The sequence below is a fragment of the Cognatishimia sp. F0-27 genome (assembly GCF_020667845.1).
Lineage (GTDB): Bacteria > Pseudomonadota > Alphaproteobacteria > Rhodobacterales > Rhodobacteraceae > JAFMPQ01.
Map to the genome: position 1 here is coordinate 1 of NZ_JAFMPQ010000038.1, position 51,611 is coordinate 51,611.

The 51,611-nt window shown below is 64.4% G+C and carries 51 protein-coding genes; 24 read left to right on the top strand and 27 right to left on the bottom strand.

Annotation, left to right across the window (positions count from 1 at the left end):
* Positions 1-235: 235 nt before the first annotated feature.
* The 6 genes from rplP to J1C49_RS17600 all read right to left on the bottom strand — a co-directional run bounded on the left by rplP (position 236) and on the right by J1C49_RS17600 (position 5,963).
* Complete coding sequence (gene rplP / locus J1C49_RS17575; RefSeq protein ID WP_227447147.1) at positions 236-649, bottom strand: 50S ribosomal protein L16; 414 nt, start codon at positions 647-649, stop codon at positions 236-238.
* Positions 650-652: 3 nt separating this feature from the next.
* Positions 653-1,366 (bottom strand): 30S ribosomal protein S3, encoded by a 714-nt coding sequence (gene rpsC, locus J1C49_RS17580; protein ID WP_227447148.1) that lies wholly within the window; start codon positions 1,364-1,366, stop codon positions 653-655.
* Complete coding sequence (rplV, locus tag J1C49_RS17585; protein WP_227447149.1) at positions 1,366-1,746, bottom strand: 50S ribosomal protein L22; 381 nt, start codon at positions 1,744-1,746, stop codon at positions 1,366-1,368. The genes rpsC and rplV overlap by 1 nt, the downstream gene beginning before the upstream one ends.
* A gap of 3 nt (positions 1,747-1,749) precedes the next feature.
* Complete coding sequence (gene rpsS, locus J1C49_RS17590; RefSeq protein ID WP_217777634.1) at positions 1,750-2,028, bottom strand: 30S ribosomal protein S19; 279 nt, start codon at positions 2,026-2,028, stop codon at positions 1,750-1,752.
* A gap of 3 nt (positions 2,029-2,031) precedes the next feature.
* Positions 2,032-2,874 carry a 50S ribosomal protein L2 gene (rplB, locus tag J1C49_RS17595; protein ID WP_227447150.1) on the bottom strand — a complete coding sequence of 281 codons (843 nt, stop codon included), beginning with the start codon at positions 2,872-2,874 and terminating at the stop codon, positions 2,032-2,034.
* A 917-nt stretch (positions 2,875-3,791) separates the two neighbouring features.
* On the bottom strand, positions 3,792-5,963 hold the full coding sequence (locus J1C49_RS17600; protein ID WP_227447151.1) for a calcium-binding protein: 2,172 nt from the start codon (positions 5,961-5,963) through the stop codon (positions 3,792-3,794).
* A gap of 321 nt (positions 5,964-6,284) precedes the next feature.
* On the opposite strand from J1C49_RS17600, the gene ggt reads away from it, so the two are divergent.
* Together ggt and J1C49_RS17610 are read left to right on the top strand one after the other, a co-directional pair.
* Positions 6,285-7,865 (top strand): gamma-glutamyltransferase, encoded by a 1,581-nt coding sequence (gene ggt / locus J1C49_RS17605; protein WP_227447152.1) that lies wholly within the window; start codon positions 6,285-6,287, stop codon positions 7,863-7,865.
* 219 nt (positions 7,866-8,084) lie between these two features.
* Complete coding sequence (locus J1C49_RS17610) at positions 8,085-8,630, top strand: DUF805 domain-containing protein (RefSeq protein WP_227447153.1); 546 nt, start codon at positions 8,085-8,087, stop codon at positions 8,628-8,630.
* A gap of 258 nt (positions 8,631-8,888) precedes the next feature.
* On the opposite strand, the gene J1C49_RS17615 is transcribed toward J1C49_RS17610, so the two are convergent.
* The 3 genes from J1C49_RS17615 to J1C49_RS17625 all read right to left on the bottom strand — a co-directional run bounded on the left by J1C49_RS17615 (position 8,889) and on the right by J1C49_RS17625 (position 11,594).
* The gene (locus J1C49_RS17615; protein WP_227447154.1) at positions 8,889-10,259 is read right to left on the bottom strand and encodes a glutamate--cysteine ligase; all 1,371 of its coding nucleotides are present in this window, start codon (positions 10,257-10,259) and stop codon (positions 8,889-8,891) included.
* Between the two features lie 61 nt (positions 10,260-10,320).
* Positions 10,321-10,875, bottom strand: a complete 555-nt coding sequence (locus J1C49_RS17620) for a hypothetical protein (RefSeq protein ID WP_227447155.1) — start codon at positions 10,873-10,875, stop codon at positions 10,321-10,323.
* Positions 10,872-11,594 (bottom strand): 16S rRNA (uracil(1498)-N(3))-methyltransferase, encoded by a 723-nt coding sequence (locus J1C49_RS17625; protein ID WP_227447156.1) that lies wholly within the window; start codon positions 11,592-11,594, stop codon positions 10,872-10,874. The genes J1C49_RS17620 and J1C49_RS17625 overlap by 4 nt, the downstream gene beginning before the upstream one ends.
* Positions 11,595-11,797: 203 nt before the next feature.
* Here J1C49_RS17625 and ubiA point away from each other — a divergent pair, with 203 nt between their 5' ends.
* From ubiA to J1C49_RS17640, 3 genes are read left to right on the top strand one after another with little or no spacing between them, the layout of a single operon-like run.
* Positions 11,798-12,724 carry a 4-hydroxybenzoate octaprenyltransferase gene (ubiA, locus tag J1C49_RS17630; RefSeq protein ID WP_227447192.1) on the top strand — a complete coding sequence of 309 codons (927 nt, stop codon included), beginning with the start codon at positions 11,798-11,800 and terminating at the stop codon, positions 12,722-12,724.
* A gap of 58 nt (positions 12,725-12,782) precedes the next feature.
* The gene (locus tag J1C49_RS17635) at positions 12,783-14,741 is read left to right on the top strand and encodes an OmpA family protein (protein ID WP_227447157.1); all 1,959 of its coding nucleotides are present in this window, start codon (positions 12,783-12,785) and stop codon (positions 14,739-14,741) included.
* A complete protein-coding gene (locus tag J1C49_RS17640) occupies positions 14,738-15,064 on the top strand; it encodes a hypothetical protein (RefSeq protein WP_227447158.1) in 327 nt (108 codons plus the stop codon). The genes J1C49_RS17635 and J1C49_RS17640 overlap by 4 nt, the downstream gene beginning before the upstream one ends.
* A 155-nt stretch (positions 15,065-15,219) precedes the next feature.
* Here J1C49_RS17640 and J1C49_RS17645 read toward each other — a convergent pair whose 3' ends face one another.
* Together J1C49_RS17645 and J1C49_RS17650 are read right to left on the bottom strand one after the other, a co-directional pair.
* Positions 15,220-16,431, bottom strand: a complete 1,212-nt coding sequence (locus tag J1C49_RS17645; RefSeq protein WP_227447159.1) for a hydantoinase/carbamoylase family amidase — start codon at positions 16,429-16,431, stop codon at positions 15,220-15,222.
* A gap of 75 nt (positions 16,432-16,506) precedes the next feature.
* The gene (locus J1C49_RS17650; protein WP_227447160.1) at positions 16,507-16,836 is read right to left on the bottom strand and encodes a hypothetical protein; all 330 of its coding nucleotides are present in this window, start codon (positions 16,834-16,836) and stop codon (positions 16,507-16,509) included.
* Between the two features lie 78 nt (positions 16,837-16,914).
* Here J1C49_RS17650 and J1C49_RS17655 point away from each other — a divergent pair, with 78 nt between their 5' ends.
* Positions 16,915-17,502, top strand: coding sequence for a TetR/AcrR family transcriptional regulator (locus J1C49_RS17655; RefSeq protein WP_227447161.1), 588 nt, complete (start codon positions 16,915-16,917; stop codon positions 17,500-17,502).
* Between the two features lie 150 nt (positions 17,503-17,652).
* Here J1C49_RS17655 and J1C49_RS17660 read toward each other — a convergent pair whose 3' ends face one another.
* Positions 17,653-18,096, bottom strand: a complete 444-nt coding sequence (locus J1C49_RS17660) for a cytochrome c (protein WP_227447162.1) — start codon at positions 18,094-18,096, stop codon at positions 17,653-17,655.
* A 161-nt stretch (positions 18,097-18,257) separates the two neighbouring features.
* Here J1C49_RS17660 and J1C49_RS17665 point away from each other — a divergent pair, with 161 nt between their 5' ends.
* The gene (locus tag J1C49_RS17665; RefSeq protein ID WP_227447163.1) at positions 18,258-18,692 is read left to right on the top strand and encodes a DMT family transporter; all 435 of its coding nucleotides are present in this window, start codon (positions 18,258-18,260) and stop codon (positions 18,690-18,692) included.
* A gap of 33 nt (positions 18,693-18,725) precedes the next feature.
* Here the strand turns inward: J1C49_RS17665 and J1C49_RS17670 are convergent, their stop codons facing one another.
* From J1C49_RS17670 to J1C49_RS17685, 4 genes are all read right to left on the bottom strand, one after another.
* A complete protein-coding gene (locus J1C49_RS17670; RefSeq protein ID WP_255670777.1) occupies positions 18,726-19,379 on the bottom strand; it encodes a DUF3047 domain-containing protein in 654 nt (217 codons plus the stop codon).
* Positions 19,380-19,751: 372 nt separating this feature from the next.
* Positions 19,752-20,729 (bottom strand): Ldh family oxidoreductase, encoded by a 978-nt coding sequence (locus tag J1C49_RS17675; protein ID WP_227447164.1) that lies wholly within the window; start codon positions 20,727-20,729, stop codon positions 19,752-19,754.
* Between the two features lie 16 nt (positions 20,730-20,745).
* Positions 20,746-21,432, bottom strand: coding sequence for an ABC transporter ATP-binding protein (locus tag J1C49_RS17680; protein WP_227447165.1), 687 nt, complete (start codon positions 21,430-21,432; stop codon positions 20,746-20,748).
* The gene (locus J1C49_RS17685; protein ID WP_227447166.1) at positions 21,425-22,711 is read right to left on the bottom strand and encodes a lipoprotein-releasing ABC transporter permease subunit; all 1,287 of its coding nucleotides are present in this window, start codon (positions 22,709-22,711) and stop codon (positions 21,425-21,427) included. The genes J1C49_RS17680 and J1C49_RS17685 overlap by 8 nt, the downstream gene beginning before the upstream one ends.
* A gap of 148 nt (positions 22,712-22,859) precedes the next feature.
* Between J1C49_RS17685 and J1C49_RS17690 the strand changes: the two genes are divergently transcribed.
* Entirely contained in the window at positions 22,860-23,495 is a 636-nt protein-coding gene (locus tag J1C49_RS17690; protein WP_227447167.1) for an NAD(P)-dependent oxidoreductase, read from the top strand.
* A gap of 52 nt (positions 23,496-23,547) precedes the next feature.
* Here J1C49_RS17690 and J1C49_RS17695 read toward each other — a convergent pair whose 3' ends face one another.
* From J1C49_RS17695 to J1C49_RS17705, 3 genes are all read right to left on the bottom strand, one after another.
* Positions 23,548-23,940 (bottom strand): nuclear transport factor 2 family protein, encoded by a 393-nt coding sequence (locus J1C49_RS17695; RefSeq protein WP_227447168.1) that lies wholly within the window; start codon positions 23,938-23,940, stop codon positions 23,548-23,550.
* The gene (locus J1C49_RS17700) at positions 23,937-24,761 is read right to left on the bottom strand and encodes an alpha/beta fold hydrolase (RefSeq protein ID WP_227447169.1); all 825 of its coding nucleotides are present in this window, start codon (positions 24,759-24,761) and stop codon (positions 23,937-23,939) included. Before J1C49_RS17700 ends, J1C49_RS17695 begins: the two co-directional genes overlap by 4 nt.
* A 235-nt stretch (positions 24,762-24,996) precedes the next feature.
* Positions 24,997-25,680 (bottom strand): haloacid dehalogenase type II, encoded by a 684-nt coding sequence (locus J1C49_RS17705; protein WP_227447170.1) that lies wholly within the window; start codon positions 25,678-25,680, stop codon positions 24,997-24,999.
* A 159-nt stretch (positions 25,681-25,839) separates the two neighbouring features.
* Between J1C49_RS17705 and J1C49_RS17710 the strand changes: the two genes are divergently transcribed.
* From J1C49_RS17710 to ybgC, 13 genes are all read left to right on the top strand, one after another.
* On the top strand, positions 25,840-26,232 hold the full coding sequence (locus J1C49_RS17710) for a VOC family protein (RefSeq protein WP_227447171.1): 393 nt from the start codon (positions 25,840-25,842) through the stop codon (positions 26,230-26,232).
* 708 nt (positions 26,233-26,940) lie between these two features.
* A complete protein-coding gene (locus J1C49_RS17715; protein ID WP_227447172.1) occupies positions 26,941-27,369 on the top strand; it encodes a peptidylprolyl isomerase in 429 nt (142 codons plus the stop codon).
* Positions 27,370-27,568: 199 nt separating this feature from the next.
* On the top strand, positions 27,569-28,357 hold the full coding sequence (gene pcaD, locus J1C49_RS17720) for a 3-oxoadipate enol-lactonase (RefSeq protein ID WP_227447173.1): 789 nt from the start codon (positions 27,569-27,571) through the stop codon (positions 28,355-28,357).
* A 4-nt stretch (positions 28,358-28,361) separates the two neighbouring features.
* On the top strand, positions 28,362-29,069 hold the full coding sequence (locus J1C49_RS17725; RefSeq protein ID WP_227447174.1) for an alpha/beta fold hydrolase: 708 nt from the start codon (positions 28,362-28,364) through the stop codon (positions 29,067-29,069).
* A 171-nt stretch (positions 29,070-29,240) separates the two neighbouring features.
* On the top strand, positions 29,241-30,446 hold the full coding sequence (locus J1C49_RS17730; protein WP_227447175.1) for a TCR/Tet family MFS transporter: 1,206 nt from the start codon (positions 29,241-29,243) through the stop codon (positions 30,444-30,446).
* 81 nt (positions 30,447-30,527) lie between these two features.
* Positions 30,528-31,610 carry an alcohol dehydrogenase catalytic domain-containing protein gene (locus tag J1C49_RS17735; protein WP_227447176.1) on the top strand — a complete coding sequence of 361 codons (1,083 nt, stop codon included), beginning with the start codon at positions 30,528-30,530 and terminating at the stop codon, positions 31,608-31,610.
* A 36-nt stretch (positions 31,611-31,646) separates the two neighbouring features.
* Positions 31,647-32,738 carry a TauD/TfdA family dioxygenase gene (locus J1C49_RS17740; RefSeq protein WP_227447194.1) on the top strand — a complete coding sequence of 364 codons (1,092 nt, stop codon included), beginning with the start codon at positions 31,647-31,649 and terminating at the stop codon, positions 32,736-32,738.
* Between the two features lie 32 nt (positions 32,739-32,770).
* Entirely contained in the window at positions 32,771-33,385 is a 615-nt protein-coding gene (locus J1C49_RS17745) for an HD domain-containing protein (RefSeq protein WP_227447177.1), read from the top strand.
* A 118-nt stretch (positions 33,386-33,503) separates the two neighbouring features.
* Entirely contained in the window at positions 33,504-34,739 is a 1,236-nt protein-coding gene (locus J1C49_RS17750; RefSeq protein WP_227447178.1) for a mandelate racemase/muconate lactonizing enzyme family protein, read from the top strand.
* 168 nt (positions 34,740-34,907) lie between these two features.
* The gene (locus tag J1C49_RS17755) at positions 34,908-35,210 is read left to right on the top strand and encodes a helix-turn-helix transcriptional regulator (RefSeq protein ID WP_227447179.1); all 303 of its coding nucleotides are present in this window, start codon (positions 34,908-34,910) and stop codon (positions 35,208-35,210) included.
* Positions 35,200-36,633: an amidase gene (locus J1C49_RS17760; RefSeq protein WP_227447180.1), complete on the top strand. Its 1,434-nt coding sequence runs from the start codon at positions 35,200-35,202 to the stop codon at positions 36,631-36,633. Before J1C49_RS17755 ends, J1C49_RS17760 begins: the two co-directional genes overlap by 11 nt.
* A gap of 162 nt (positions 36,634-36,795) precedes the next feature.
* The gene (locus tag J1C49_RS17765) at positions 36,796-38,706 is read left to right on the top strand and encodes an acyl-CoA synthetase (RefSeq protein WP_227447195.1); all 1,911 of its coding nucleotides are present in this window, start codon (positions 36,796-36,798) and stop codon (positions 38,704-38,706) included.
* A 743-nt stretch (positions 38,707-39,449) separates the two neighbouring features.
* Positions 39,450-39,836: a tol-pal system-associated acyl-CoA thioesterase gene (gene ybgC / locus J1C49_RS17770; protein WP_227447181.1), complete on the top strand. Its 387-nt coding sequence runs from the start codon at positions 39,450-39,452 to the stop codon at positions 39,834-39,836.
* Between the two features lie 145 nt (positions 39,837-39,981).
* On the opposite strand, the gene J1C49_RS17775 is transcribed toward ybgC, so the two are convergent.
* On the bottom strand, positions 39,982-40,275 hold the full coding sequence (locus tag J1C49_RS17775; RefSeq protein WP_227447182.1) for an HNH endonuclease: 294 nt from the start codon (positions 40,273-40,275) through the stop codon (positions 39,982-39,984).
* A 72-nt stretch (positions 40,276-40,347) separates the two neighbouring features.
* Between J1C49_RS17775 and J1C49_RS17780 the strand changes: the two genes are divergently transcribed.
* Together J1C49_RS17780 and J1C49_RS17785 are read left to right on the top strand one after the other, a co-directional pair.
* Positions 40,348-41,682, top strand: a complete 1,335-nt coding sequence (locus J1C49_RS17780) for a mechanosensitive ion channel family protein (protein ID WP_227447183.1) — start codon at positions 40,348-40,350, stop codon at positions 41,680-41,682.
* A 3-nt stretch (positions 41,683-41,685) separates the two neighbouring features.
* Positions 41,686-42,864, top strand: a complete 1,179-nt coding sequence (locus tag J1C49_RS17785) for a TIGR03862 family flavoprotein (RefSeq protein ID WP_227447184.1) — start codon at positions 41,686-41,688, stop codon at positions 42,862-42,864.
* A 26-nt stretch (positions 42,865-42,890) separates the two neighbouring features.
* Here the strand turns inward: J1C49_RS17785 and J1C49_RS17790 are convergent, their stop codons facing one another.
* The 3 genes from J1C49_RS17790 to dgcN all read right to left on the bottom strand — a co-directional run bounded on the left by J1C49_RS17790 (position 42,891) and on the right by dgcN (position 45,950).
* Positions 42,891-43,754, bottom strand: coding sequence for a D-amino-acid transaminase (locus J1C49_RS17790; RefSeq protein WP_227447185.1), 864 nt, complete (start codon positions 43,752-43,754; stop codon positions 42,891-42,893).
* A gap of 110 nt (positions 43,755-43,864) precedes the next feature.
* Positions 43,865-44,830: an N-acetyl-D-Glu racemase DgcA gene (gene dgcA / locus J1C49_RS17795; RefSeq protein WP_227447186.1), complete on the bottom strand. Its 966-nt coding sequence runs from the start codon at positions 44,828-44,830 to the stop codon at positions 43,865-43,867.
* Between the two features lie 118 nt (positions 44,831-44,948).
* The gene (gene dgcN / locus J1C49_RS17800) at positions 44,949-45,950 is read right to left on the bottom strand and encodes an N-acetyltransferase DgcN (RefSeq protein WP_227447187.1); all 1,002 of its coding nucleotides are present in this window, start codon (positions 45,948-45,950) and stop codon (positions 44,949-44,951) included.
* A gap of 267 nt (positions 45,951-46,217) precedes the next feature.
* Here dgcN and J1C49_RS17805 point away from each other — a divergent pair, with 267 nt between their 5' ends.
* Positions 46,218-47,177, top strand: a complete 960-nt coding sequence (locus J1C49_RS17805) for an L-malyl-CoA/beta-methylmalyl-CoA lyase (protein WP_227447188.1) — start codon at positions 46,218-46,220, stop codon at positions 47,175-47,177.
* Positions 47,178-47,641: 464 nt separating this feature from the next.
* Here the strand turns inward: J1C49_RS17805 and J1C49_RS17810 are convergent, their stop codons facing one another.
* Genes J1C49_RS17810 through J1C49_RS17825 form a run of 4 tightly spaced genes read right to left on the bottom strand, consistent with a single transcriptional unit; the run spans position 47,642 to position 51,604 of the window.
* Complete coding sequence (locus tag J1C49_RS17810; RefSeq protein ID WP_227447189.1) at positions 47,642-48,499, bottom strand: fumarylacetoacetate hydrolase family protein; 858 nt, start codon at positions 48,497-48,499, stop codon at positions 47,642-47,644.
* Complete coding sequence (locus tag J1C49_RS17815) at positions 48,496-49,257, bottom strand: ThuA domain-containing protein (RefSeq protein ID WP_227447190.1); 762 nt, start codon at positions 49,255-49,257, stop codon at positions 48,496-48,498. The genes J1C49_RS17810 and J1C49_RS17815 overlap by 4 nt, the downstream gene beginning before the upstream one ends.
* Entirely contained in the window at positions 49,254-50,111 is an 858-nt protein-coding gene (locus J1C49_RS17820; RefSeq protein WP_227447191.1) for an NAD(P)-dependent oxidoreductase, read from the bottom strand. Before J1C49_RS17820 ends, J1C49_RS17815 begins: the two co-directional genes overlap by 4 nt.
* Positions 50,111-51,604, bottom strand: coding sequence for a sugar ABC transporter ATP-binding protein (locus J1C49_RS17825; protein WP_227447196.1), 1,494 nt, complete (start codon positions 51,602-51,604; stop codon positions 50,111-50,113). Before J1C49_RS17825 ends, J1C49_RS17820 begins: the two co-directional genes overlap by 1 nt.
* Between the last annotated feature and the right edge of the window lie 7 nt (positions 51,605-51,611).

Genomic DNA, 51,611 nt, shown 5'->3' on the forward strand with positions numbered 1-51,611 from the left:
GAGAGCGGAGAGCGGAGAGCGGAGAGCGGAGAGCGGAGAGCGGAGAGCGGAGAGCGGAGAGCGGAGAGCGGAGAGCGGAGAGCGGAGAGCGGAGACAAGCGGATTGGCCAACGGCTGACAAGACCTGAAACACCGCATCCGAGCGGCCCCGTCAGGACACCGGTGAACTCAAAACAAAATAGACCCCCGCCCATTGTTCGGGCGGGGGTCTCCATTCTTTCGGTGAAGGCCGGTTTTACCAGTCTTCGCGCACGACGACGCGGGTCTTGACCGGAAGCTTCATCGCGGCAAGGCGCAAGGCCTCGCGTGCGATCTCTTCATTCACACCGTCGATCTCGAACATCACGCGGCCCGGCTTGACCTTGCAGGCCCAGCGATCCACGGATCCCTTACCTTTACCCATACGCACTTCGATGGGCTTGGCTGTCACGGGCGTATCCGGGAAGATCCGGATCCAGACCCGGCCCTGACGCTTCATGTGACGCGTCATGGCACGACGGGCGGCTTCGATCTGACGCGCGGTCACGCGCTCGGGCTGAAGCGCCTTGAGGCCGTAGGTGCCGAAGTTCAAGTCGGAGCCACCTTTGGCTTCTCCCTTGATCCGGCCTTTGTGCATCTTGCGGAATTTTGTACGCTTTGGCTGAAGCATGGCTTAGTTCCTCCGACCGCCGCCGGCACCACGGGGTGCGGGGCCGTCTTGCAGTTCTTGCGCCTTGCGGTCGCGTGCCGAAGGATCGTGCTCCATGATCTCGCCTTTGAAGATCCAGACCTTGATCCCGATGATGCCATACGGCGTCTCGGCTTCGACCGACGCGTAATCGATATCCGCACGCAGCGTGTGCAGCGGCACACGGCCCTCGCGATACCATTCGGTCCGGGCAATCTCGGCACCGCCAAGACGACCCGCGACGTTCACGCGGATGCCCAGGGCGCCCATGCGCATGGCGTTCTGAACCGCGCGCTTCATTGCGCGACGGAACGACACGCGGCGCTCAAGCTGCTGTGCGATGCTTTCGCCAACGAGGCGGGCATCCAGCTCGGGCTTGCGAACCTCGACGATGTTGAGGTGCAATTCGCTGTCGGTCATCGCCGCCAGCTTCTTGCGCAACACTTCGATATCGGCGCCTTTTTTGCCGATGATCACGCCAGGACGCGCGGTGTGAATGGTCACACGGCACTTCTTGTGCGGACGTTCGATGATGATGCGGGCAATACCGGCCTGCTTGCATTCTTCGTGAATGAAGTCACGGATGCGATGATCTTCGAGAAGAAGATCGCCGTAATCCTTGGTGTCGGCATACCAGCGGCTGTCCCAGGTGCGGTTGACCTGCAGGCGCATACCGATCGGATTGGTCTTGTTACCCATTAGGCCTGCTCCTCAACCTGGCGCACCTTGATGGTGATTTCCGAGAACGGCTTGTTGATGCGGCCAAAACGGCCCCGTGCCCGCGGACGGCCGCGCTTCATCACGAGGTTCTTGCCCACATAGGCCTCTGCGACGATGAGCTCATCGACGTCAAGGCCATGGTTGTTCTCGGCATTGGCGATGGCGGATTGCAGGCACTTCTTCACGTCCTCGGCGATCCGCTTGTTGGAGAAGGTCAGATCGGTCAGAGCGCGATCGACTTTCTTGCCACGGATGAGCTGAGCGACGAGATTGAGCTTCTGCGGCGACGTGCGCAGCATGCGCAGCTTGGCCATCGCTTCGTTTTCCGCCACGCGGCGGGGATTTTTATCCTTGCCCATGGCTTACTTCCTTTTCGCTTTCTTGTCGGCCGCATGCCCGTAATAGGTGCGGGTCGGCGAATATTCACCGAACTTCTGGCCGATCATGTCCTCGGTCACGTTGACCGGGATGTGCTTCTGGCCGTTATAGACACCAAACGTCAGACCCACGAACTGGGGCAGGATCGTCGAACGGCGCGACCAGATCTTGATAACTTCGTTGCGACCGGATTCGCGCGCTTTTTCCGCCTTCTTGAGGACGTAAGCGTCGACGAACGGGCCCTTCCATACTGAGCGAGACATGGATTACCGCCCCTTCTTCTTGGCGTGACGCGAGCGGATGATCAGCTTCTGCGACGCCTTGTTCTTGTTGCGGGTGCGCTTGCCCTTGGTCGGTTTGCCCCATGGCGTCACCGGGTGACGACCACCGGAGGTCCGGCCTTCACCACCGCCGTGCGGGTGGTCGATCGGGTTCATGACGACACCGCGGACGGAGGGACGCTTGCCCATGTGGCGCACGCGACCGGCCTTGCCGAGGTTCTGGTTCGAGTTGTCGGGGTTCGACACGGCACCGACGGTGGCCATGCATTCCTGACGCACGAGACGCAGCTCGCCCGAGCTCAGACGGATCTGGGCGTAGCCGCCATCGCGACCGACAAACTGGGCGTAGGTGCCCGCGGCGCGTGCGATCTGGCCACCCTTGCCGGGCTTCAGCTCGATATTGTGCACGATCGTGCCGATCGGCATACCGGAGAACGGCATTGCGTTGCCCGGCTTGATGTCGGCCTTCTGCGACGCGATCACACGGTCGCCAATGCCGATGCGCTGGGGCGCGAGGATGTAATTCTGTTCGCCGTCATCATACTGGATCAGTGCGATGAAAGCTGTCCGGTTGGGATCGTATTCGATCCGGACGACCGTGCCGTTCACGTCGAACTTGTTGCGTTTGAAATCGACGATCCGGTAGAGGCGTTTCGCCCCGCCACCGCGGCGTCGTGCGGTGATCCGTCCGGTGTTGTTCCGGCCGCCATTCTTCGTCAGACCCTCGGTGAGGCTCTTGACGGGGCGTCCTTTGTACAGCTCCGAACGGTCGATCAGCACCAGCCCGCGCTGGCCCGGCGTCGTCGGCTTGTACGACTTGAGTGCCATGCTTTCTGTCTTCCGTTAGCTTGCGGCCCCTCCACAAGAGAGCGGCCTATGGTTGGCGGGGTTCGGCCCGCCGGGGTTATAGGCCCCCGTAGGTGCCCGGTGGAGATGGTCGCAAGCGACCAAAAGCGAAGCCCCGGACGAATCCGGGGCCTTGCGGATGCCGCGTGATAGGGGGCTGCCGTCGGGACGTCAAGACCGGTCAGAGGCTTGGCACCGTCTGTCGCGGCTGCGCCGCCATGCGGAACGGGCTTTGCGAGCGCCAAACTGTCAAGACAGACCGCCACGACAATTTCCAAGACGCTCGCGCGGGGAGCCGGGGCGTATCGCAGCGCACAAGATTTCACGGCATGGCCGCAGGGGCACCACAATGCCGCCGCATTCCCCCGGCAAAACGGTCCTTGTAGCTGCCTAATGGCTTCCCTCGGTGTCGCGTGTTTCAGCCCCCACCCAACGCGCGGCACCGAGGTTCACTCCCCCCAAAAAAACACTCCGACAGCCCGATGGCCTGCGCCGCCAGCGCCGACGCACCGCGATCGTATTCGCGCAGCGGGCACCGGCCGGCGTCTGGTGCGATCGGACGCAACAGGCCCGTGCAGAGCCGGCAAGCGGGGCACAGGCCAAAACCATCGCCACCCCGGCGCCGGTCTTGGAATTGCCCCGTCGCCATCATGGTTCCGCCGCATTCAGCCTGCAAAACGGGTCTTGTAGCTGCCTTATAGCTTCCCTCGGTGTCGCGTGTATCAGCCCCCACCCAATGCGCGGCACCGAGGTTCACTCCCTGACACTTGGCCACAAGCCCTGACACTTGTCCGCAAGCGCGTGCCCGCGACATGCCGTGCGCCCAGGTTTCACGCGTCACAGGGAAAGGCGGCGCCCATTACTCGCACCGGACAATCGGGCGAAGACGTCCACCCCGCTCAGAAAATGAAATCCGCAGAGGTCAGCGTCACAGATCCGTTTGCGCCGAGCAGCGTGATGCTGTCGAGCACACCAATCTGCACCACCAGATCGCCGCCGCTGGGCGCTATGCTGACATCGGCGATGGAGTTGACGCCGGGAATCGCCGCGACGTGCAACAGGTCCGAGCCGTCCTCGAAATCGTTGATCGTGTCATCGCCGAAGCCGGATTCGAAAATGAACTGATCTGCGCCCGTGCCGCCCACGAGCTCGTCATTGCCAGCCCCCCCGAACAACAGGTCCCCTGCCCCTCCGCCGTCGAGATAATCGTCGCCATCCTCGCCAAAAAGCCGGTTGCCGGCGCTGGACCCGACGATGCGGTCGCCCAGCGCGGAGCCCGAGACCCGCTCAATGGAAATGAGAGTATCGCCCGCCGCGTCGCCGCCGGAGGTGAACCCGGTGCCGAGGTTGATGATGACCCGGGCGCTTGATCCCCCGTAATCCGCCGTGTCCGCGCCGCTTCCGCCGTTGAGCGTGTCGGCCCCCTCGCCGCCACGCAACGTGTCGTTCCCGCCTTCTGCGCGCAGGCTGTCATCGCCGCTGTCACCGCGCAGGACGTTTGGACCCGAACTGCCGACGAGCAGGTCATTGCCAGCCCCGCCGTAAACGCCTTCGAGATCGCTTCCCGCATCGCCCTCTGCGTGGCCGCCGGAAAAGAAATTGACGCCGATATTGACGACGACGCGGTCGGGGCTTGCTCCGTAATTGACAACGTCGACACCGCTGCCGCCTCGGATGGTATCAGCCCCCGCACCCGGCAGGATCGTGTCATCGCCCGAGCCTCCGATCAGACTGTCCGAAGACTCGCCGCTGAGCAGAATATCGTTATCCGCGCCGCCATCCGCGATGTTGCGCGCGCCGGCAAAACCACCCGTTGTCAGAAAGTCGTTGCCCGTGCCCCCCTCAATCGTGTCGTTGCCCGTGCCACCGGCGATGTTGTCGCCATCGGCGCCGCCGTGCAGCCAGTCATCGCCGTCATCGCCCGTAATCGTGTCGACACCGAAACTCCCGAAGATCTTGTCGTCACCAGCGCCCCCGGTCAGTTCGTCATTGCCGGAAAACCCGAACAGCGCATTGTCCCCGACATTGCCTTCGATCCGGTTGCCCGAGGCATTGCCCGCGCCGCGGAAACTCCCCGATCCGCGCAGGCTCAGGTTCTCGATATCCGGATCGGAGATGTGAAAATCGCTCCAGGCGAGCACGAAATCCGTTCCACCGCCAGGCTCCTCGGCGACGAAGATCTCGTCACTGTCCAGAAGATAGAGGTCATCGCCCGCACCGCCACGCAGCGCGCCTTCGGTGATGATCCCGCCGCGGCTGTCGATCGTGTCGCTGCCTCCGCCAAGGTCGACATTGCCGATGATCGTGCCGAGATTGATCAGTTCGTCATCGCCACCTTCGGTTTCAATCGCGCGGGTCTCGCCCTGAATGGTACCGGTATTGCGGATCGACACCTGCCCGTCATCCTCGAACTCGATGGCGGTCGCATCGGCGCTGATGATGCCGGAGTTGAAGAAATCGGTGGTGGACCCGTCGCCCGCCGCGATCAGGAACGCGTCGAGATCGCCGCTCAGAACCTCGCCGGTATTGTTGAAGGTGATGTCGCCCGTCGCGGATTCGGTCCGCACCACAAACACCGAAACATCGTCGGAGGTGATGCTGCCGGAATTGTAGAACTCGACCTCTTCGGTGCCCGTGGCAAGCAGGATCGCGTTGCCCTCATTGGCGGTGATCGCACCGGTGTTGCGCAGGAAAGCCTCGGCGGAACCGTCCGTGGCGCGCATCTCCACGGCATAGTCACGCGAGGAATAGATCGTGCCTTCGTTCACCAGCGAAAAGCGCTGCGAGACGTCGATATCCACGGTGCCGCCAATCGGGTTTTCCGCCGTCAGGTAGCCGTCCCTGCCGACCGTCATCTCGAAGGCGGTGCCGCCCCCGTCGACCGCGGCAATCGTCCCGCCAGTCGCGTTGATATAGCCCAGAACCGTGAGCCAATTCTCTCCGGCCGTGGCCTCGACTCCGTCGCCGCCAAGGACAGAAATCCCGGTATTCGGGGCGATGAAGCCATGCTCGCCCCCGTTGAGAAACTGCGTTGTCGAGACGGCCGCACCAGTGATCGAAAAATCTGCCATGGTTCAAATTCCCCCGAAGTCAGGCATGTCGAAAAGCCTTCTAAAATACAGGCACGGGCACAATAGAGGCCAGAATACCTGTCCCATACTAAGGCCGATTCGGACATTTTGGCAAAATGCGCACGCCGCGCGTCGCCGCCGACGCGCTCTCAAGGCAGCGACGCAGATGGTTTTCACGGCATGCCGGGGCGCTGGTTGTGGTCATGCCAATCCCGCTTGGCTCAACCGCTCCTTGCATCCTGACGCCATCGCCAAAGTGATGGCGAATTGACCCTGACGCCCAACCCGCTAGGTATGGCGCGGGACTTCGAGGGAGAGACAATGCGCGATTTTCATATGCCGGGACGGTCTGCCGTCATGGCCACCAACGGGCTTTGCGCCACATCACACCCGCTCGCTGCACAGGCAGCGGTCGGCATCCTGAAACAAGGCGGGAACGCGGTCGATGCCGCCATTGCGGGCGCCGTGATCCTCGGGCTTGCAGAGCCGCAGATGACCGGGATCGGCGGCGACTGCTTTGCGTTGATCTCACCCTCCGGCAAGGCCAGCGACGTTGTCGCCGTCAACGGGTCCGGCCGCGCCGCCGCCGGCTCCTCTGCCGAGGCGCTGCGCGCGCAGGGGCACGAGACCATCCCGCTGCATTCGGCCCATGCGGTTACCATTCCCGGCGCGATGGATGCGTTTTGCACCATGTCGGAAAAATGGGGCAAGCTGGGCATCGCCGACAGCCTCGCCCCCGCGATCGGCTACATGGAAGCCGGGGTGCCCGTTTCGGCGCGTGTGTCCTGGGACTGGGAGAAAGACGCGCCGACCCTTCAGGGGCACGGCCGCAGCCATTTCCTCAAGAACGGCGCGCTGTACCAATACGGCGATATTTTCGCCCTGCCGGGGCAGGCGGAGGTGCTGCGCCGGGTGGCCGCGCAGGGGCGCGACGGGTTTTACACCGGCGAGGTCATGGAGGACATGCTCAGCGTGCTGTCGGCCATGGGCGGGACACACAGCGCAGAGGATTTCGCTTCGACTCAAACGACGACCGGGGCGCCCGTGAGCGGCCACTACAAGGGCCAGACGCTTCTTGAGCATCCGCCCAACGGTCAGGGCATCATCGCGCATCTGATGCTCAACATCCTGTCGCATTTCGATCTGGCCTCGATGGAGCCATTCGGCGCCGAACGCATCCATATCGAAGCGGAAGCCGCCAAGCTGGCCTATGATGCGCGCGACCGTTTCGTTGCCGATCCCGCCCACATGACCCGGCTCGATCACCTGCTCAGCCCCGAAACGGCCAAGGGGCTGGCTGCGCTGATCGACCCGAACCGTGCGATGCCGTCGGCACGCAGCGCGTCTGAAGCGGTGCACAAGGATACGATCTATATCACCGTGGTCGACAAGGACCGCATGACGGTCTCGTTGATCTACTCGATCTTCCACGGCTTCGGCTCGGGCATTGCCAGCGAGAAATTCGGCATCCTGTTGCAGAACCGCGGCGCGGGCTTCTCGCTCGAGGAGGGCCACCCCAACATGCTGGCCGGGGGCAAGCGCCCGATGCACACGATCATTCCGGCGATGCTCGCCGATGGAGACCGCATCACCATGCCGTTTGGCGTGATGGGCGGACAATACCAGTGCTGCGGCCATGCACGGGTCGTGACCAACATGCTCGATTACGGCATGGACCCGCAGGCAGCGCTCGACGCACCGCGCAGCTTCGCCGAAAAGGGCAAGCTGTCGCTGGAACGCGGGATCGGTGACGATGTGCGGGCGGCGCTGGCCGCCAAGGGGCATGAAATCGAGACCCCCGAAACCGCCATTGGCGGCGCGCAGGCGATCAAGATCCACGAGAACGGTGTCCTTGAGGGAGCGTCGGATCCGCGCAAGGACGGCTGTGCCATCGGCTATTGATCTCGGCTATTGGTCCTAGGCAATCGGTCGCAGCGCCGCGCTCTGACCACCGCGAGCAATACACGCCCTTCCGCCGATCCGCGGGAGGGCGTTTTTCTGTGCGCTCGCCGCTTTCAGCGCCCCTTCGCCCGGCACCGCGCACAGCATTTTCATACGGGTGCCGAACAATTGCCTCACCATGACGAAACACTGCCGGCAGGTGCAAAAGGAGTCGCTACGATGATCGGACCAATGGCTGCGCTGGAATCGTTTCTTTTTAACGCCTTGAAATGGAACGGACGTGCGACCCGCGCGGAATACTGGTGGGCGTGGCTGGCGCGCTTTATCGGATTTTTCGTTGTGATTTTCTGGGATATGTTTGCGGTTTTTGCGGCGGATGCACCACCGGTCAACCCGTTTTCCTATCTGACGATCTGGTTCTTCGTGCTGACGCTGATCCCGTCGATCACGCTTGCGGCGCGCCGCCTGCACGACACCGGGCGCTCATCCATGTGGTGGTTCGTCAACCTTGTGCCGATGGTGGGCGGGCTTTGGTATATCCTGTTGCTCTGCCGCAAGAGCGACGAGGAAGAGAACCGCTGGGGTCCGGCAAATCGCCACAATCGCGGAGGATACGCCCGGTCCGGCAAGCCGAATCCGTATCAAAGCTATGCCGTTCTGATCAATGCCGACCGCCCGGTGAGCGAAGACGAACTCGCCGCCCGACGCGAGGCGATTTCCGATTATTACCAGCGTCAGGTTCTGGGCAAACACGCCCCCGGCTGACCGTCCCTGGTGTCACTGCAAACAGGGCGGGCTTGCCGGTTGGCGCGACGCAAACCGGGGGAAAAACCTCTCGCCCCCACAGACATCTGGCCCGGACAGGGTGTGACCCGTGTTCGACCGCGCCGATATCAGCGCGACGGCACGAGAGCGCGGCCCTTGCAAAGCGACGCGGGCGTGATGCCTCACGAAGCCAAGCTGCTCCCGCGTATGCCAGAGGTCGTGCGACGCTCGATACCCCCTTCCCGGCACACGCCGCGCTCAGTAGCTGTAATCGGCGTAAATCCGGCTCAGATCCCCGTTCCAGTCGCCGTGGTAGCGCCCGAGAAGCTCATCCGCGGGCACCTGGCCCGATTCGACGCTCTCTTTCAGCGCGTTGAGGAAGTGGGTCTCGTCCGGCACCAGACCGCCCGCGCCCGGGCGCGCCCGCGCTTTGAGACCGGCATCGGCAATGGCCACGACCTCGCGCGCCAGATCGTGCATGCAGATGTCGCCGACGCGGGCCTGCAGCCCGTCGACGGATGCCGCCACACGCAACGCTTCGCGCGTCTCCGTGTCCCAGCCCTTGACCAGATCCCAGGCGGCGTCGAGCGCGGCCTGATCGTAGCACAGGCCGACCCAAAAGGCGGGCAAGGCGCATAACCGCCGCCACGGGCCGCCATCCGCACCGCGCATCTCGATGAATTTCTTGATCCGCGCTTCCGGGAAGAGCGTGGTCAGATGGTCCGCCCAATCCGACAGGGTCGGCGTCTCGCCAGGCAAGGCGGGCAGTTCCCCCTTGAGGAAATCACGGAATGACATGCCCAGCGCATCGATATACTGGCCGTCGCGATAGACAAAATACATCGGCGTATCGAGCGCGTATTCGACCCACCGCTCAAAACCGAAGCCGTCGTCAAAGACAAACGGGACCATGCCGGTGCGCGCATCATCGAGATCACGCCAGACGCGGCTGCGCCAACTCTTGTGCCCGTTCAGCTGGCCCTCGAAGAATGGCGAATTGGCAAACAGCGCCGTGGCAACGGGCTGTAGCGCTATCGCCACGCGCAGCTTTTGCACCATGTCGGCTTCGGAGGAGAAATCGAGGTTGACCTGCACGGTGCAGGTCCGGCGCATCATGACGCGACCCATGCTGCCGACCCGCCCCATATAGGCGTCCATCAGCTTGTAGCGGCCCTTGGGCATCAATGGCATCTCGTCATGGCCCCATTCCGGCGCAGCACCAAGGCCGATGAACCCGACGCCGATCTCGTCGGCGATTTCCTTGACCTCCGCGAGATGCTCGTTCACCTCGTCACAGGTCTGGTGGATCGTTTCGAGGGGCGCGCCCGACAACTCCAACGCACCACCGGGTTCCAGCGAGACGTTGGCCCCATCCTTCTCGAGGCCGATCAGGTGGCCGCCTTCTCGGACTTCAGACCAGCCGTGCCGGTCCCGCAACCCGCTCAGAACCGCTTCGATAGAGCGCTCGCCCGCATAGGGCAGCGGCTTGTGGCTGTCCTTGCAGTAGCCGAATTTCTCGTGCTCCGTGCCGATTCGCCACGCGTCCTTCGGCTTGCAGCCATCCGCGAGGTACTGGACCATTTGTTCGTAATGCTCGATCGGCCCGCCGCCGGACTGAGGAATGGACATGGGGGCGCCTCCGCGTCGCTGAATTTTGCTGCGCCAGCCATGTAAGGGATTGTCCCGGGTGTCAATGCAACCGGCGTGGGCGGTTGCCATGTGCGGATGTGGCGGTGCGCGGTGCAGGCCCCGTGCCATCGCGCTGCCAGACAAGCACCGGCGCGGTGCTAGCGCGCGTGGCGTCAACCAGTGCGCCGATGCGCAAACCGGGCAGATGCGCGAAGGCATCAAAGAGCGCTTGCGCCCCTTCGGCATTGGCCGGGATCGCAAGTGAGGGCTGCCCGGGCTGCGCGAGCAGCCAATGCGCCGGCTTGGCGCGCGGGTCGAAGGTGATCGCGCTCAGCGCCTCGAGATCGGCGACGCCTCCGCCCAGCGGCCCGAAATACGTGATCCGGCCCTCCACAACCGAGACGACCCCCGGCCCGCCATGCCCCTGGTCGAAACGCAACCGCTGCACCGCCGTGATGCCAAGCCCGATACCGGCACCGGCCATGGCATAGCCGACCCATTCGAGAAGGCCCGTCCCGCGCCACAACGCCCAGTAGACACCAAGAAGCACAAGGGTCGCGGCGATGAGCACCCCGCGCCAACGCTTGAGCATGGCGGCCGCTTCCGGGCGGATCATCTCCAGTCTCCGTAGTGCATCTGCCAGAGCGCTATCGCCGCCACCGCTGCGGTGTCGGCCCGGAGGATCCGCGGTCCAAGCGCCACCGGGTGCGCAAAGGCAAGCGCGCCGAGCGTGTCGCGTTCGGCTTGCGAAAATCCACCCTCCGGCCCGATCAGTATCGCCCACGGCCCCGCGAGGCCGCCTGTCAGGGCGGATGAGCCACCCGCGCGGGTTTCATCGCAGAACATCAGTTGGCGGGCGGGGTCCCAGCCCCGCAGGAGCGCATCGAGCCTTTGCAGATCGCAGACCTCCGGAACAAACGTCCCGCCGCATTGCTCCGCAGCCTCGACCGCGTGTGCCTGTAGCCGGTCGACGCGGATTCTCTCGGAATTGGTGAACTCCGTTGCAACGGGCAGGATCCGGCGCGCACCCATTTCGGCCGCCTTTTCGACGATGAAGTCGGTGCGGGCCTTCTTGATCGGCGCAAAGCAGAGCCACAGGTCGGGCGGCATGGCAAGCGGTGCCGTCAGCGCCTCACATTCCAGCGTGCCGCCCTTGCGGCCCGCTTCGACGACGCGCGCGCGCCATTCCCCGTCACGCCCGTTGAAAAGCGCCACAACGCCGCCTTGGCCAAGCCGCATGACGCCAAACAGATAATGCGCTTGCTCCCGCGTCAGAGCGACCGCTTGTCCCTGCCCCAAAGGCGCGTCTACATAGAGCCGGATTTTCGCTTTCATGAGGCCAATCTATGACCGCCACCGGCGACAGACCAGAGGCAGAGGCGGAGACGTCGAACAAAAAGGGGCCCCCGTCCGAAACAAGCGCTGACTTGGCCCCGGGGACAGGTCAGGCGCAGACCGCCGGGTTCCCAGACGCAGCCGCCCCGGACGGGAACCCGACGCCTCAGAAGGATGACCGTGCGCAAGCCGAAGATCGCGCGGTGGTGGACGCAAAATCGGGCAACTGGGTCGACACCCGCGCACCGGCATGGGCCCGTCCCTATGCCCGGCTGTCGCGGCTGGACCGGCCGATTGGCACATGGCTTCTGCTCCTCCCGTGCTGGTGGGGTCTTCTGCTGGCCATGGTGCATGACGGTCAGGCGCGCTGGTTCGACCTGTGGATCTTCGTGGGATGCGCCATCGGCGCAATCCTGATGCGTGGCGCGGGCTGCACGTGGAACGACATCACCGACCGCGATATCGACGGCTCCGTCGCGCGCACCGCACTCCGGCCGATCCCGTCCGGACAGGTCACCGTGCGCGGCGCGCTCGCATGGGCAATCGCACAATCGCTGGTGGCGTTCCTGATTCTTCTGACCCTGCCCCCTGCCGCGATTGCACTCGGCGTTCTGTCGCTTGTGCCGGTGGCGGTCTATCCGTTTGCCAAGCGGTTCACCTGGTGGCCACAGGTCTTTCTGGGCATCGCTTTCAACTGGGGAGCATTGCTGGCCTGGACGGCCCATACCGGACAGCTGGAGTCCCCGGCGATCGTGTTGTTTTTCGCCGGGATCGCCTGGACGCTCTTCTATGACACCATCTACGCGCACCAGGACGCCGAGGACGACGCGTTGATTGGCGTGAAATCGACGGCGCGACTGTTTGGCACCGACAGTCCGAAATGGCTGGCGCGGTTCCTCGTGGCCACCGTGGCGCTCATGGGAATCGCAATCGTCGCGGCTGCCCCTGATGGCGAAATCCTTGCGATGGTTCTGATGCTGTGCGGGCCCTGGGCCATGGGCTGGCACATGATGTGGCAGCTGCGGCGCCTCGATATCGACAACACCGACCGGCTTCTGAGCCTGTTCCGCTCGAACCGCGACGCCGGCCTGATCCCTGTGCTGTTTTTCGCCGCTGCACTTTTCGCTTGATTGCGCACCGGTCCCGGCCCGACTATCTCCGCACAGTCCAAAGGAGACTGCCACCATCATGCGTTTGTCATCACTCGCCATTATTGCCGGCGTTTTCGGCTCAGCCGGCGCGCTTTCGTTTGTCACGGCTCACTTTTCGGCCAACATGGTCGAAGCCGCTTCCAAGAGCGGGGTGCTCAATGCGCTGGATCGCGCGGAGCTGACCTGGGCCGAGGTCGACGTGAATGGTTTGCAAGTGTTTCTGATCGGCACGGCGCCGGATGAGGCCAGTCGGTTTCAGGCGCTTTCGACCGCCGGCACCGTGGTTGATGCGGCGCGTGTCATTGACCAGATGCTGGTCGAGGAGACGGAAGCCATCGTCGCGCCGGCGTTTTCGCTCGAGATCCTGCGCAACAAGTCCGGGCTTTCGGTGATCGGGCTTGTGCCCGCTTCCACCGACCGCGCATCGCTCCAGCGGCAGTTGCAGGCCCTTGCAGGCGAGGAGGGCGCGGTCTCAGACCTGCTCGAAACCGCCGATTTCCCGGCGCCCGACACTTGGGACGATTCGGTCCATTTTGCCATGCGTGCGCTCGAAGACCTGCCGCGGTCCAAGATCTCGGTGAATGCGGATCGCGTGATGATCCGGGCAACCACCGAATCGGAAGAGGAGCGCAGACGGCTTGAGGTCGCGCTGGCGCGCCGCGCACCTGAAAATGTGCGCCTCGGGCTTGAGTTGTCGAGCCCGCGCCCGGTCATCTCGCCCTTTGCCTTCCGGATGCGCTACGATGAGGACGGACCGCGTCTCGACACCTGCTCTGCGGATTCAGAAGAGGCACGCGACCGCATCTTTGCCGCGCTTGCCAATGCCGGGATGGAAGGCAAGATTTCCTGCACATTGGGTCTCGGGGTGCCGTCGCGCCGCTGGGGCGAAGCGGTGGCGCAATCGGTCGGAGCGTTGACACAGCTTGGCGGGGGGTCATTGGCGATCACCAATGCCGATATCGAGCTCGTGGCGCTCGAAGGCACGGTCGAAGCGCTGTTCGAAACCACTGTCAGCGACCTCGGGGCGGCCTTGCCGCCGGTCTTTGCGCTGAACGCGGTCCTGCCGGAACCGCCTGATGCCAACGCCGAAGGTCCGCCCGATTTCAGCGCGACGCTCAGCCCCGAAGGCGCGGTCCAGATCCGCGGCCGGATCGAATCCGAGGTTGCCAAGCAGACCGCCGACAGCTTTGCGCGGGCGGCCTTTGGCTCTGAATCGGTTTATACCGCGACCCGCCTGAGCGACAAACTCCCCGCCGATTGGTCGGTTCGGACCCTTGCCGGCCTGGAGGCGCTGTCCATGCTCGCCAACGGTGCGGTGACCGTCACACCGGATTCCGTCACGGTTCGCGGCAGAACCGGCCGAAAGGACGCGCAAGACGCCATCGCAGCGCTCTTCACCGAAAAGCTGGGCGCAGACAGCACGCTCGACATCAGTGTCGAATATGTAGAGCAGTTCGACGCCAGCCTCGGGCTGCCCACCCCCGAGGAATGCGAGGCCCAGATCGTTCAGATCATCGGCGATCGCAAAATCACCTTCGAGCCGGGGTCGGCCGCGCTCGACAATTCCGCAGAGGATATTCTCGACGAACTGGCAGACCTGCTCAAGAAATGCGGAGATATCCCGCTCGAGATCGGGGGACATACCGACAGCCAGGGCAGCGAGAGCGGCAACCAGCGCCTGAGCCAGAGTCGCGCGCAATCCGTCCTCGATGCGCTGCGCGCACGGCTGGTCCCGGTGCGGGCCTATTCTGTTCAGGGCTATGGAGAGGCCAACCCGATTGCCGATAACGGCACGGAAGACGGCCGCGAAGCCAACCGCCGGATCGAATTCAAGCTCTTGCGCCCGGAGCCGATCGCGGAGGAACAAACCACGCTCGAAGCGCTCGCGGAGGCCGAAGGCGACGCGGTTGATAACGAAGCCGCGCTGGAAACGGTTGCACAAGACGGCGAGTCGGAAGATACCGCGGGAGATGCGGACGAAGAGACAAGCGAATGAACAGAACCGAATTCATCATCACAACGGCGATCATCCTGTTTGTCGCGTTCGCGCTTGGATGGTTCGCACATTGGGTGCTGCACCGGTTCTCGCGCATCAGCCAGTCCGACCTCAACCAGCTCGAAAAGATGAGCCAGGAGTTGCATGAGGCGGAAGAAACCCGCGATCAGGCGATCACCTATCTGCAACAGCGTGAAGCGGAACTGACCAACCAGCTGGCCCAGACCGAGGCCGAGCTTGGCGCCGCCATGGAAGGTCTGCGCGAAGCGCGTCACGAGGCCGAAGAGCTGCGCGCCTATGTGGAGCGGCAAAGCGCCAGCTGAGGGCGCCGCTCTGACAGACGGCCGCAACGGGGTGAATTTGCGAAGCAAACCCCTGGCTGCGACCAGTCCCGGTCAAGGGCTTTCCGGCAAGCCCGTGGCTCCGTCCCTGCATTTGGGTTGACGTGCGGTGACAGCCAAGGCCCGCAAACCGCGGCTCATCCGCCCCGTGCGATTTGGTCTGCTGCCCGCGCCAGGATCCGCAGACCTGCCACCAGATCCTCCGGCTCCGTATGTTCGGCAAAATCGTGGCTGATGCCGTCGATGGACGGCACGAAGAGCATCGCAGACGGCATCGCCCCGGACAGGTTGGACGCATCGTGCAACGCGCCGGACGGCATGTCGCGCCAGCGTCCGGGCTGTTCCGTCTCTGCCGCGTCGCACAGAGCGCGCCGCAAGCCGGCATCCATGGCCACGGGTGCGACCGAAAAGACCGGCCCGATCTCGAGACCAAAACCACCGGATCGGGCAACCCCGTCCGCCACATCGCGGATGACCGCCTCCATCGCGTCGAGCCGCGACAGCTCTGCATCGCGCCATTGCATGGAAAACTGTGCCCGTCCCGGCACTATGGAATGCGCCCCTGGGTGCACGGCGACATGGCCGATTGTCCACACCGTCGCAGGTGTGACGATGTTGGACAGCCGGGCATTGAGGGCCGTGTTGAAGGCGCTAAGCGCTTGGAACGCATCACGCCGTTCGGCCATGGGTGTGGTGCCCGCATGGTTCTGGGCACCGGAGAAGGTGATCACGCAGTCGCGGATCCCGACGATGGCCGTCACCACCCCGGCCGCCTCCCGCGCCCGGTCAAGCACCGGCCCCTGTTCGATATGCATTTCGAGAAAGCCGGAAAAGCGTGCCGGGTCTAGCCATGCGCCACACCGCTCTCCCAATGCGGCGCGGGCATCGCCAAGCGTCACGCCAGCGGGATCGGTCAACCCGTCCAGCGTCGAACGGTCAAGATCCCCGACCCATGCCGCGCTGCCCGTGGTCACGCCAAACCGGCCCTCTTCGTCCTGGAACGACACGACCGAGACCGGCGGGCCACCGCTGGTTCGCGCGGCGCGGGCGATCTCGAGCCCGGCGATCACACCCAACGCCCCATCGAGCCACCCGCCTTCTGGCTGGCTGTCCGAATGGGACCCGATCAACAGCGAGACCGGCGCATCGGCCAGCCCGAACACCGATCCCATCGGGTCCACATGCGGCGTCAGCCCGGAGTCCCGGATCTGCTCGACCAGCCAGTCCCGCGCGGCAATGTCGGCCGCACTATAGGCCGGGCGCACAACGCCGCGACCGACACCGGCAGCGCCAAATGCGCGCAGACGGTCAAGATCTTGCAGAAAGCGGTCGGGGTCTATCGGGATCATGGCCGGTTTCCTTGTGAGGCAGTCATTCGGTTTGACAAGCGTGGCACACCGGACGGCGTGCCGGCGCCCCGACGGTTACTGTGTGCGCAGCTGTGCGGCCCGGGCGCGCAGCTCTGCCACCCGACCGGCGGTGCCGCTCGCCGGGCCAACCGCGGTGTTGGCGAGCCGTGACGCGCGCCCCCGAAGCCCCGACACCCGGTTTTCGATCTGTGCCACCATCGCCACATCCGCCACCGGCGCAGGAGCGTCGAGAAGCCCGTCGAGCGGAACCAACGCCGGATAGGGCGCGGTTGCAACGCCCGGCGTCTGGCGTGCATCCAGTTCGGGAAACTGCGTGCATCCGGACAGCGCGCCGGCGATCAGGAAGCAAAAAGCCGTCAGGGTGGGGCAAGGATTGCGCGTCATGCCTCTGTCTTGCCGCAAGCCGCTGCAAACGGCAAGCGCAGCCCTTGATTTGAACAACCGTTCAGATACGCTTGAGCCATGGCACGCACGCAAGGCAGTCACTCGGAAATCACCGGCCCACGGATCCGCGAGGCCGCTTTGCGGCTGTTTGCAAGCCACGGTTTCGCCGCCGTTTCGATGCGCCAGATTGCGCGCGATGTCGGGCTACAGGTGGGCGCGCTCTACAACTACACGCCCGACAAACAGGCGCTGTTGTTCAGCTTGCTCAAAGGCCACATGGACGAGCTTCTGGAGGCGCTGGACGCGGCGATCGAGGGCAACAGCGCGCTCGACCGGCTAGAAACCTTCGTGCGTTTTCATATCGCCTTTCATCTCGACCGGCCTGATGCGGTTTTCATCTCCTACATGGAGCTGCGCAATCTAGACCCCGAGAATTTTTCCACCATCGAAGCATTGCGGCGCCGCTACGAGGACACGCTCGAAACGATCCTGCGCGAGGGGCGCGAGACCGGTGTTTTTGACGTGGCCGACACGCGCGTGGCCAGTTTTGCGGTGATCGCGATGCTCACCGGAGTGACCACATGGTATCGCAGCGGTGGCCGCCTCTCGGTCGCGGAGGTGCAGGAAGTCTATTGGTCGATGGTCCGCAAGGCGGTGGGTGCCTGAGGCGCATAAGATCGGCGTCCCGATCATGCCGCGCGAGGCCGGGTAAGCGGGCCGTCATCCCGGGGTTTCGGGGCGTGATTTCCAGTCGCCGAGGTATACGGAGCCGCACCGAAGCGGACGCGCGCAGCCCGCTGTCCGACGCGCTGCGGATCAGCGGGTTTTCTGGATCGATTCGATATATTCGAGGATCGCCACCAGCTTGCGTGGCGTCGGTGTCTGGATCCCGTCGCCGGAATCAAACGGCACCAGCGGACTGTCGAGAAGGTCTCCGAATTCCGGCATTCCGGGCGTGTCCATGTCGGAGCGCGCATACCCATCGATCGTTGACATGACCCGCGCCCGCGGGAAAGTCTCGTTGTTGCGCAGGCTGATCAGCGTGAGGTTCGCCGGTGCCCGGGTCATGGCGCGCGCCATCGGTCCGTCGCCGATCCCGGTTTCGCCATGACACATCGCGCAATTGTTCTGATACAAGACCATGCCCTGACCAACGGTCGGCATCGCGGCCGTGTCCTCGCCCGCCATCTCGTTGCAGCCGGCAAGGAAAACCGTGCCAACCAGCACACCCGCCACCATTGCTGTCCTCTTGCGCGCCATGTGATGCCCCCTATGCCTGTCTTTGATTATGGTTTGCTGCAATCCTTTGGTCGCAAGACCCGCGCGACCGCGCAAGCCCAAATTCGGCCCGACACGCATTTCGGCGATGACAAGCCCGCCCGCAGCCCGCAAAGATGACACCACTAACGGAAAGGGTCGGAATGAGCCACTATGCTCTCGTGATGCTGCTTGCCGGGATCGGAATCCCGCTGCTCGCCGCGCTCAACGCCGCTCTGGGCGTGCGTCTCGGATCGCCCATTGCGGCGGCGATGATCCTGTTCGCGGTTGCGCTGCTCGCCGCAGGACTGGTCTGGCTGCTGAGCGGGGCGACGGGGCTTGCCCGGCTCCCCGGCACCCCCAAGCATCTGTTTCTCGCAGGACTTCTGGTGGCGTTCTACGTCATCTCCATCACCATGGTCGCACCACGCTTTGGCGTTGGCAACGCGGTGTTCTTTGTCCTGCTCGGACAGTTGATTTCAGCCGCGGCCATCGATCATTTCGGTTTGTTCGGCGCGCGGGTCAGCCCCTTGTCGCTCACACGCAGCACCGGCATCGCCGTGATGGCGTTGGGTGTCTGGATCACGCAACGCGCCTGAGCGCACCACCGGCACGGCCCGCCAGCCGGCAGGTTACTCGACGCGCAAACCGCGCAGTTCCGCCCGGATCATCCCGTCGGTGTCATCGCTGTCCGCGGATACCGCCACGCCGACCAAAGCCCCGGGTGTGCCCCCAAAGGCCCGGGCAAAGTCCGCCGCAAGATCAACCCGCTCTTCGGCGCGCCCCTCTCCGGCGCCGCGCAGCACGATCGTCTTGCCCCTTGACCCCATATAGGGACTTGGAAGGACAGACCCGCGCGCATGGTTCCCACCCCAGACATAGGCCAGCACGCGCACCTCATCATTGCGCAGCAGGCGCGTGATGCTTCGGCTGGCCTGACTGACCTGCGTTTCGGGGAGGAACACGAAATAGAGCGCAAGATTGCGATCGTCACCTCCCTTGCGGGTCAGGTCGGTCGGGCGCACGCCCTGCGCGACCGCCCAGCTCCAGCGGGCGCTCCGCGCGTCCCACGCGCTTTGCGGCAGGCTGCGATAAGTCAGCGAGACAGACCCGTCAGAGGATACGCCCATCACGGTTCCGCCATAGCTGTAGCGGTTCGAAGAAAACAGGGAGAAGCCCTGCTTCTTCCATGCGTTGTCGAACGGCACCGCCTCGGCGGAAGCAGGCAGGGAAATCGACGCCCCGGCAAGGGACAGGCTCACGGCCAGAAGAACGCGTCTGATCATTGCAGGGTCTCCCATGTCACAGCGTCGGCATCTGAGGATAGCCGGGTGCGGAAGGGTTCCAAGCAACGTTCGCGTGAGCGGTTGCGTGAGCGGTTGGGCGTGGGCTCTGGTTGTGCCCGGAAGCCGGTTGCGCACGGTCGCCGTTTTGTGGGTGCGGCCGTCGAGCGTGGTCGTCGGTTGTGCGTGAAACCGTCGAGCGTGGTCGTCGGTTGTGCGTGAAGCCGTCGAGCGTGGTCGCCGATTGCGCATGGGGTCGATTGTGCGTGGGGTCGGTTGTGCGTGGTCGCCTGTTGAGCACCCTGTCCTTCTGGCCCGAACACCGCCATCCACAAGCCGCCATCCACAAGCCGCGCCCATCGTCTGCGGTCTCTGTCAGCCCTGCGCGAGCCGGACCAGCTGATCGCGCAACGCCTCCGGAACCTCGGCGTGGTCGGCGGGCGTCTTACCCTGCCCCGGCATCCGCACTCCCGCGTCCTCCGCGATGTATGCGGCAAGCTGCGCCATACGGTCGTAGAAAGCCGCATTGTCCGGATGGATCAAGACGAAGAACTGCCCAAGATCATGCGGCGCACCCTCCGGCGCCTTGAGTGGCTTGACCTCGCGGCTCAGGACGCCGCCGCCGAGGCACGCTGCGAGGATTTCGGCCATGAGGCCAAAGCCCCAGCCCTTGTAACCGCCCGCCGACGTGAGCGACCCACCCAGCGCCGCTTCGGGGTCGGTGGTTGGCGCGCCATCGGCGTCAATCGCCCATCCTTCCGGGATCGTCTCACCTGCGGCCTTGGCCATGGTGATCCGTCCCAGCGCGACGGTGGTGGTGGATTGGTCGAACATCATCGACACACCACCCTGCCCGTCCGGCACGGCGAAGGCGATGGGGTTGGTGCCGATCTGCCGGATCTTGCCACCGGGTGCTGCGACGATGGGCGAGGCATTGGTCAAGCCCAACGCCAGCACACCTTCGCGCGCGAAGCTCTCGGTGAAATAGCCCAGCGCAGTGCAGGTGTGGGCATGATGGATTGCAAGGCTCAGCGTCCCGGTTTCGCGCACCGCCGCCACCGCATCGGGCAGTGCCGCGCGCAAGGCCGATTGCGCGAACCCATGCTGTGCATCCACGATCATCTCCGCCGGGCGGGGCCTGTCGATGACCGGGGTGGCGTGGCCCTTGACCCGCCCGCTGACCAATTGCTGACAATAGCTTTCGAGATAGTAGAGCCCGCAAATGCGGTTGCCGCGCGCCTCCGCCCAGGCAATCGCGCGGGCCATCTCCGCGGCCACGTCGGCACGCGCGCCATGCGCCACGAGCGCCTGTTCGGAAAGCTGTTCGATCTCGGCTATGGGTAGTGTCGGCATCGGTGCATCCTTTGTGTCAGGCAACCGCAGAGAGCACGCCGGCATCCAGCCGCACGCGGCGGTCCATGCGCGCGGCCAGGTCAAGGTTATGGGTGGCAATCAGCGCCGCCAGTCCCGTGTCACGCACAAGCCGCATCAACGTCTCGAACACGCGATCGGAGGTCTCGGGATCAAGGTTGCCGGTGGGCTCATCCGCAAGCAGCAGGCGCGGCTCATTGGCCATCGCCCGACAGAAGGCGACCCGCTGTTGCTCACCGCCGGAAAGGGCGCCGGGGCGATGGTCGGCCCGCTCGGCCACGCCGACCGAGGCGAGCAGCTGCATCCCCCGCGCTTCGGCCGCGCGCACCGAAACGCCCGCCGCCCGTTGCGGCAGCACGATATTCTCTAGCGCGGTGAATTCCGGCAGCAGGTGATGGAACTGGTAGACAAACCCCACCTTGTCGCGCCGGACCGCCGTGCGCTTGCGATCCGACAGCCCCTGCATCGCCTCTCCGGCGATGGTGACGGTGCCGGCATCCGGCGTGTCGAGCAGCCCGGCCATGTGCAGCAGCGTGGATTTACCCGCACCGGAAGGCGCCACAAGAGCCACCACCTCGCCCGGCTTCACATCCAGATCGACACCGCGCAACACGTGGATCTCCCCGGGCTTGCCGCGATTGTAGACCTTTTCAAGACCCTTGAGGGACAGCACCGGCTCATTCATAGCGCAGCGCCTCGACCGGGTTGAGCCGCGCCGCGCGTCTGGCCGGAAAGATCGTCACGATGAAGCTGAGCCCCAGCGACAAGCCGACCGCCGCCAGCACGTCGCCCATTTGCAGCTTTGCCGGCAACGCATAGATTCCGCGGATCGACGGATCCCAGACTCCGCCGCCCGACAGGTAATTGACGGTCGCAAAGATCGGGTCGATCCAGATCGCAAAAATACATCCGAGAATGACCCCCATCACCGTGCCGATGATGCCGGTGAACGCGCCGCAGATGAAGAACACCCGCAGCACCGAGCCCTCTGTCAGGCCCATGGTCCGCAGGATGCCGATATCGCGGCCCTTGTTCTTGACCAGCATGATCAACCCGGAGACGATGTTCATCGCCGCGATCAGCACGAGCACCGACAGGATCACGAACATCACGTTATCCTCGATATCAAGCGCGCGCAGGAAGCCGCTGGAGCTGTCCTTCCACGTCCAGACAAGCGCTCCGGCCCCGGCCGCCTGCGCGACACCTGCGGTCAGCCCGTCAATGGCTTCGGGATTTTCGACCATGACTTCCAATTCATCGGCGACGCCATCCCGGTTGAAGTAAAGCTGCGCTTCCTCGAACGGCATGTAGGCCCGCGTCCGGTCGATGTCGTAACGCCCGGCTGTAAAGATGTGCACGACCTCATACGACTTCACGCGCGGGCTGACGCCGAAAGCGGTGCGCACCCCGTCCGGAGAGATCAGCTTGACCTGATCGCCGAGGCCGACCCCAAGCTCCCGGGCCACTCCCGAGCCGAGCGCGATGCCTTCGGACAGGCGACCCAGATCGCCGATCCCGGTCTCCGGATCGGCGATGCGCGGGATCTCCAGCACGTCCTGAGGCGCAATGCCAAACACCTCGACGCCCGCGTTATACCCGCGCGCCGTTGCCATCACCTGGCCCTTCACCAGCGGCGCAACCCGCGTCACCCCGTCCACCGAGCGCACCCTTGCGGCCATCGCTTCGTAATCGGGGATGGTCCGCACGGTCTGGCCCGCCTCGTTGACGCGACTAACGTGATAAACGGTGACATGGGCATTGGCGCCAAGGATCGTGTCCACGAATTCCGCGCGGAAACCAGCGCGCACGGACAGTGTCGCGATCAGCGCAAACACCGCCAGCGTGATGCCGATGAGGCTGATCCACGTCATCACCGACACGCCGCCCTCGGCGCGCTTCGCGCGCAAATAGCGCCAGGCAATCATCCACTCAAACGGGGCAAAAGGGGCTGGGTTGGCGGGCATCTTGGCCTCAAAGCTCTGCTCGGCGCGAAATTGGCCTGTCCGGGACCGGGGGTCAAGCTATGGTTAAGGGGCGGCATGGGAAGAGCCGCCCTGTTCGGCACAAACGGCAGGCGGTTTTATGCACACGGTTCGCAGGACGGGGTTCACTATGAAGATACTGGTTATCGGTGCCAGCAAGGGCATCGGCAAGGCGGTCGTCGCGGAAGCGCTGGAGCGCGGTCACAGTGTAAGGGCCTTTGCCCGATCCGCCGACAGCATGGACCCACGGGAGGGTCTCGAACCGGTCGTGGGGGACGCCACGCAAAGCGCCGACCTGCGCGCGGCTCTGGACGGGACCGACGCGGTGGTGATGACGCTTGGCATTCGCGAGAGCATGCAGATGCTCTGGAAGGAGGTGACGCTGTTCTCCGATGCGACGAATGCTCTTGTTCCCCTGATGGAAGACCTTGGCCCCAGGCGATTGATCGCCGTGACCGGCATCGGCGCTGGCGAAAGCGCGCGGGCGCTGTCCAAACCCGAACGGATCGGGCATCGCATCGTCTTTTCGAAGCCCTACAAGGACAAGACGCGTCAGGAAAAGCGTATCATGGCGTCCGCGCTCGACTGGACCATTGTCCGGCCGACGGTGCTCACGAACAACAAGGCCAGCCGCAGCTACCGCGTGATGATGGAGCCCGAAACCTGGCGCATGGGCATGATAAGCCGCGCCGATGTGGCCGATTACGTGCTCAATGCGCTGGAAGACCCGGACACGATCCATCGCGCCCCGGTTCTGGCCCGGTGAGCGCGGGCGGAGTGGCATCTCTTGAAAGCGGCGATGCGCCGCGCCCTGTGCGTCATGCCTCGGGCTGGATCGGCGTGTCCTGGCTGAAGAGATTGACCCACCCATCGTGGTCCCGTTGCCAGATCGAGGAAACATACATACTCTCCTCTTCCGCGCCTGTCGCTGCACGCCGAAAACGCGCGCGATAACTGAGCAGCGCGACGCGCTCTCCCAAGTCCATGGCGCGCGCGGCATCGAGTTCGAAAAATGCGATCGACGGGCCGCTGGCAAGCTGGGCGACGTGATCGGCCTTGGCCGTGAACCCGTCCCCGTAGACCCCGAGGAACCGATCCGACAACAGGGCGGCATCCGCCTGTGCATCCCCGGCCACCAGCGCCGCCCAGACCCGCCGCTCCATATGCAGAAGTGTTGCGCACAAGTCCGGCCCGGCCTGCGGCGCACTCATCGCAGCATCGCAAGCCAGCGGTTCAAGGCGTCAATCGATTCCGGTTCGTCGAGAAACGGAATATGGCCCCGATCCGGAACGTTTGCCGCGATCATGTCGGGGCGACGGGTGCGCATGGCGTCGAAGGTTTCGGCGGACAGGAGGTCCGAGTTCGCACCGCGAATGGCGCAGAGCGGCAGGCCCGCAAGCGCGTCGAAAAACGGCCAGAGATCGGGCGCAAGATTCGCCCCGTCCCCTTCGAGAACCGCGTCGCGCAGTTTCGGATCGTAGGTCAGCGCCAGACCCTCTTCGGTCACGCGCAGGTGGCGTTCGACCTCTTCGCGCCAGCGGCTGTCGGGCACATTGGCAAAACGGACCATGCCGGCCGCAAGGGCCGCCTGCGCCTCGTCCAGCGTCTGCCAGGGCGGGGTGCGGCCAAGATAGCTCTTGATGAATTCAAGCCCCTCCGCCGCGATGTCCGGCCCGATATCGTTGAGCGCTACGCCGAGAAGCCGATCCTTGGCCGTGGCGGCCAGCACCATCGCGATCACACCGCCGCGCGATGTGCCGAGGATCGCGGCCTTTTCGATCCCCAGATGATCGAGCAGTTCGAGCGCGTCACGCCCTTCGACCGGAATGCTGTAGGTGGCATGCGGGGCCCAGTCCGACTGTCCGCGCCCGCGATAGTCGAGCCGGATCATGCGCACCCCGTCAAGATGCGGTGCGACATAGTCGAAGTCGCGTCCGTCGCGGGTCAGCCCCGCAAGGCAGAGCAGCGGCAAGCCGGTGCCTTCGTCCGTGTAGTGCAGGGAAAGACCGTCTGAGGCGTTGAAACGGGGCATGGTGCATGTCCTTGTCCTGAAAGCGGGGTCTACGCGGCAGCGGCAGAAGCGCCGCGCGCGCGATCGCGGCCCGATTTACAAGCCGCCGCGCACCGCGGGCATCCGGCACAAGCGCGCCTTTCCCGGGGTTTGGATGCAGGCATACGCAACCGGCTCCAGCGGAGCAATGCCCTCCGAAGGCCGGTCGCGGAGCCTTGCCGCTCGGCCACGCCCGACCGCCGCGCCGCGCGCGCCTTCAGGCGTCGAGCATCTCCGGTATGCCCGACAGGTCCGCCGCAACCCGCGCGGGTGCCGCCATGAGCCTGTCCTGCGGCGCCTTGGCCCGGTTCACCCATACCGTATCGAACCCGTATGCAGACGCGCCTGCCGCATCCCAGCCGTTGGACGAGACAAACAAGACCTCGGAGGGATCGGTGCCAAACCGCGCTTCGACCATGTCGTAGACCGCGCGGGCAGGCTTGAACACACCCACATCCTCGACGGACAAGACCGCATCGAGTGTCTGGCCAATCCCGGCGCTGTCCACGGCACCATCGAGCATGTCCTTGCTGCCATTGGACAAGATTGCGCAGTGCAGCCCCTTGGCCTTGAGCCGTGCCAGCACGAAAGGCACTTCCTTATAGGCCGGAAGCTCCCAGTAGAGCGCCAGAAGACGCTCGCGGAGTTCAGGATCGTCCAGGCCTGCATTTTCCATCGCCCAGTCAAGCCCGTCCTTCGTGACCTGCCAGAACGGGACGTAATCACCCGTGACGGCGCGCAGCCAGCTGTATTCGAGCTGCTTGCGGCGCCAGTCTTCAGCGAGCGATGGCCAGAGCGCGCGGAGCGTGTCGCGGCCCGGCTCTTCCGCTGCCACACGCGCGGCGGCGGCCACGTCAAAGAGCGTTCCATAGGCATCGAAAATACAGGTTTTGATGGACATGATCCCTCCGTGGATGACTGGTCTGCGCCACCGTTGCACGCAAAGGATCAACACTAAAGGCCATTCCTGTGCTATTCTGAGCGTGCTGTGCCGGCACCCGGTCCGATGCGATCCCGTCCGGCGCAACACGGAATGGCACCCCGAGCGCAGGAGGGACACATGGAAAAGACGCATGGCAAGGTATGGTGGTCCGAGTTGATGACCCGCGATGTGGACGCCGCGATCGCCTACTACAAGGACACCTGCGGCTGGACGGTGGATGCGATGCCAATGGGTGATGGCACGACCTATTGGGTCTGTTCCAACGATGGCGCGCCCACAGCGGGCATCATGGATATGGCCGGGCTTCCCGGCACAAAAGACATGCCTCCGCATTGGTTCACCTATCTTGCAGTGGATGACGTCGAGGCTGCAACCGAGGCGACCGTCGCCGCAGGAGGACAGGTTATCCGCCCGCCGTTTGAGGTGCCGAACACCGGGCTTATTGCCCTGGTCACTGACCCGACGGGCGCCGCCGTAGGGTTGATGACGCCCGCACCGCATACCAATTGACGCACGCTCTCCGGATGCCGCCCTTTGGATGGCGCACGGTCCGGTTGTGGGGATCTCGGGATCGCGAAACGCCTCTATCGGTGTCGCGACCCGTTTGGCGTCGATTTCGGGTCGCGCCCTGCGCAAACGGCGCGGCTTGGCAAAGGGGGCACCGGGCAAAGGGCCGGATCGGCACGTGTGGTCCCTGTGCGCCGGGTGGGTCCTGAGCGCGAACCGTTGGCCGCTGTCCCGTGGAGAGGGTCTGGCGGTGTGCCGCACGACGGAAACACTGGCCGTTCGCGTCTCAGGTCGCCGGGTTGAACTCGGTAATGAATTGCGCCGCCGCCCCACGTCCCGGATCGTTGAGCGGTGATTGTGCGCTTTGCCGGTGTCACGACCCCCATGCCGCGTTTGACGGTCTCCGAAAAAGCGGGGTTTCTGGATGCGCGACACTTCCGCGCCCGGCTGACAGAACCCGTGGCGTTGCGGAACGTCTCGCTGCAGCGCCAGCAAGAGAGGGCCTGGGGCAACGGGATTGCCACCGAAGTCACCAGCCTTGCGCATTCTGTAGGCAAATGCCGAAATCTCCGGCAAAAACAGCCCTTTTCAACAGAATTCGGAACTCGCTTTGCAATTCCCGGATCGCCTCTGTAGAGTATTGCCATCCATTCGGATGCCCCTGACCAGGCACGGGCTCCGCAATCCTTTCCCGACAATCAGGAGACCCTTATGACGCAGGCCAAAACCGGCGATACCGTGCGCATTCACTACACCGGCACCTTGCAGGACGGCAGCACCTTTGACAGCTCGTCCGGGCGCGATCCGCTCGAATTCGAAGTGGGTTCCGGCCAGATCATACCGGGCCTCGACAAGGCGATTCCCGGTATGGCTGTGGGCGACAAGAAAACCGTCGCCGTGCCCGCCGATGAAGCCTATGGCCAATCCAACCCGCAAGCGGTGCAGGCCGTGCCGCGCGCGGAAATCCCGGCAGACATTCCGCTCGAAGTCGGCGGGCAGCTTCAGGTGCAAACGCCCACCGGGCAGGTGATGCCGGTGACCGTGACCGAGGTGACCGAAAGCGAGGTCACGCTTGATGCAAACCACCCGCTTGCCGGCAAGGACCTGACCTTTGCCATCGAGCTGGTCGAGATCGCCTGACATCCGCGCAGAGGCGCGCGCAGGGTCACCGGGCGCGCCACAAAGACCGACCTGACCCGCCCGGCACTGTTGCCGGGCCGGTCTATCGACCCATCCGTGGCCAAACAGATGCCGCCAGACACATCACCCCCTGTCGTCCCCGCGCACTGCGCGCTACACAAGGGCCAACCAATGGCCCAATAGTGAGGGAGGGTGTGCTATGCCAATTGCCAATCTGGACGGGTTGCGACTGCATTACCGGATCGATGGTCCGGACAACGGTCCCCCGGTCGTTTTCGCCAACTCTCTGGGCACGGACATGCGGTTGTGGGACCCGATCCTTCCGCATCTGCCGGGAGGCCTGCGGATCCTGCGCTATGACAAGCGCGGGCATGGTTTGTCGGACACACCAGATGGCCCCTATTCGATGGGCGCGCTTGTGCATGATGCGGAACGCTTGATGGATCTGACCGGGTTTCGCGACGCGGTGTTCATCGGTCTGTCCATTGGCGGCATGATTGCACAGGGGCTTGCGGCAAAAAGGCTCGACCTTGTGCGCGCGGCAGTGCTCTCGAACACCGGCGCCAAGATCGGCACCCGTGAGATGTGGGAAGGCCGCATCGCATCCGTGCGCGACGGTGGACTGGCCTCGGTCGCGGACGCGACCATGGAGCGATGGTTTTCCTCCAGCTTCCGCGACACCGAAGATTTCCATGCCTGGCGGACCCTTTTTCTGCGCACACCAGCCGAGGGCTGGATGGGCTGCGGATCGGCCATTGCTGGCACGGATTTCTATGCCTCGACCGCGGCGCTGCGCCTGCCGGCACTGGGCATCGCGGGCTCGGAAGATGGCTCCACGCCCCCCGATCTGGTGCGCGAGACCGTCGACCTCATCCCGGGATCGCAATTCGCGCTCATCCGTGGAGCGGGCCACTTGCCCTGCGTCGAGAAGCCGGAGGAATACGCGCGGATCGTGACGGCGTTTCTGCACGCACAGGGGCATTGCTGAGCCCGTGGCGCGGCTCCTCCTTGTTCATGGGGCGTCCCATGGCGCCTGGTGTTGGCGCGACCTGCTCCCCGCCCTGCGCGGGCTGGGACATGACGTCCGCGCCATCGACCTGCCGTCCCATGGAGCGGATCCGACGCCGGTCGCCGAGGTCACGCTCGATTGCTATGCCGATGCCATCCTCGATGCGATCGACGCGCCCTCGGTCGTGCTGGGTCATTCCATGGCAGGTTTCCCGATCTCCGTGGCCGCTTCCCGCGCGCCGGAACGGATCACGGGGTTGATTTATCTCTGCGCCTACATTCCTCGGGTCGGAATGTCTTTGGCTCAGATGCGCAAGCTGGTCGCGGAGCAACCGCTGCTGCCCGCCATCCGGCGCAATCCGGACGGGCTGTCCATGCATTTCGATCCGGAGATGGCTGAAACGGTGTTCTATCGCGATTGCCCACCGGGCACGCTGGACTACGCGCTGCCGCGTCTGACCGATCAGGCGCTGGCGCCGATGGAGACCGCGTTTGAGCCCGGTCCAGGCTGGGAGCGCGTGCCCAAGACGGCGATCCTGTGCAGCAAGGACGGCGCGATACCTTTCGCGCTTCAGCGCGACATGGCCGCAACGCTGGAGCCGGACGCCATCCGGATCATGCAAACGGGCCATTCCCCGTTTTTTGCCGATCCAGGGGGCTTGGCCGCACAGGTGGATTCGCTGCTGCGCTGAAAAACAGGCTCGGCACATGCACGCAAGGCACACGCGACACACAAGTTGAAGGCGGTCCGACACCAGAAAGCGACGTGCTGTACCGCTCTTTTGGGGATGCATCGCGAGACCAAATCACTGTAACGTCAAGTTGACAGGTCAGACCGGCCCATCTCAAACACCGAGTGACGCATGCCGCTGCCCGTCATCTTCATCCTCATTACCGTTATGCTTGATGCGATGGGCATCGGCCTGATCGTCCCGGTCATGCCGGATCTCATCACGGAAGTGACCGGCGGGACTTTGGCGAATGCGGCCCTTTGGGGCGGGTTGCTCTCGACCATTTTCGCGGTGATGCAATTCCTGTTCGGACCCTTGCTTGGCAATCTCTCAGATCGCTTCGGGCGCCGTCCCGTGTTGCTGGTCTCGCTGATCGTCATGGCCGGCGATTACGTTGTGATGGCGCTTGCTGGCTCAATCTGGCTGCTGTTTGTCGGGCGCGTGGTTGGCGGGATCACGGCTGCCACCAATGCAACGGCGTCCGCCTACATGGCCGACCTGTCCGAACCGGGCAAGAAAGCCCAGGGCTTCGGGCTGATCGGCGCGGCCTTTGGCATGGGGTTCGTGCTGGGGCCCCTGATCGGGGGGCTGCTTGCCGAATATGGCACGCGCGCTCCGTTCTGGGCCGCGGCCGGCCTTTCGGCGGCCAATGCGCTTTTTGGCTATATCGTTCTGCGTGAAACCGTGACGGACCGCATCCGCCGACCGTTCGAGCTGCGGCGGGCCAATCCGTTCCGGGCGCTCAAAGCGGTGGCAAATCTGCCCGGGATTGGTCCGCTCCTGACGATCTTTTTCCTCTATCAACTGGCCTTCATGGTCTACCCCGCCGTCTGGGCCTATTTCGGGCAGGCGCGTTTTGAGTGGTCCCCGGGCATGATCGGGCTGTCGCTTGGCCTGTTCGGCGTCATGATGGCGGTTGTGCAAGGTGGTCTGATCCGTCTGTTCCTGCGCAAGCTGGGCGAACGCGGCACGGTTCTCTACGGGCTGATCTTCGATATTGTCGCCTTTGCCGCGATTGCCTTTGTGACCTCCGGCGCGCTGGCGCTGATCCTGACCCCGCTGGCGGCGCTTGGAGCGGTCATCACCCCGGCCCTGCAAGGGATGATGTCCCGCGCGGTCGGCCCGTCACGGCAGGGCGAATTGCAAGGCGTTCTGACATCGACCAACGCGATCGCGATGATCCTGTCGCCACTGATGATGACAACGGTCTTTGCCGCGTTCACCCGATCCGATGCGGCGGTCTATTTCCCGGGGGCGCCTTTCCTTTTGTCCATGGGATTGATGGTGTTGGCGCTGTTCCTCTTCATGCTGCGGAGCGGGTCGCGGGTGTCCGCCTGAGACGTCGCATTCCGGCTTGCGCCGAGACGACAGCCCGCGCAGGGTGGCCGAAAACAAGCGCAAACGCGTGGGGGAGAGACCATGACGCAAGTTAAAGCCGCTGTCTGCACCGGCTTCGGACGCCCGCTGGAAATCGAAACACTCACGATCCGCCCGCCCGGCGCAGGGGAGGTGGAAGTGACGCTGGAGGCCGTGGCGATCTGTCATTCCGACATTTCCTATGCGGAAGGGATCTGGGGCGGCGATTTGCCGATGGTCCTTGGTCACGAAGCGGCCGGCCGGATCACGGCGGTCGGCCCCGGTGTGAGCGGCGTGACAGAGGGCGCGCGCGTCGTGGTCACCCTCATCAAGGCCTGCGGACGCTGCGCCAATTGCGGCGCGGGCAACCCGACGCTCTGCACCGGCGGCGGCGAGACCGAGCCGGTCTTTGCCCGCGCCGATGGCAGCCCGGTCAAGGCGGCGATGAATTGCGGCGCCTTTGCCGAAAGGGTTGTGGTGGACCAGAGCCAGATCGTGATCCTGCCCGAATCCATGCCCCCCGAGGCCGTTGCCCTGCTGGCCTGCGGCGTGATCACCGGCGTGGGCGCGGTGGTGAACGCGGGCGCCCTGCGCGCGGGAGAGGACGTTGTCGTGATCGGTGCAGGCGGCGTCGGGCTCAACGCGATCCAGGGCGCGCGGATCGCGGGCGCGCGGCGTATCGTGGCCGTGGACATGAGCCAGGAAAAGCTGGAGATGGCGCGCGACTTCGGCGCGACCCACGGCGTGCTGGCCACCGGGAAAGCGCCTTGGAAAGCGGCGATGAAAGCGCTCGGCGGCAAGGGCGCAGAGATTGTGGCAGTGTCGGTTGGCGCCATTCCGGCCTATAATGACGCGCCGCGATACCTTGGATGGGGCGGGCGGATCGTGATGGTCGGCATGCCGGCATCCGGGGCGATGGCCGAATACGAACCGGTGATCCCGGCCTTCATGGGTCAAAGCTTCATCGGCTCCAAGATGGGGGACGTCGTGATCGCACGGGATATCCCGTGGCTTGCAGATCTGTACGAGCAGGGACGGCTCAAGCTTGACGAGCTGGTCTCGGGGCGGTGGTCCCTGCCACAGATCAACGAGGCCATTGCCGATACCAATGGCGGCGCGGCCAAACGCAACGTGATCCTGTTTTGATCCGGCGAGGGGAATGCTGTGACCGATATTCAGATAATGGATGAGGGACGCGCGCTGCGTGTCGGAGAGAGCCGGTTTCACGCCATCTGGCTGCGCGACAACGCGCTTGATCCGGAGACGCGCGACCCCGGCAACGGGCAAAAACGCATCACGCTTAACGACCTGCCCGATGATCCGCGCCTGAGCGCGGCCGAAGCGGCGGGCGATGCGGTGCTGTGCACCTTCGCCGAAGATGGCAAGACCGTCCGCTTTCCGCGCAAATGGCTCGATGCCCATACCTATGACCGGGCACGCAGCGAGACAGTCCTGCCGCAAACCGCCGAGATATGGGACGCCGCGCTGAGCGAAACCGTGCCTGTCTGCGCTCTGGGCACGCTGCAATCGGATCGGGCCGCGCTGCGCGACTGGCTCGCGGCGGTGCGCCGTTTCGGCTTCGCCAAGGTCACGGGTTTGCGCGCGCAAAGCGGGGCGCTGTTCGATATCGTCGATCTGTTCGGCTATGTGCGCGAAACCAATTATGGCCGCCATTTCGAAGTGCGCACAGAGGTGAATCCGGTCAACCTCGCCTATACCGGTCTGGGATTACAGGCGCATACGGACAATCCTTACAGAGACCCTGTGCCGACCCTGCAAATCCTCGCCTGCATCGAGAATTCCGCATCGGGTGGCGACAGCATGGTGGTGGACGGGTTTGCCGCGGCCCTGCGCCTGCGACAAGAAGACCCCGAGGGGTTTTCCCTTCTCGCGCGCTACCCGGCGCGGTTCGATTATGCCGGGGAAGCCGGGGTGCGCCTGCAAACCCGCAAGCCGATGATCGGGCTTTCGCCTGACGGGATGCTGGAAGAAGTGCGCTTCAACGCGCGCTCCTCGGCCCCGCTGGTGGATGTGCCCTACGATGCGATGCCCGGCTATTATCGCGCGGCACGGCGGTATGCGCAGATCGTCGACGACCCGGACCAGCAGGTCGCGTTCAAGCTTGCGCCGGGAGAAGCCTTCATCGTCGACAATCGCCGGGTCTTGCATGCCCGGCGCGGCTATTCCGGTGAAGGATCGCGCTGGCTTCAGGGCTGTTATGCGGATCGCGACGGGCTTTACTCGACGCTTGCCGCACTGGAGTCACAGACATGAGCGGACCAGAGGCAAAAGACGGTACCGCGGGCGTGAACAGAGCCACAGATGCAGCGACCAAGGCCGGCCCGACCCGCGACACGATTGTCGACTTTCTGGGCGACATCTTCGAGCGTTGCGGCGACGCGGGATATCTCGGCGAGCCGGTCACCATGGCGCAGCACATGCTGCAAGGCGCATGGCTGGCCGAACAGCAGGGCCTTCCGGAAGAGGTGATCGTCGCGGCGCTGCTGCATGATATCGGCCATTTCACATCTGAATTCGGCACGTTTTCCATGCAGGATACCCAGGACCGCTACCACGAGGATGCGGGTGCGGAGGTGCTTGCGGACTTCTTTCCGTCGATCGTGACCGACTGTGTGCGCTATCACGTTGCGGCAAAGCGGTATCTGTGCGCAACGCGACCAAGCTACAACGACCGGCTTTCGGAGGCGTCGAAACACTCCTTGATTCTGCAAGGCGGGCCGATGTCGCCCGAAGAGGTGGCGAAGTTCGAAACGAACCCCAATCTCGAACGGATCATCCAGGTGCGCTATCTCGACGAAGCCGGCAAGGATCCGGAGATGATCACACCCGACTATGGGCATTTCGCGCCGATGGTCCGTCGTGTGGTCGACCGGCATCTGGGTCCGGGGGCAGAGGCATGAGCGCCGCCGAACGCCCAGCGCACGCGGCGCGCTCTTCGCGCGGATCCCGCGCGCCTCGCCCGGTTCGGGCGGCCCATCCTGTCCGCCTTGCCCTGTGCGCCCCTGACGGAGCCCCGACATGAAACTCACAGATCTCGATATCATCGTGACCGCACCACCCGCGCCGGGATGGGGCGGGCGCTACTGGATTCTTGTCAAGCTCACCACGGACGACGGCATCACCGGCTGGGGCGAATGCTATGCCGCGTCCGTCGGGCCGGAGGCGATGCGCGCGGTCATCACGGACGTGTTCTCCCGCTACTTCATGGATGAAAACCCCGAAAATGTTGAGCGGATGTTTCGGCGCACCTATTCCTCCGGCTTCACGCAGCGGCCGGACCTGACGGTGATGGGCGCGTTTTCGGGCCTCGAGATTGCCTGCTGGGATATTGTCGGCAAAGCGCGCAACCGCCCTGTCTGGGCGCTTCTGGGCGGGATGATGAACGAGCGTGTGCGCGCTTATACCTACCTGTATCCGCTGCCGCATCATCGTCCGATGGATGCTTTCTGGGGCAGTCCTGAGCAGGCCGCCGAAAGCGCGCTGGACTGCTTGGAACGCGGGTACACGGCGGTGAAATTCGACCCCGCCGGTCCCTATACCATGCGCGGCGGCCACCAACCGGCCATGGGCGACATCGCGCAATCGGTCGCCTTTTGCAAAGCGATCCGCGAGGCGGTTGGGGACCGGGCCGACCTGCTCTTTGGCACGCATGGGCAATTCACCACCGGCGGCGCAATCCGGCTCGGGCAAGCCATCGAGCCATACAACCCGCTGTGGTTCGAAGAGCCGATCCCGCCCGACAACCTGCTCGAATACGGCGAGGTGGCGCGCGCGGTGCGCATCCCCGTGGCAACCGGCGAACGGCTTTGCACACGATCGGAATTCGCCACCGTGCTGCGCTCGGGCGGGGCACGCATCCTGCAACCGGCACTGGGGCGCGTTGGCGGGATCTGGGAGGCGCGCAAGCTCGCTGCGCTCGCCGAAAGCTTCAACGCGGAGATGGCGCCGCATCTCTACGCCGGGCCCGTGGAATGGGCCGCGAATGTGCACCTCGCCGCCACGATCCCGAACCTGTTGATCGCGGAAACCATCGAAACGCCGTTCCACCACGCGCTGATCAAGGGCGGCATCACCGTCGAGGATGGATACATCACGCCGCCGCAAGAACCGGGGCTCGGGATCGACATTGACGATTCGTTGGCCCGCGCGCATCCTTACGATGGCTCAGGCCTGCACTTGCAGATGCAGGACGCGCCTTGCAATTATGCGCAGGCAAATGCATTCGCCGGAGGCGCGCCGCCGCTTGAAACCTGAGCCTCGGTGCGTTCGTGAGGCCCGCCAAGCTCCGCACCGCTTCAGTCCCGAAGCTGCGCAAAAGCTATTGAGAAGGACGAAACCGTGACTGCCGCTGTTAGTGACTCGAATGCACAAGACGATGCCGCTTGCTGCGGCTCGCCTTCTGTGCCTACGCCGGCAACCGCTATGGCAGAAAACTCCCGGATGGCGGCCAAGTTCTTGAAAACACTCGCACATGAAGGCCGATTGATGATCCTGTGTCATCTGTGCGAGGGCGAGCTTTCCGTCGGTCAGCTGGAAGAGCTTCTGAACATCCGTCAGGCCGCTGTCAGCCAGATGCTCGCCCGGTTACGCGACGAGAATCTGGTGCAGACCAGACGCGATGGCAAAACGATCTATTACAGTCTCAAGGGCGCGGAAACGTCAGAGGTGATATCCTTGTTGCACCGGCTCTTCTGCGAGCCGGATTCCCCGTCGCATGACAACTGAAGGCCCGTCGACCACCTTTACGGGCGACCCGATTTGCAGCTTGACAGCCCGTGAAGCTGTGGGATTTTTGCAACGCGGCGAATTATCGCCCCACGCCCTGATCGAGGCGAGTCTGACCCGGATCGCCGCCGTTTCACCCTCCGTGAACGCCACCGTCACCGTTTGCCCCGAGCGCGCACGAGAGGCCGCCGGCGCGGTTGATCGCTTCAGCTTGCTGGCCGGCCTGCCCGTCGGGATCAAGGACCTCACCCCGGTCGCAGGCGTGCGCACCACGTGGGGCACGAAAGCCTTCGCAGAGTTTGTGCCCACGCATTCGGCGGCGCTTGTCGCGCGGATCGAGGATCGCGGCGGCATTGTCATCGGCAAGACCAACACGCCCGAATTCGGTGCCGGCGCAAACACGTTCAACGCGGTTTTCGGGCCAACACGCAACCCGTGGGACACGCGCATGAATGCGGCCGGCTCTTCCGGCGGCGCGGCGGTCAGCCTTGCGGTCGGTGAGGCGTGGCTCAGCCATGGATCGGATCTCGGTGGCTCGCTGCGCACGCCGGCAAGCTTCAACCGCGTGGTCGGCCTGCGCCCCTCTCCCGGACTGGTGGCCAACGATTCTGCACAAGGTTTCGATACATTGTCGGTTCAAGGCCCCATGGCGCGCAACGTGGCCGATTGCGCCCTGTTCCTCGACGCCTTGACCGGATTTGACCCGATCTCTCCGATTTCCCACCCGCCTTCGGGCTCTTATCTGGCTGCTTGCCTGCGCGACCCTGGCCCGGTGCGCATCGCCTTTGCACCGGACATGGGCGGGCTCGCACCGGTGACCCCGGCCATCCGCGAAACCCTGGCCGCCGGACTCGCGCGGCTGAACGGCACCGGCTTCGACGTGATCGAGGACGCGCCCGATGCCGACGGGATCGACCGCTGCTTTCGCACGCTGCGCGCATTCAGCTTCTGGACCGGCGAGCGCGACGTGCCGGAGAGCGTCAACCGCCACTACAAGGCGACCCTGGCCCAGAACATTACCGAAGGGCGCAACCAAAGCATGGATGCCGTGGCCGCGGCGATGACGCTGCGCTCACAGATCTACGACCGCTTCCGCGCCTTTCTTTCGCGCTATGATGTGCTCGCCTGCCCGGTGAGCGGCATAGGTCCGTTGCCTGTGGAGTTTGAGTATCCGCCCGAGGTCGACGGACAGGAGAGCGTCGATTACCTCGATTGGCTGCGCTTCGCCTTCCCGGCAACCCTCTGCGGGCTTCCGGCCCTGTCCCTGCCGCTCGGTTTTGACCCGGACGGGATGCCCGTCGGGATCCAGCTGATCGGGCAACCGCGCGGCGAAGCGCGCCTGCTCCAGATCGCACAGGGTCTCGAGTCGCTGCTCGGCTTGGACCTGAAGCCCATCGACCCGGTCGTTCGTCACCTCTCCTGAGCGCATCGCCTCAAAAACGCTGCGTCATTGGCCTTTTCCGCTGCGTCCATTAGCCTTGCCAGAACCGGGAAAGATTTTCACACTGCGCGGGATTTTACCGTTCAGTCAAAGCCAAAGAAACGCACGCCCGACAGGGGCGGCGGCCAGGGGAGGACCATGACAATGACCTATGCAGGGATCGCCGATCGCGCGAGGATCGAGGCGGAGTGCGCCTGGGCAGACAGAGCGCTGTCGACGACCATCTGGGACCGATTGAGCAAGACGGCCGAAGCCCATCCTGCGCAACCCGCCATCAGCTATCAGCTTCTGTCTGGGCCGAAAGACAAGGCCGAAACACTGACATGGGCGGAGCTGCGCGACAAGACTGCCCAGACAGCGAACCTGCTGCGCTCGCTTGGGATCGGCGAAAGCGACGTTGTGGCCTATGTGCTGCCGAACGCGACCGAAACGGTGCTCACGCTGCTCGGTGGCTGCGTGGCCGGCATCGTGAACCCGATCAATCCGCTGCTCGAACCGGAACAGATCGCGTCGATCCTGCGCGAGACCGGCGCCAAGGTGGTCGTGACGCTCAAGCCATTTCCGAAAACCGATGTCGCGCAGAAGGTGCAAGAGGCTGTCCGGCACGCGCCCGACGTCGACACCGTTCTCGAGGTCGACCTCAACCGGTACCTGACGCCGCCGAAAAGCTGGATTGTGCCGTTGATCCGGCCCAAGCTCGAGGGCCAGCGCCATGCCGATTACCTTGACTTCAACAAGGAAGTCGCCAAGCACCCCAAGACGCTGCAATTCGCTGACAGCACGTCGGACCGCGTGGCGGCCTACTTCCATACCGGCGGCACCACCGGCATGCCGAAAGTGGCGCAGCACAAGTATTCCGGTATGATTTACAACGGGTTCCTCGGTGACACGGTGCTGTTTACCGAGAACGACACGATGATCTGCCCGCTGCCGCTCTTTCACGTCATGGCAACGCAGGCGCTCTTGATGTCGGCCATGGCCGCAGGGAGCCACGTGGTCTTCCCGACGCCGCAAGGCTATCGCGGCGAAGGGGTGATGGACAATTTCTGGAAGCTCTGCGAGCGCTGGAATGTGACCTATATCATCACCGTGCCCACCGCCGTCGCGGCGTTGATGCAGCGCAAGGTCGACGCCGACATCTCCTCGGTCAAATTCGCGATCTCCGGTTCGGCGCCCATGCCTCAGGAGCTGTTCAAACGCTTCGAGGACGTGTGCGGCCTGTCGATTTGTGAAGGCTACGGCATGACCGAAGCAACCTGCCTCGTGGCGATCAATCCACCGGATGGCGAAAAGAAGATCGGCTCTGTCGGTCTGCCCTTTCCCTATACGGACGTGAAAATCGTCAAGATCGGTGACGGCAGCGGGGGCGGCGGCGAGCCGAAAGAATGCGCCGTGGACGAGATCGGCGAGATCTGCGTCGACAATCCCGGCGTTATTCCGGGGGGGACCTACACCGAACAGGACAAGAATGCGGATCTGTTCCACTGGGACCGCTATTTGCGAACCGGCGATCTTGGCCGCATCGACGCGGATGGCTATCTCTGGATCACGGGCCGCGCGAAGGACCTGATTATACGGGGCGGGCACAATATCGACCCTGCGGAAATCGAGGATGCGCTCCTGAGCCACCCCGCTGTCGCGGTGGCCGGCGCCATCGGCCAACCGGATGCGCGCGCCGGCGAAGTGCCTTGCGCTTTTGTGGAGCTTGTCGCCGGTGCGACCGTCAGCTCGGAAGACCTGCTCGAACATGCGCGCACCCATGTGCATGAACGCGCAGCACATCCCAAGCACATGACCATTCTGCCCGAGCTGCCAAAGACCGCCGTCGGCAAGGTTTTCAAACCCGACCTGCGCAAACACGCGATAACGCGGGTTTACAACGGCGCCCTAGAAGAAGCGGGTGTCGCCGCACGGGTCGTGGCGGTTGTGGACGACAAGAAGCGCGGGCTGGTTGCGCAGGTCACGCCCAACGGCGCGTCTGAGGCGGATGTGGCACAGGTCCTGGGCGATTTCGTGCGCCCGTGGGAATGGGCTGAGGCGGAAAAAGCGGCCTGACCATCGACACCTGCGAGAAATCGAAAAAGCGGCGCGGGCGATCCTGCGCCGCTTTTTGCTGGGATGATGCTTGCGCGCAAGCCTCTCGTTTGCTGGCGCGCACATGCAAAGAGCCGGGACAAGATCCCCCGGTCCGCTTAACATAGGACCTGTTGCGAACCGACCCGTCTCAAGGGTCCCCAAAAGAGGCTACCGTCGCGCGTCATTGATGCGAGCGCCCATCCGCAGGGCATGCCCGGACGCACGACTCAAACGGCCACCAAGGCTGTGCGGCGCGCATTGCCCCTCGCCACGACACCGTCCATCGCTCGATCGACCATCAAAGGCCGCATTCTCCCAGCCGACCGCCGCCGCTTTCGATTGCCCGGAATGCCTTCGATCTGCGACGCTGCCCCAGCTGTCCGGCGATCCACTGGGCCAGGGATAAACCTTCGGCTTTCCGGGGTTCAAAACGCGTAGCGCAGCCGCTTTCGCGCGGGAAAGGGGATGGCCGCACACCACCCCATTGGCAGTGAGATGGGCCAGTCCCTGCAATGCGCTGCAACCTGTCACCGGGCCCTGCTTTGAGGTTTGGCGACAGAGGCTTGAACGCTGGCCTTCGACTTTCCCGACGAATGCCGCGCCTTCTCCGATACGCGCGCGCCGGGGTCATGGACGCGATACGCCGACACGCCTTCCCGACAGGGTTGCCCTGCCCCGTGCGCTGCGCCTAGTGTCCGGGCAAAGGCAATCCGGAGCGCGCCATGTCCCATGTTTTTCCCGTTCGCGTCTACTACGAAGACACGGATATGGCCGGCATTGTCTATCATGCGAACTACCTGAAATTCATCGAGCGCGCCCGTTCGGACTGGGTCAAGGAACAGGGGCTGGACCAGAACGCCATGCGCGAAGACGGGATCGTCTTCGTGGTGCGCAGGATCGAAGCCGACTATCTTGCCGCGGCAAAGTATGACGACGCGCTGGAGGTTGTGACGGAAGTCCGCTCCATGACCGGTGTGCGGTTGGTGATGACGCAAGAGGTGCGGCGCGCCGGCACGACAGTGTTCCGGGCGGAGGTGACAGCGGTCTGTGCAACGCTGGATGGACAGCCCACCCGCTTGCCGGAGATTTTGCGCCGAAAGGTCAATTGACCGCCCCCTGCGACGCAGCCGCCAAGAGCACGCACCGTGACCTGGCCGTGCTGACACTGACTTGGCCGCAGTAATGCGACGTGGCCACCACCCGTTGATCGCCGTCCGGCCTCTGTCGCCGCGCGGCGGGGCTCTCCAGAGGCGGTCAGCGTTTGCGTCGTCCGCCGGCGCTGCGGCTGTGAAAGGTCGGCGGTCGTTTTGCGACCCACCGCAGAAAGCCCTGCATCTCGGGATGTGCGCGGAGCGCCTCCGGCGTGTTGAGGTCCCGCGCCAATTCGGCCTCTGTAAACCGCGCATGGATCTCATTATGGCAAATCTGGTGCAAGAGAACGACCGGGCCGCCTTTTCCCCCTTTCAGCTTTGGCGTGAGGTGGTGCAGGCTCTGCTTGGCCTCAGGGGGAATACTACGCCCGCAAAGCGGGCAAACGGGATCGGACACGCGCAACGCTCTCTGGTCTCTGGACAACATGTCTGAGCTGGCGCGCGTCGCGCCTGGTTCAAGGGGGTGCAAATGGATTGGCTGAACATTGACCTGGGCGCACAGCCGGAGATCGTGCAGCGCATGGCGGGCTACGGGCTTCAGGGCTGGGAGATTGCCAAGGGCTGGGCGTTGTCGCCGGCGGCCTGGTCGCAGTTCGGGTTATTGATTGTCGCATTCGTGCTCGCCTGGTGGCTGACGCGGCGGTTGCGCCCGGTTCTGTCCCGCCTGCTTACGCCACCGGCAGAACAAACCCATATCCTCGCCACGGCACGGCGTTTCTTGTTGATGTTCGTCCCGTTGCTGCTGCCGCTTCTGGCCTATGTGCTGATCGGGATCGGAGAACAGATCACGCGCTCGATCTTCGGATCCGGTGCGGTGATTGCGTTCGGCAAACGTCTCTTCCTGTTTCTCGCGGCCCGCATTCTGGTCCGCGAAATCATCACGGATCCGTTTCTGAAACTGCTCGGGCGGTACATCCTGATCCCGGTCGCCGCGCTCTATGCGCTCGGGTTGCTGGACGTGGCCATCCTGCGGCTCAGCGAAACGACCGTGGGGATCGGCAATATCACCTTCTCGCTCATGGCGTTGATCCGTGGTGCCATTGCCGGCTCGATCCTGTTCTGGCTTGGGCGTTGGTCGAACGATCAGACCGGCAGCTATATCGAGCGACAGGAGGAGATGCGCCCCGCCACCAAGCAGCTTGCGGCAAAGGCCGCGGAGCTGATGATTTTCGGGATCGCGTTCCTGTTGTTGATGAACATCATGGGGATCCCGCTCACCTCGCTGGCCGTGCTCGGCGGTGCCATCGGCGTCGGCCTCGGCTTTGGTCTGCAAAAGATCGCGGCCAACTACATATCCGGCGTGATCCTGCTGCTGGAGGGGCAAGCCACGGTTGGCGATTACGTGGAACTCGACAATGGCGAGGCCGGCACCATCGTCAAGACCACCGCGCGTGCGATGATCCTCGAAACCTTTGACGGGCGCTGGATCGTGGTGCCGAACGAGGATTTCATCACGACCCGCGTCATCAACTACTCCGATCAGGGCAGTGCGAACCGGATCGAGGTCGATTTCTCCGTGAGCTACGATACCGATATCAACAAGGTGCCCGCCATTATCGAAGCCGCGGTCGCCACCCATCCCGGCGTGCTCGACAGCCCCGAACCGCCCGATTGCGAGCTGCGCGGCTTTGGAGAGTCCGGTGTCGATTTCGGGGTCGAGTTCTGGGTCAACGGGATTGACGACGGCAAGAACAAATATGCGTCCGACGTGCTGTTCCTGATCTGGAACGCCCTCCGGGATCACGACATCGAAATTCCCTACCCGCATCGCGTGATCGAGATGCGCAATGCCAAGGAGTCCTGAGCCTTGGACGGCGTTCTGGTCATCGGCGGTGGGCCGGCGGGCCTGATGGCGGCGCAGGCAGTGCTCGACGCCGGCCAACCGGCGACGCTTGTCGAAGCCAAACCATCCATCGGGCGCAAGTTTCTGATGGCGGGCAAATCAGGGCTCAACCTGACGAAGATGCAAGCCATGGGGCCGTTCCTTGCCAGTTACGGCCTTGCGGAGCCGCGTCTGCGCGCTGCATTGCGCGCTTTCGGACCGGCAGCGGTCCGTGACTGGGCGGACGGCCTGGGGCAGAACACGTTCACCGGCTCGACGGGGCGGCTTTTTCCGGCGGTGATGAAAGCGTCACCGCTGCTGCGCGCCTGGCTCGAACGGCTCGATGCGCAAGGGTTGACGCGTCACACCCGCTGGCGCTGGCAAGGATGGGCGACGGATGACGCATTGCGCTTTGACACGCCCGAGGGGCACGTGACCCTGCGCCCGCACGCAACCGTGCTCGCGCTTGGCGGCGGGTCATGGGCGCGGCTGGGGTCGGACGGAACCTGGCGGCATCACTTCGCGGAGCAGGGACTTGAATCCGTGCCCTTCGCGGCATCGAATGCGGGCCTGGTCGTCGCGTGGTCTCCCGCGATGGCGCGCCATTTCGGCGCCCCGCTCAAGGCGGTCGCGTTCCGTTCCGGCGATGCGGTGTCGCGGGGCGAAGCGATCCTCTCAGCACGCGGGCTGGAGGGCGGTGGTCTCTACCCGCTTAGCGCGGCAATCCGAAATGGCAAGCCGCTCTCCATTGACCTCGCGCCGGACCGCGACCTCGATACGGTACGCAATCGTCTCGCCCGTCCCCGCGGCAAGGCCAGCATGAGCAATCACCTGCGCAAGGCGCTTGGCCTGTCTCCCGTGGCGATCGCGCTCCTGAACGAATTCGCCCGCCCCCTCCCCACGGAAGCCGACAGGCTCGCCCGGCTCGTCAAGGCCGTGCCGGTCTCGCACCAAGGGTTGCGCCCGCTTGACGAGGCGATCTCGACCGTGGGCGGCGTTCCCTGGACCGCACTGGACGACGGGTTGATGCTCATCGACAAGCCGGGAACCTTCTGCGCCGGCGAGATGATCGACTGGGATGCCCCGACCGGGGGCTATCTGCTCAGCGCCTGTTTCGCCACCGGGCGGCTTGCGGGCGAGACCGCCGCCCGCTGGGCCGGCTAGGCGCAGCGGACAGGCCCGGCACGGCCTCAGATCGCCGCCTTTCGGCTCTCATCGAGATAGATCTCGCGCAACCGGGCGACCCTGGCACCCGGGGTTCCTTCGCCTAGCGCCACGCCGTCGATCTCCACAACCGGCATCACAAAGGCCGAAGCAGACGTGATGAACGCCTCATCGGCGCTCTGCGCTTCTTCGATGGTGAAGTTGCGCTCCTCGACTTCCATCTGCGCCTCGCGCGCAAAGCGCAGAACAGCCGCCCGGGTGATCCCGTGCAGGATGTCGTTGGACAGCGCGCGTGTGACGATCTTGTTGCCCTTGATGAAATAGGCATTGTTGGAGGTGCCTTCGGTCACATAGCCATCCTGAACCATCCATGCGTCATCGGCGCCGGCCTTCTTGGCCATCATCTTGCCCATGGACGGATAGAGCAGCTGCACTGTCTTGATGTCCCGCCGGCCCCAACGCTGATCTTCGATGGAGATGATCTTCATCCCGGTCCGCGCGGCAGGGCTGTCCGCCAGACCAGGCTTGTCCTGGGTGAATAGCACGATGGTCGGATTCGTCGTCTCCGGGTCGGGGAAAACGAAATCGCGATCCCCCGGCGCGCCGCGCGTGATCTGGAGATAGATCAGCCCGTCTTCGATCCCGTTGAGCCGCACCAGTTCGCGATGCACCTCCAGAAGCGCATCCGTTTCGATCGGCTTGCGGATATCCAGCTCCGTCAACGACCGGTCGAGCCGCTTTGCGTGCCCGGCAAAATCGATCAGCTTTCCGCCCAGAACGCTTGTCACCTCGTACACGCCATCCGCCATCAGGAACGCGCGATCAAAGATGGAGACCTTGGCCTCATGCTCGGGCAGATACTCTCCGTTGACGTAAACGGTGCGGGTCATGGCGGTTTTCCTTGCGGTAACGGTATACAATTTCGCGGCAATGCTGGCCGGCAGATGGCCCGCTCCGGAGGGATGTTGTCAAGAGCACGGCCCGTCGCAGGACCGCGCTGTTACCCCCAAAGCGCGGGATCGGCCGGGTGGACGCCCTGCGCGTCAAACCGCAAGGGAACCGGGCGATCCTCCGCGAGCAGCAAGGGGCCGTCGAGATCGGTGACCGCCGCCCCCTGCGCCAGCAACACCGCGGGCGCCATGGCCAGCGATGACCCCACCATGCAACCAACCATCACGCTATAGCCGTGCGCACGCGCTGCATCGCGCAACGCCAGCGCCTCGGTCAGCCCGCCGGTCTTGTCGAGCTTGATGTTGACCATGTCGTAGCGCCCTTCCAGCGCGGGCAGGCTCGCCCTGTCATGACAACTCTCATCGGCACAGACAGGCACCGGGCGGTCGATCCCGGCCAAGGCATCGTCCTCACCGGTCGGCAAGGGCTGTTCGACCAGCGCAACACCAAGCCGCACCAGATGCGGAGCAAGCTCGGCATAGACCGCGGCGTTCCAGCCTTCATTGGCATCCACGACGATCCGCGCCTCCGGCGCGCCGCGCCGCACCGCCTCAAGCCGCGCCATGTCATCCGGTGTGCCCAGCTTGATCTTGAGCAAAGGGCGGTGCGCATGGCGTGTGGCCGCAGCTTCCATACGCTCCGGCGTGTCGAGCGACAGGGTAAAGGCCGTGATCTCGGGCCCCGGTCGCGGCAGCCCTGCCAGCGCCCAGACCGGTTTGCCCGCCTGCTTTGCCGCGAGATCCCACAGCGCGCAGTCCACCGCATTGCGCGCCGCCCCCGGCGGCAGGAGGTCTTGCAGCGTCTCGCGCGTCACATCCTCGGGCAGCCCTTCGATCTGAGCCGTCACGCTCTCCAGCGTCTCGCCGTAACGGGCATACGGAACACATTCGCCCCAGCCCTGCGCATCGCCGCGCTTGACCCGGACGGTCAGAACCCGGGCCTCCGTCCGAGACCCGCGCGAGATCGTGAAGGCTTCGGCCAACTGGAATACGTCGCGCGATACCGTCAAAGTCATGAGCGTTTCCCGTGCTTTGTGTCTTGTCCCATGCGTCTGCCGACTGCTGTCATGGCGACACTGTTCCGTCAATGCCTGCGCTGGCGCAATGGCATCCTCGCAGGCGCCCCGGGCGCGATTACAGCGCGACAAGCGCCTCCGCCAGACGCGCGGCCCCGTGTCTGAACGGGTCGACCGTCGGCAGGCCAAGCCGGGCCTCGACTTCGGCGCAATACCGGGTCGCTTCCTCTTCTCCCATGTGCTGGGTGTTGATCGAAACGCCAACAACACGGCAAGCCGGGTTGGCCACTTGCGCCAGTTGCAGCGAAAGGTCCCGCACCGCCTCGATGCTCGGGAGCTTGTAGCCGGGCAGACCGCGCATGTGACTGCGGGTCGGTTCGTGACACAGGATCAGCGCGTCGGGCTGGCCGCCGTGAACAAGGGCCAGGGAAACGCCGGAAAAGCTGACGTGAAACAGGCTGCCCTGGCCTTCGATGATATCCCAATGATCGGGATCGTTGTCCGGAGTCAGCCATTCGATGGACCCGGCCATGAAATCCGCGACCACCGCGTCGAGCGGCACCCCGTCACCGGTGATCAGGATCCCGGTCTGGCCGGTGGCACGGAAGGTGCTCTTCTGGCCCATGTCCCGCATCGCCGCGTCAAGCGCAAGGGCGGTGTACATCTTGCCCACCGAACAATCGGTTCCGACCGCCAGAACGCGTTTGCCGCGTCGTTTCTCGCCGGTGGCGATCGGGTATTCGACCTCCGGAACCCGCACATCGTGCAACACCTGGCCCGTGGCTTCCGCCACAGCAACAAGGTCCTTTTCATCACGCAAGAGATTGTGCAGCCCGGAGGCCAGATCGAACCCCTCTTCGAGCGCGGCAACAAGCACCTTTTTCCATGCCTGGCTGATCTTGCCGCCGCGATTGGCCACGCCGATCACAAGCGTCTTGGCCCCCCTGGCCTTGGCTTCTTCGAGGGTGAGATCCGCAAGCCCGATATCTGCCTTGCAGCCTTCCATGCGAATCTGACCCACGCAGTTCTCGGGACGCCAATCCTTGATCCCCTGCGCCACTTTGCCCGAGAGCGCGTCCGGGGCATCGCCCAAAAACAGAAGATACGGGGTCTGGATCATTGCACTCTCCATGGTCGCACGGGTCATTTCATTGCCGGCATGGTGACGCGCAAATCGCAGGATGTCATTGCATTCTCTGCACAATTGCGATGCCACACGAAAAATTCTGCGCAGATTCCAGAGATCTGTCGAAGAATCGTGCACCGATGCCGCATGGCAGCGCGCGGTGCTGCACTGCAACGGTTCGGTTTTGCTTGCGCAGCAATTCGCAATTTAATAACTCTGCGCGCAAGCAATTCGAAATATCCTTACCGAGAGGTCTGATCCATGAGTTTCCGTCTGCAGCCCGCGCCGCCCGCCCGTCCGAACCGTTGCCAGCTTTTCGGACCGGGGTCGCGACCGGCGATTTTCGAGAAGATGGCGAACTCGGCTGCGGATGTGATCAATCTCGATCTCGAGGATTCCGTGGCGCCGTCGGACAAGGACAGCGCGCGGGCCAATATCGTCGAAGCGATCGGCGATATCGACTGGGGCAACAAGTGGCTGTCGGTGCGGATCAACGGGCTCGACACGCCCTATTGGTATCGCGACGTGGTGGACCTTTTGGAGCTTGCCCCTGAACGGCTGGACCAGATCATGATCCCGAAGGTGGGCTGCGCAGGCGATCTTTACGCGGTGGACGCGCTCGTCACGGCGGTGGAAGCCGCAAAGGGGCGGAGCAAGCGCGTGGCCTTCGAGGTGATCATCGAGAGCGCCGCCGGCATCGCCCACGTGGAGGAAATCGCCGCCGCCTCGCCACGGCTTCAGGCGATGAGCCTCGGCGCCGCTGACTTCGCTGCCTCCATGGGCATGGCCACTACCGGTATTGGTGGCACGCAGGAAAACTACTACATGCTGCATGAAGGCCAGAAGCATTGGTCCGATCCGTGGCATTGGGCGCAGACGGCCATCGTCGCGGCCTGCCGGACCCACGGGGTGCTGCCGGTGGATGGTCCCTTTGGCGATTTCTCCGATGACGAGGGCTTCCGCGCGCAAGCGCTGCGCTCCGCAACACTGGGCATGGTCGGCAAATGGGCGATCCACCCCAAGCAGGTGGGCATCGCCAACGAAGTCTTCACCCCGTCGGACGCAGCGGTGAGCGAAGCACGCGAGATCCTCGCGGCGATGGAAGAGGCCAAGGCCAAGGGCGAAGGTGCGACCGTCTACAAGGGGCGTCTTGTGGATATTGCGTCGATCAAGCAGGCCGAAGTGATCGTCAAGCAATCCGAAATGATCGGCGGACAGTAACCGCGCCGGAGGGCGCGGGCGCACGGCGAAGATCTGCTTCCCGAGAGAGCAACGGCGCGCCCGATTGGCGCGCCGTTTTGCGTCAGAGAGGCGATGCACAATCCATGCACATTCCATGCGCATCGATAGCGCATCGGTCTGCATCCGGGGCGTTTTTGACGTTGCTGCGCCGCAGCGAGAGCAGCGCCGGGATTTCGACCGCCTTGACGGGACAGGACCCGTCGGGGCTCACCCGCCCGATGCCCGCACCATCCCTCCCGGAGGGCAGGCCCAGTGCGACCCCAGCGCGTCGATCCCGCGCGACCCGGTCGCGTCCATCCCGCGACCCGGTCGCGTCGCGCCGACGCCCCAAGGCGCGCCACAGCGCTGTCCCGCTATCAGCGCACCAAACAGCCGAGCGGCCAACAGGCCTCGCCCCCCTGCGGGACGACGCAAGCGCGCCCGACCCGCGCGCCAGACGCGGCTCAGGACGGCGCGCGCACCGGGCTTCTTTGTTCGCCCAGACCGCTAATGCCGAGCGACACGGTTTCGCCTCCGGAGAGGTAGCGCGGCGGCTTCTGTCCCATGCCGACGCCGGGCGGGGTTCCGGTGGAGATCACGTCCCCGGACTGGAGACTCATGAACTGGCTGCAATAGGACACCAGATGCGGGATCTTGAAGATCAGCGTCGCTGTGGAGCCCGATTGCATCCGTTCCCCGTCCACGTCGAGCCACATGTCGAGCGCGTCCATGTCTTCCACCTCGTCGGGCGTCACAAGCCACGGCCCGGTGGGGCCGAACGTGTCGCAGCCCTTGCCCTTGTCCCAAGTCCCGGCGCGGTTGAGCTGATAGTCGCGCTCCGACACGTCGTTGATGACGCAGAACCCCGCAACGTGATCCATCGCGTTGGCCTCGTCGATATAGACGCCAGGCTTGCCGATCACGATGCCGAGTTCCACTTCCCAATCGGTCTTGGTGCTGCCGCGCGGGATCTGGATGGGATCGTTGGGGCCACACACGGCGGAGGTCCATTTGTTGAAGATGATCGGCTCTTCGGGGATCGGCATGTTCGCCTCTTCGGCGTGATCCGCGTAGTTCAGCCCGATGCAGATATACTTGCCGATCCCGCCGACGCAGGGGCCAAGACGCAGGTCGTCTTGCGGGGTGCCCGCGACAAGCGGCAGGCTCTCGGGATCGCGCTTTTGCAGCGCGGCGATGCCTTCGGGCCGAAGCGTTTCGCCCGCGATATCGGGCACCACGCCGGAGAGATCGCGGACCCGCCCGGCCGCGTCGAGAAGGCCGGGTTTCTCGGCGCCGGGCGCGCCGTAGCGAAGAAGTTTCATGCGAAGTCCTTTCGATGGCTCGTCTCTTTTTTGCCGGCTGCGGCCCAGAGCGCGCCCCGGCGGATGATTTCGGTGACCTGCGGTGTCCTGAGGTCGTCCAGCTCGTGCCCGATGGAGCAATAGAACACGCGGCCCTTGTCCCAGCGGCGTTTCCAGACCACGGGGATGACCGTGCCTTCGATCCACCACAGATGGTCGCCGGAGAAGGTCGTTGTGGCCAGCACCTCGTTGGAGGGGTCCACGAGCATGTAATACTGTTCTGATGTCAGGCGGAAACTGCGGATGCCCGCGACGATCGGGTCATCGGGTTTGCAGATGGTCACGTCGTAGTCGATGTAATCCTCGGCCGGTTGCAGATTGTCGGGCCAGCCCGGCGGGTGGGCCACAAATTGCCCGCCGATGAGGAAATGATAGGTCGGGCGATCGCGGAAAGCATCGCCCATGTGACCATGCCACCCGGCAAGCCCGCAGCCTGCGCCCACAAGCGCCAGCAACCCGTCCTCCTGGGCCTTGGTCATGTTGCCGAACTCTTCGCGGTGACCGGAGCGCGCAGAGGACCAGATCGGGGTGATCAGGTCAAGATCGGCGAGATCCTCGGGGTTTTCCAGCGGAGCGAGCGTGTCGTAGATCGTGACGTCGAAGCCGTTGGCCTCCAGAAGATCGCGATACCAATCCGCAAACTCCGTCGGCGCATGGCCTTCCCAGCCGCCGACGAACAGGGCCGCTTTCGGCGCGGGGGCGTCCTGCGTTGCTGTCATGGGTGGTCCTTTCGCATGTAGGGCAGGATCGCGGCCATGTCGCGCGCGCCATAGCCCGCGGCCTCGGCCCTTGTGAGGATGTCGCGCGTCACGGCGCCTTGCGGCATGGCGGTGCCAAGTGTCGCCGCGAGCGCGGCGGTGACATCCATGTCCTTGCGCGCGAGAGCGACGGTGAAGGTGACGTCATGGGCGGCCTCGTCCAGATAGAGCGGGCGGCGGTATTTGAGCATCGGCGCGCAGGCGGCGCTGTTCTCGATCACGTCAAAGGCCTGTGCGGTGTCGATGCCCGCGGCCTCGGCCAGGGTCATGGCTTCGGCGAGGGTCTGGTTGATGCCATGGATCAACGCGTTCACCGCCAGCTTCATCACCGCGCCCGCGCCGGGGGATCCCAGACAGATCGTCTGCCTGCCCAGAACGTCGAAGACCGGGCGCAGCGGGTCGGCGGTTGCCGCATCGCAGCCCGCCATGATCAGCAGCGCGCCGTCGCTTGCGGCCTGTGTCGCGCCGGAGACGGGCGCATCGATGATCCGTGTTCCGGGCGGGGCGGCATCGCAGAGCCAGCGGATGTGGTCGGGGCTCATGGTGCCCATCTCGACATAGGTGCGGGCGGTGCCCGTGAAGAGCCCGGCATGGACGGATTCGGAGGCGGGATCGTCGGCCAGCATGGTGACGACAACCTCCGCCGCGTCGGACAGCGCGCGCGGCGTGTCGGCCACGGCGCAGCCCAGCGTCCCGGCCAGCGCCATGGCCTTGTCGGGCGAGCGGTTCCAGAGCGTCACGTCAAAGCCGGCGTGCACGAGGTTGCGCGCCATGGGTGTGCCCATGCGCCCAAGGCCGGCAAAGCCCACACGCATCACGCCGCCTGACCGCCGCCAAGGCCAGAGATGGCCTGGATCAGGCTGTCTTCGGTGACTTCGTCAGAGGTGAAGCTGCGCATGATGCGGCCCGAATACATCGCGACGATGCGGTCGGAGACATGCAGCACCTCGGGCATTTCGGAGCTGATCACCATGACCGCATAGCCCTGCGCGGCAAGTTCCCGCAGCAGTTTGTGGATCTCCGATTTCGACCCGACATCGATGCCGCGGGTGGGTTCGTCCACGATCAGCACGTTGGGATGCATGGAGAGCCATTTGCCGATGACGATCTTCTGCTGGTTGCCGCCGGACAGGTTGCCCACCTGCTGCTTCCAGCCGGGCGTGCGGATGTCGAGCCTGTCGCGATACTGATCGAAGATTGCCACCTCGGCGCCTTCGGCCACGAAGGGTCCGGATTTGAGGTCATCGACCTGCGGCAGGGTCATGTTGTCGCGACAGTTCATACCGAGGACGAGGCCCTGGCCCTTGCGGTCCTCGGGCACGAGGCTGATGCCCTTGGCAATGGCGTCGGCGGGGGACTGGATGCGGACCGGCTCGCCGTCGAGCAGGATCTGGCCGGCGGAAGGGTCACGCAGGCCAAAGAGGGTTTCGGCAATCTCGGTCCGGCCGGCGCCGACAAGGCCGTAGAAGCCGAGCACCTCGCCGCGGCGGACCTCGAAGCTGATATCGGAATAGAGCTTGCCGCAGCTCAGTCCGCGCACCTCCAGCGCCACCGCGCCGAGCTCGTGATGCGATGCATTGCGGCTGAGATCGAGCGTGCGGCCGATCATCATCTGGGTGACGGCCTCTTCGTTGGTGTCGGCAGTGTTGACGGTGCCCTGATACTGGCCATCGCGCAGGATCGAGATGCGGTCGGTGATCTTGAAGATCTCTTCCATGCGGTGGGAGATATAGATGATCCCGACCCCGGTCGCTTGCAGATCGGCGATTACGTCGAAGAGCACCACCTTCTCGGCATCGGTGAGCGAGGCGGTGGGTTCATCGAAGATCACCGCCTTGGCGTCCACGGTCAGAGCGCGGGCGATCTCCACCATCTGCTGATTGGCAATGGACAGGTCCCCCACGCGGGTCCGCGCGTCGAACCCGACATTCAGCTTTTTCAGGATCGCATTTGTGCGGTCGGCCAGTGTGGCCCAGTCGACACGCCCGAAACTCTTGCGGGGCAGCTCCCCGAGATAGATGTTTTCGGCGACGGTCAGTTCTTCGGCAAGGCTCAGTTCCTGATGGATGAAGACGATCCCCTTGGCCTTGGCCTCCAGCGGGCCGGACATGGTGACTTTCTCCTTTCCCACGTGGATCGAGCCGCCATCGGGCTGATAGATCCCGCCGAGCACTTTCATCAGTGTCGACTTGCCCGCGCCGTTCTCGCCCATCAGCGCGTGGACCTCGCCGGGCATGACGGAGAAGGACACCCCGTCCAGCGCCCGCACGCCGGGGAAGGTCTTGACGATATCATCGAGATGCAGCACCGGATCG

What these genes read in the sequence shown, in the direction of transcription:
- rplP (WP_227447147.1), bottom strand. Translation starts at nt 649, where the DNA reads ATGCTTCAGCCAAAGCGTACAAAATTCCGCAAGATGCACAAAGGCCGG.
- rpsC (WP_227447148.1), bottom strand. Translation starts at nt 1,366, where the DNA reads ATGGGTAACAAGACCAATCCGATCGGTATGCGCCTGCAGGTCAACCGC.
- rplV (WP_227447149.1), bottom strand. Translation starts at nt 1,746, where the DNA reads ATGGGCAAGGATAAAAATCCCCGCCGCGTGGCGGAAAACGAAGCGATG.
- rpsS (WP_217777634.1), bottom strand. Translation starts at nt 2,028, where the DNA reads ATGTCTCGCTCAGTATGGAAGGGCCCGTTCGTCGACGCTTACGTCCTC.
- rplB (WP_227447150.1), bottom strand. Translation starts at nt 2,874, where the DNA reads ATGGCACTCAAGTCGTACAAGCCGACGACGCCGGGCCAGCGCGGGCTG.
- J1C49_RS17600 (WP_227447151.1), bottom strand. Translation starts at nt 5,963, where the DNA reads ATGGCAGATTTTTCGATCACTGGTGCGGCCGTCTCGACAACGCAGTTT.
- ggt (WP_227447152.1), top strand. Translation starts at nt 6,285, where the DNA reads ATGCGCGATTTTCATATGCCGGGACGGTCTGCCGTCATGGCCACCAAC.
- J1C49_RS17610 (WP_227447153.1), top strand. Translation starts at nt 8,085, where the DNA reads ATGATCGGACCAATGGCTGCGCTGGAATCGTTTCTTTTTAACGCCTTG.
- J1C49_RS17615 (WP_227447154.1), bottom strand. Translation starts at nt 10,259, where the DNA reads ATGTCCATTCCTCAGTCCGGCGGCGGGCCGATCGAGCATTACGAACAA.
- J1C49_RS17620 (WP_227447155.1), bottom strand. Translation starts at nt 10,875, where the DNA reads ATGATCCGCCCGGAAGCGGCCGCCATGCTCAAGCGTTGGCGCGGGGTG.
- J1C49_RS17625 (WP_227447156.1), bottom strand. Translation starts at nt 11,594, where the DNA reads ATGAAAGCGAAAATCCGGCTCTATGTAGACGCGCCTTTGGGGCAGGGA.
- J1C49_RS17635 (WP_227447157.1), top strand. Translation starts at nt 12,783, where the DNA reads ATGCGTTTGTCATCACTCGCCATTATTGCCGGCGTTTTCGGCTCAGCC.
- J1C49_RS17640 (WP_227447158.1), top strand. Translation starts at nt 14,738, where the DNA reads ATGAACAGAACCGAATTCATCATCACAACGGCGATCATCCTGTTTGTC.
- J1C49_RS17645 (WP_227447159.1), bottom strand. Translation starts at nt 16,431, where the DNA reads ATGATCCCGATAGACCCCGACCGCTTTCTGCAAGATCTTGACCGTCTG.
- J1C49_RS17650 (WP_227447160.1), bottom strand. Translation starts at nt 16,836, where the DNA reads ATGACGCGCAATCCTTGCCCCACCCTGACGGCTTTTTGCTTCCTGATC.
- J1C49_RS17655 (WP_227447161.1), top strand. Translation starts at nt 16,915, where the DNA reads ATGGCACGCACGCAAGGCAGTCACTCGGAAATCACCGGCCCACGGATC.
- J1C49_RS17660 (WP_227447162.1), bottom strand. Translation starts at nt 18,096, where the DNA reads ATGGCGCGCAAGAGGACAGCAATGGTGGCGGGTGTGCTGGTTGGCACG.
- J1C49_RS17665 (WP_227447163.1), top strand. Translation starts at nt 18,258, where the DNA reads ATGAGCCACTATGCTCTCGTGATGCTGCTTGCCGGGATCGGAATCCCG.
- J1C49_RS17670 (WP_255670777.1), bottom strand. Translation starts at nt 19,379, where the DNA reads ATGATCAGACGCGTTCTTCTGGCCGTGAGCCTGTCCCTTGCCGGGGCG.
- J1C49_RS17675 (WP_227447164.1), bottom strand. Translation starts at nt 20,729, where the DNA reads ATGCCGACACTACCCATAGCCGAGATCGAACAGCTTTCCGAACAGGCG.
- J1C49_RS17680 (WP_227447165.1), bottom strand. Translation starts at nt 21,432, where the DNA reads ATGAATGAGCCGGTGCTGTCCCTCAAGGGTCTTGAAAAGGTCTACAAT.
- J1C49_RS17685 (WP_227447166.1), bottom strand. Translation starts at nt 22,711, where the DNA reads ATGCCCGCCAACCCAGCCCCTTTTGCCCCGTTTGAGTGGATGATTGCC.
- J1C49_RS17690 (WP_227447167.1), top strand. Translation starts at nt 22,860, where the DNA reads ATGAAGATACTGGTTATCGGTGCCAGCAAGGGCATCGGCAAGGCGGTC.
- J1C49_RS17695 (WP_227447168.1), bottom strand. Translation starts at nt 23,940, where the DNA reads ATGAGTGCGCCGCAGGCCGGGCCGGACTTGTGCGCAACACTTCTGCAT.
- J1C49_RS17700 (WP_227447169.1), bottom strand. Translation starts at nt 24,761, where the DNA reads ATGCCCCGTTTCAACGCCTCAGACGGTCTTTCCCTGCACTACACGGAC.
- J1C49_RS17705 (WP_227447170.1), bottom strand. Translation starts at nt 25,680, where the DNA reads ATGTCCATCAAAACCTGTATTTTCGATGCCTATGGAACGCTCTTTGAC.
- J1C49_RS17710 (WP_227447171.1), top strand. Translation starts at nt 25,840, where the DNA reads ATGGAAAAGACGCATGGCAAGGTATGGTGGTCCGAGTTGATGACCCGC.
- J1C49_RS17715 (WP_227447172.1), top strand. Translation starts at nt 26,941, where the DNA reads ATGACGCAGGCCAAAACCGGCGATACCGTGCGCATTCACTACACCGGC.
- pcaD (WP_227447173.1), top strand. Translation starts at nt 27,569, where the DNA reads ATGCCAATTGCCAATCTGGACGGGTTGCGACTGCATTACCGGATCGAT.
- J1C49_RS17730 (WP_227447175.1), top strand. Translation starts at nt 29,241, where the DNA reads ATGCCGCTGCCCGTCATCTTCATCCTCATTACCGTTATGCTTGATGCG.
- J1C49_RS17735 (WP_227447176.1), top strand. Translation starts at nt 30,528, where the DNA reads ATGACGCAAGTTAAAGCCGCTGTCTGCACCGGCTTCGGACGCCCGCTG.
- J1C49_RS17740 (WP_227447194.1), top strand. Translation starts at nt 31,647, where the DNA reads ATGGATGAGGGACGCGCGCTGCGTGTCGGAGAGAGCCGGTTTCACGCC.
- J1C49_RS17750 (WP_227447178.1), top strand. Translation starts at nt 33,504, where the DNA reads ATGAAACTCACAGATCTCGATATCATCGTGACCGCACCACCCGCGCCG.
- J1C49_RS17755 (WP_227447179.1), top strand. Translation starts at nt 34,908, where the DNA reads ATGGCAGAAAACTCCCGGATGGCGGCCAAGTTCTTGAAAACACTCGCA.
- J1C49_RS17760 (WP_227447180.1), top strand. Translation starts at nt 35,200, where the DNA reads ATGACAACTGAAGGCCCGTCGACCACCTTTACGGGCGACCCGATTTGC.
- J1C49_RS17765 (WP_227447195.1), top strand. Translation starts at nt 36,796, where the DNA reads ATGACCTATGCAGGGATCGCCGATCGCGCGAGGATCGAGGCGGAGTGC.
- ybgC (WP_227447181.1), top strand. Translation starts at nt 39,450, where the DNA reads ATGTCCCATGTTTTTCCCGTTCGCGTCTACTACGAAGACACGGATATG.
- J1C49_RS17780 (WP_227447183.1), top strand. Translation starts at nt 40,348, where the DNA reads ATGGATTGGCTGAACATTGACCTGGGCGCACAGCCGGAGATCGTGCAG.
- J1C49_RS17790 (WP_227447185.1), bottom strand. Translation starts at nt 43,754, where the DNA reads ATGACCCGCACCGTTTACGTCAACGGAGAGTATCTGCCCGAGCATGAG.
- dgcA (WP_227447186.1), bottom strand. Translation starts at nt 44,830, where the DNA reads ATGACTTTGACGGTATCGCGCGACGTATTCCAGTTGGCCGAAGCCTTC.
- dgcN (WP_227447187.1), bottom strand. Translation starts at nt 45,950, where the DNA reads ATGATCCAGACCCCGTATCTTCTGTTTTTGGGCGATGCCCCGGACGCG.
- J1C49_RS17805 (WP_227447188.1), top strand. Translation starts at nt 46,218, where the DNA reads ATGAGTTTCCGTCTGCAGCCCGCGCCGCCCGCCCGTCCGAACCGTTGC.
- J1C49_RS17810 (WP_227447189.1), bottom strand. Translation starts at nt 48,499, where the DNA reads ATGAAACTTCTTCGCTACGGCGCGCCCGGCGCCGAGAAACCCGGCCTT.
- J1C49_RS17815 (WP_227447190.1), bottom strand. Translation starts at nt 49,257, where the DNA reads ATGACAGCAACGCAGGACGCCCCCGCGCCGAAAGCGGCCCTGTTCGTC.
- J1C49_RS17820 (WP_227447191.1), bottom strand. Translation starts at nt 50,111, where the DNA reads ATGCGTGTGGGCTTTGCCGGCCTTGGGCGCATGGGCACACCCATGGCG.